General features: G+C 67.8%; 48 protein-coding genes and 1 tRNA gene (2 of these 49 cut by a window edge). 24 read left to right on the top strand and 25 right to left on the bottom strand.

All coding sequences use genetic code 11. The annotated features are described in order from the left end of the window. Positions 1-419 carry the 5' portion of a TetR/AcrR family transcriptional regulator gene (locus ACTMTF_RS00405; protein ID WP_441108694.1) on the bottom strand. It extends 202 nt beyond the left edge of the window, so 419 of the gene's 621 nt are visible here — the first part of the coding sequence; it begins with the start codon at positions 417-419; its stop codon lies off the left edge, out of view. A gap of 48 nt (positions 420-467) precedes the next feature. On the opposite strand from ACTMTF_RS00405, the gene ACTMTF_RS00400 reads away from it, so the two are divergent. Next, positions 468-2,675 carry an ATP-binding cassette domain-containing protein gene (locus ACTMTF_RS00400; RefSeq protein WP_441108693.1) on the top strand — a complete coding sequence of 736 codons (2,208 nt, stop codon included), beginning with the start codon at positions 468-470 and terminating at the stop codon, positions 2,673-2,675. Here the strand turns inward: ACTMTF_RS00400 and ACTMTF_RS00395 are convergent. Then, positions 2,638-3,417 (bottom strand): putative hydro-lyase, encoded by a 780-nt coding sequence (locus ACTMTF_RS00395; RefSeq protein ID WP_441108692.1) that lies wholly within the window; start codon positions 3,415-3,417, stop codon positions 2,638-2,640. The two genes, ACTMTF_RS00400 and ACTMTF_RS00395, sit on opposite strands and share 38 nt — an antisense overlap. 312 nt (positions 3,418-3,729) lie before the next feature. Between ACTMTF_RS00395 and ACTMTF_RS00390 the strand changes: the two genes are divergently transcribed. From ACTMTF_RS00390 to ACTMTF_RS00380, 3 genes are read left to right on the top strand one after another with little or no spacing between them, the layout of a single operon-like run. Continuing rightward, complete coding sequence (locus tag ACTMTF_RS00390) at positions 3,730-4,863, top strand: AAA family ATPase (protein WP_441108691.1); 1,134 nt, start codon at positions 3,730-3,732, stop codon at positions 4,861-4,863. Further along, positions 4,860-6,161, top strand: a complete 1,302-nt coding sequence (locus tag ACTMTF_RS00385; RefSeq protein ID WP_441108690.1) for a vWA domain-containing protein — start codon at positions 4,860-4,862, stop codon at positions 6,159-6,161. Before ACTMTF_RS00390 ends, ACTMTF_RS00385 begins: the two co-directional genes overlap by 4 nt. Beyond that, complete coding sequence (locus ACTMTF_RS00380) at positions 6,158-6,853, top strand: hypothetical protein (protein ID WP_441108689.1); 696 nt, start codon at positions 6,158-6,160, stop codon at positions 6,851-6,853. The genes ACTMTF_RS00385 and ACTMTF_RS00380 overlap by 4 nt, the downstream gene beginning before the upstream one ends. A 60-nt stretch (positions 6,854-6,913) precedes the next feature. On the opposite strand, the gene ACTMTF_RS00375 is transcribed toward ACTMTF_RS00380, so the two are convergent. Both ACTMTF_RS00375 and ACTMTF_RS00370 read right to left on the bottom strand, forming a co-directional pair. After that, the gene (locus ACTMTF_RS00375) at positions 6,914-7,150 is read right to left on the bottom strand and encodes a hypothetical protein (RefSeq protein ID WP_441108688.1); all 237 of its coding nucleotides are present in this window, start codon (positions 7,148-7,150) and stop codon (positions 6,914-6,916) included. Then, entirely contained in the window at positions 7,150-7,374 is a 225-nt protein-coding gene (locus tag ACTMTF_RS00370) for a DUF6158 family protein (RefSeq protein ID WP_441108687.1), read from the bottom strand. Before ACTMTF_RS00370 ends, ACTMTF_RS00375 begins: the two co-directional genes overlap by 1 nt. Before the next feature lie 95 nt (positions 7,375-7,469). Between ACTMTF_RS00370 and ACTMTF_RS00365 the strand changes: the two genes are divergently transcribed. Continuing rightward, complete coding sequence (locus ACTMTF_RS00365) at positions 7,470-8,402, top strand: LysR family transcriptional regulator (protein ID WP_441108686.1); 933 nt, start codon at positions 7,470-7,472, stop codon at positions 8,400-8,402. Between the two features lie 83 nt (positions 8,403-8,485). Then, positions 8,486-9,934, top strand: a complete 1,449-nt coding sequence (locus ACTMTF_RS00360) for a S1 family peptidase (protein WP_441108685.1) — start codon at positions 8,486-8,488, stop codon at positions 9,932-9,934. 41 nt (positions 9,935-9,975) lie between these two features. Here the strand turns inward: ACTMTF_RS00360 and ACTMTF_RS00355 are convergent, their stop codons facing one another. Next, a complete protein-coding gene (locus tag ACTMTF_RS00355; RefSeq protein WP_397001484.1) occupies positions 9,976-10,503 on the bottom strand; it encodes a histidine phosphatase family protein in 528 nt (175 codons plus the stop codon). 293 nt (positions 10,504-10,796) lie between these two features. Between ACTMTF_RS00355 and ACTMTF_RS00350 the strand changes: the two genes are divergently transcribed. Continuing rightward, positions 10,797-10,870: transfer RNA gene (locus ACTMTF_RS00350), tRNA-Ile, on the top strand. 461 nt (positions 10,871-11,331) lie between these two features. Here the strand turns inward: ACTMTF_RS00350 and ACTMTF_RS00345 are convergent. After that, on the bottom strand, positions 11,332-12,909 hold the full coding sequence (locus ACTMTF_RS00345) for a site-specific integrase (protein WP_441108684.1): 1,578 nt from the start codon (positions 12,907-12,909) through the stop codon (positions 11,332-11,334). A 1,498-nt stretch (positions 12,910-14,407) separates the two neighbouring features. Further along, positions 14,408-15,205, bottom strand: coding sequence for a hypothetical protein (locus ACTMTF_RS00340; protein ID WP_441108683.1), 798 nt, complete (start codon positions 15,203-15,205; stop codon positions 14,408-14,410). 182 nt (positions 15,206-15,387) lie between these two features. Here ACTMTF_RS00340 and ACTMTF_RS00335 point away from each other — a divergent pair, with 182 nt between their 5' ends. After that, positions 15,388-16,794, top strand: a complete 1,407-nt coding sequence (locus ACTMTF_RS00335; RefSeq protein ID WP_441108682.1) for an IS1380 family transposase — start codon at positions 15,388-15,390, stop codon at positions 16,792-16,794. 709 nt (positions 16,795-17,503) lie between these two features. Here ACTMTF_RS00335 and ACTMTF_RS00330 read toward each other — a convergent pair. The 3 genes from ACTMTF_RS00330 to ACTMTF_RS00320 all read right to left on the bottom strand — a co-directional run bounded on the left by ACTMTF_RS00330 (position 17,504) and on the right by ACTMTF_RS00320 (position 27,216). After that, positions 17,504-24,484 (bottom strand): RHS repeat-associated core domain-containing protein, encoded by a 6,981-nt coding sequence (locus ACTMTF_RS00330; protein ID WP_441108681.1) that lies wholly within the window; start codon positions 24,482-24,484, stop codon positions 17,504-17,506. 540 nt (positions 24,485-25,024) lie between these two features. Then, positions 25,025-25,909: a phosphotransferase gene (locus tag ACTMTF_RS00325; RefSeq protein ID WP_441108680.1), complete on the bottom strand. Its 885-nt coding sequence runs from the start codon at positions 25,907-25,909 to the stop codon at positions 25,025-25,027. Continuing rightward, the gene (locus ACTMTF_RS00320; protein ID WP_441108679.1) at positions 25,906-27,216 is read right to left on the bottom strand and encodes a hypothetical protein; all 1,311 of its coding nucleotides are present in this window, start codon (positions 27,214-27,216) and stop codon (positions 25,906-25,908) included. The genes ACTMTF_RS00325 and ACTMTF_RS00320 overlap by 4 nt, the downstream gene beginning before the upstream one ends. Positions 27,217-27,431: 215 nt before the next feature. Here ACTMTF_RS00320 and ACTMTF_RS00315 point away from each other — a divergent pair, with 215 nt between their 5' ends. The 3 genes from ACTMTF_RS00315 to ACTMTF_RS00305 all read left to right on the top strand — a co-directional run bounded on the left by ACTMTF_RS00315 (position 27,432) and on the right by ACTMTF_RS00305 (position 28,508). Next, positions 27,432-27,788, top strand: a complete 357-nt coding sequence (locus ACTMTF_RS00315) for a hypothetical protein (protein ID WP_441108678.1) — start codon at positions 27,432-27,434, stop codon at positions 27,786-27,788. After that, the gene (locus tag ACTMTF_RS00310; RefSeq protein WP_441108677.1) at positions 27,781-28,053 is read left to right on the top strand and encodes a hypothetical protein; all 273 of its coding nucleotides are present in this window, start codon (positions 27,781-27,783) and stop codon (positions 28,051-28,053) included. The genes ACTMTF_RS00315 and ACTMTF_RS00310 overlap by 8 nt, the downstream gene beginning before the upstream one ends. An 80-nt stretch (positions 28,054-28,133) precedes the next feature. Next, a complete protein-coding gene (locus ACTMTF_RS00305) occupies positions 28,134-28,508 on the top strand; it encodes a hypothetical protein (RefSeq protein ID WP_441108676.1) in 375 nt (124 codons plus the stop codon). A gap of 209 nt (positions 28,509-28,717) precedes the next feature. Here ACTMTF_RS00305 and ACTMTF_RS00300 read toward each other — a convergent pair whose 3' ends face one another. The 4 genes from ACTMTF_RS00300 to ACTMTF_RS00285 form a co-directional block, all read right to left on the bottom strand. Continuing rightward, the gene (locus ACTMTF_RS00300; protein ID WP_441108675.1) at positions 28,718-30,346 is read right to left on the bottom strand and encodes a tyrosine-type recombinase/integrase; all 1,629 of its coding nucleotides are present in this window, start codon (positions 30,344-30,346) and stop codon (positions 28,718-28,720) included. 5 nt (positions 30,347-30,351) lie between these two features. Beyond that, a complete protein-coding gene (locus ACTMTF_RS00295; protein WP_441108674.1) occupies positions 30,352-30,576 on the bottom strand; it encodes a helix-turn-helix transcriptional regulator in 225 nt (74 codons plus the stop codon). A 399-nt stretch (positions 30,577-30,975) separates the two neighbouring features. Further along, the gene (locus ACTMTF_RS00290) at positions 30,976-31,869 is read right to left on the bottom strand and encodes a TRM11 family SAM-dependent methyltransferase (RefSeq protein ID WP_441108673.1); all 894 of its coding nucleotides are present in this window, start codon (positions 31,867-31,869) and stop codon (positions 30,976-30,978) included. After that, the gene (locus ACTMTF_RS00285) at positions 31,869-32,666 is read right to left on the bottom strand and encodes a hypothetical protein (protein WP_441108672.1); all 798 of its coding nucleotides are present in this window, start codon (positions 32,664-32,666) and stop codon (positions 31,869-31,871) included. Before ACTMTF_RS00285 ends, ACTMTF_RS00290 begins: the two co-directional genes overlap by 1 nt. A 310-nt stretch (positions 32,667-32,976) precedes the next feature. Here ACTMTF_RS00285 and ACTMTF_RS00280 point away from each other — a divergent pair, with 310 nt between their 5' ends. From ACTMTF_RS00280 to ACTMTF_RS00225, 12 genes are all read left to right on the top strand, one after another. After that, a complete protein-coding gene (locus ACTMTF_RS00280) occupies positions 32,977-33,414 on the top strand; it encodes a class I SAM-dependent methyltransferase (RefSeq protein ID WP_441108671.1) in 438 nt (145 codons plus the stop codon). After that, positions 33,399-33,773, top strand: a complete 375-nt coding sequence (locus ACTMTF_RS00275) for a hypothetical protein (RefSeq protein WP_441108670.1) — start codon at positions 33,399-33,401, stop codon at positions 33,771-33,773. Before ACTMTF_RS00280 ends, ACTMTF_RS00275 begins: the two co-directional genes overlap by 16 nt. Positions 33,774-34,051: 278 nt before the next feature. Next, positions 34,052-34,600, top strand: a complete 549-nt coding sequence (locus tag ACTMTF_RS00270) for a hypothetical protein (protein ID WP_441108669.1) — start codon at positions 34,052-34,054, stop codon at positions 34,598-34,600. A gap of 141 nt (positions 34,601-34,741) precedes the next feature. Beyond that, the gene (locus tag ACTMTF_RS00265; protein ID WP_441108668.1) at positions 34,742-35,614 is read left to right on the top strand and encodes a hypothetical protein; all 873 of its coding nucleotides are present in this window, start codon (positions 34,742-34,744) and stop codon (positions 35,612-35,614) included. Between the two features lie 286 nt (positions 35,615-35,900). Then, positions 35,901-36,296: a pilin gene (locus tag ACTMTF_RS00260; protein WP_441108667.1), complete on the top strand. Its 396-nt coding sequence runs from the start codon at positions 35,901-35,903 to the stop codon at positions 36,294-36,296. A gap of 227 nt (positions 36,297-36,523) precedes the next feature. Further along, a complete protein-coding gene (locus ACTMTF_RS00255) occupies positions 36,524-37,915 on the top strand; it encodes a hypothetical protein (RefSeq protein ID WP_441108666.1) in 1,392 nt (463 codons plus the stop codon). After that, a complete protein-coding gene (locus ACTMTF_RS00250; RefSeq protein WP_441108665.1) occupies positions 37,912-38,862 on the top strand; it encodes a PrgI family protein in 951 nt (316 codons plus the stop codon). The genes ACTMTF_RS00255 and ACTMTF_RS00250 overlap by 4 nt, the downstream gene beginning before the upstream one ends. Beyond that, a complete protein-coding gene (locus ACTMTF_RS00245; protein ID WP_441108664.1) occupies positions 38,859-40,670 on the top strand; it encodes a VirB4 family type IV secretion system protein in 1,812 nt (603 codons plus the stop codon). The genes ACTMTF_RS00250 and ACTMTF_RS00245 overlap by 4 nt, the downstream gene beginning before the upstream one ends. A gap of 98 nt (positions 40,671-40,768) precedes the next feature. Next, positions 40,769-43,129 carry a type IV secretion system DNA-binding domain-containing protein gene (locus tag ACTMTF_RS00240; protein WP_441108663.1) on the top strand — a complete coding sequence of 787 codons (2,361 nt, stop codon included), beginning with the start codon at positions 40,769-40,771 and terminating at the stop codon, positions 43,127-43,129. A gap of 15 nt (positions 43,130-43,144) precedes the next feature. Beyond that, positions 43,145-44,023, top strand: coding sequence for a replication-relaxation family protein (locus ACTMTF_RS00235; protein WP_441108662.1), 879 nt, complete (start codon positions 43,145-43,147; stop codon positions 44,021-44,023). Continuing rightward, positions 44,020-44,958, top strand: a complete 939-nt coding sequence (locus ACTMTF_RS00230; protein WP_441108661.1) for a C40 family peptidase — start codon at positions 44,020-44,022, stop codon at positions 44,956-44,958. Before ACTMTF_RS00235 ends, ACTMTF_RS00230 begins: the two co-directional genes overlap by 4 nt. 80 nt (positions 44,959-45,038) lie before the next feature. Continuing rightward, positions 45,039-45,914, top strand: coding sequence for a hypothetical protein (locus ACTMTF_RS00225; protein ID WP_441108660.1), 876 nt, complete (start codon positions 45,039-45,041; stop codon positions 45,912-45,914). Positions 45,915-46,032: 118 nt separating this feature from the next. Here ACTMTF_RS00225 and ACTMTF_RS00220 read toward each other — a convergent pair whose 3' ends face one another. The 7 genes from ACTMTF_RS00220 to ACTMTF_RS00190 all read right to left on the bottom strand — a co-directional run bounded on the left by ACTMTF_RS00220 (position 46,033) and on the right by ACTMTF_RS00190 (position 52,549). Continuing rightward, positions 46,033-46,395, bottom strand: a complete 363-nt coding sequence (locus ACTMTF_RS00220; protein ID WP_441108659.1) for a ParB N-terminal domain-containing protein — start codon at positions 46,393-46,395, stop codon at positions 46,033-46,035. Continuing rightward, positions 46,392-46,820, bottom strand: a complete 429-nt coding sequence (locus ACTMTF_RS00215) for a hypothetical protein (RefSeq protein ID WP_441108658.1) — start codon at positions 46,818-46,820, stop codon at positions 46,392-46,394. The genes ACTMTF_RS00220 and ACTMTF_RS00215 overlap by 4 nt, the downstream gene beginning before the upstream one ends. A gap of 38 nt (positions 46,821-46,858) precedes the next feature. Next, positions 46,859-47,359, bottom strand: coding sequence for a hypothetical protein (locus ACTMTF_RS00210; protein ID WP_441108657.1), 501 nt, complete (start codon positions 47,357-47,359; stop codon positions 46,859-46,861). Positions 47,360-47,384: 25 nt separating this feature from the next. Continuing rightward, positions 47,385-47,756 carry a hypothetical protein gene (locus ACTMTF_RS00205; protein WP_441108656.1) on the bottom strand — a complete coding sequence of 124 codons (372 nt, stop codon included), beginning with the start codon at positions 47,754-47,756 and terminating at the stop codon, positions 47,385-47,387. A 62-nt stretch (positions 47,757-47,818) separates the two neighbouring features. Then, positions 47,819-48,823: a DUF932 domain-containing protein gene (locus ACTMTF_RS00200; protein ID WP_441108655.1), complete on the bottom strand. Its 1,005-nt coding sequence runs from the start codon at positions 48,821-48,823 to the stop codon at positions 47,819-47,821. A gap of 87 nt (positions 48,824-48,910) precedes the next feature. Next, positions 48,911-50,233 carry a hypothetical protein gene (locus tag ACTMTF_RS00195; protein WP_441108654.1) on the bottom strand — a complete coding sequence of 441 codons (1,323 nt, stop codon included), beginning with the start codon at positions 50,231-50,233 and terminating at the stop codon, positions 48,911-48,913. A gap of 1,533 nt (positions 50,234-51,766) precedes the next feature. Next, positions 51,767-52,549: an ATP-binding protein gene (locus ACTMTF_RS00190; protein WP_441108653.1), complete on the bottom strand. Its 783-nt coding sequence runs from the start codon at positions 52,547-52,549 to the stop codon at positions 51,767-51,769. Positions 52,550-52,824: 275 nt separating this feature from the next. Between ACTMTF_RS00190 and ACTMTF_RS00185 the strand changes: the two genes are divergently transcribed. Further along, positions 52,825-53,211 carry a hypothetical protein gene (locus ACTMTF_RS00185; protein ID WP_441108652.1) on the top strand — a complete coding sequence of 129 codons (387 nt, stop codon included), beginning with the start codon at positions 52,825-52,827 and terminating at the stop codon, positions 53,209-53,211. A gap of 30 nt (positions 53,212-53,241) precedes the next feature. On the opposite strand, the gene ACTMTF_RS00180 is transcribed toward ACTMTF_RS00185, so the two are convergent. The 4 genes from ACTMTF_RS00180 to fxlM form a co-directional block, all read right to left on the bottom strand. Continuing rightward, entirely contained in the window at positions 53,242-54,342 is a 1,101-nt protein-coding gene (locus ACTMTF_RS00180; RefSeq protein ID WP_441108651.1) for an AfsR/SARP family transcriptional regulator, read from the bottom strand. A gap of 899 nt (positions 54,343-55,241) precedes the next feature. Further along, positions 55,242-55,709, bottom strand: coding sequence for an NUDIX hydrolase (locus ACTMTF_RS00175; protein WP_441108650.1), 468 nt, complete (start codon positions 55,707-55,709; stop codon positions 55,242-55,244). A 209-nt stretch (positions 55,710-55,918) separates the two neighbouring features. Then, complete coding sequence (locus ACTMTF_RS00170; protein WP_441108649.1) at positions 55,919-57,034, bottom strand: hypothetical protein; 1,116 nt, start codon at positions 57,032-57,034, stop codon at positions 55,919-55,921. Between the two features lies 1 nt (position 57,035). Then, positions 57,036-57,671: the 3' end of a methyltransferase, FxLD system gene (gene fxlM, locus ACTMTF_RS00165; RefSeq protein ID WP_441108648.1), read on the bottom strand. 1,614 nt of this gene lie beyond the right edge of the window; the window shows 636 of its 2,250 coding nt (coding positions 1,615-2,250); the start codon falls outside the window, past its right edge — the gene reads right to left on this strand; it ends in the stop codon at positions 57,036-57,038.

Raw genomic sequence — 57,671 nt, 5'->3', positions numbered from 1 at the left:
AGGGCGGTGAAGTGGGCGTGGATGTCCCGGGCGGGCGCGTAGGACTCCGGTGACGGCACGAAACCGGGCACCGGCCGCCAGAACAGGAGCTGGGCCAGCACCTGGTTGGCCATCACCCAGCGGGCGCCGGCCTCCAGGGAGGCGCCCATGGCGGCCAACCCCGGCTCGTGCGGCGCGGCGGCCTGCCGCACGGCGACGAGATAGCCCTCCTGGCCGAGCTTGAACAGCACGTCGTAGAGGGCGTGCCGGGACGGGACGTACTTGTACAGCGACGGCGGCTGGACGCCGAGCCGTCTGGCCACGGCCGACAGGGTCAGCCCGGCCACCCCTTCCTCGGCCATCACCTCCAGGGCGATGTCGCGGATCTCGGTCAGGGTCTCGGCTCGGCGGCGGGACCTGCGGTCGGAAATGTCAGCCACGTTCTGTAGCTTAAGCTATAGGTAGTAGCCATAGCTATGGAGGAGAACATGTCCCAGGACATCGTGCTCACCGGCATGCGGCAGAACAATCTCCGCGACGTCTCCCTGCGCCTGCCCAAGGAGCGGCTCACGGTCTTCACCGGCGTGTCCGGCTCCGGCAAGTCGTCGATCGTGTTCGGCACGATCGCGGCGGAGTCACAGCGTCAGCTCAACGAGACGTTCAGCGCCTTCATCCGCAACCGGCTGCCCAAGCATGAGCGGCCACGCGCCACACGCCTGGCCAACCTGACGACCGCCGTGGTGGTCGACCAGAAGCCTGTGGGCGGCAACGCCCGCTCGACGGTCGGCACCATGACCGAGATCCATCCGATCCTGCGCGTCCTGTTCTCGCGCCGGGGCGAGCCGTCGGCCGGCCCGGCGACGGCCTACTCCTTCAACGACCCGCAGGGCATGTGCCCGGACTGCGACGGCCTGGGCAGGAAGGTGGAGGTCGACGTCGGCAAGCTGATCGACTTCGACCTGTCGCTCGACGAGGGGGCCGTCCGGCTGTTCGCCGTGGGCGGCTACGCCTGGCAGCTGTACGCCGGATCAGGCCTGTTCGACCCGGCCAAGCCGCTGCGCGACTACAGCGAGGCGGAGCTGGAGCTGCTGCTGCACGGCGGCGGGTTCAAGGTCGACAGGGGCGATTACGAGGGCGTGATCACCCGCTTCAACCGGATCCACCTGCACCGCGACCTCGACACGCTGGACGAGGCCGCGCGGCGGGTGGTGACCGAGCGCACCTGCGGCGCCTGCGGCGGCAGGCGGCTCAACGCGGCGGCGCTCGCCTCGCGCATCGGCGGGCGCAACCTGGCCGACCTGTGCGCGATGGAGGTCACCGACCTGATCGGGGTGCTCGAAGCACTGGCCGACCCGGTGGCGGAGGCGGCGATCGAGTCGCTGCGCAGGATCGACGCGATCGGCCTCGGCTACCTCAGCCTGGACCGCGAGACGCCCACGCTGTCGGGCGGCGAGGCCCAGCGCCTCAAGACCGTGCGCCACCTGGGCAGCAGCCTCACCGGGTTGACGTACATCTTCGACGAGCCCAGCGTCGGTCTGCACCCGCGGGACGTGCACCGGCTCGGCGACCTGCTGCTGGAGCTGCGTGACAAGGGCAACACGGTGCTCGTCGTCGAGCACGACCGCGACGTGATCGCGCTCGCCGACCACGTGGTCGACCTGGGGCCGGGCGCGGGGGCCGAGGGCGGACGCGTGGTGTTCGAGGGCACCTTCGCCGAGCTGACCGAGAGCGCCACGCCGACGGGCCGGATGCTCAGACGGACAACCGGGTTCAAGCGAAGCCCGCGCGAGCCGTCGGGCAGGCTGACGATCTCCGAAGCCGACCGGCACAACCTCAAGAACGTGACGGTCGAGGTGCCTCTCGGCGTGCTCACGGCGGTCACCGGGGTGGCGGGCTCGGGCAAGAGCACGCTGATGACCCGCGAGCTGGTCGCCCGGCATCCCGGCACGATCCTCATCGACCAGTCGGCCATCGCCGCCTCCACCCGCTCGACCCCGGCGACCTACCTGGGCGCGCTGGACCCGCTGCGCAGGCTGTTCGCCCGCTCGTGCGGGGTGCCGGCCAAGGTGTTCAGCTTCAACTCGGCGGGAGCCTGCCCGGAGTGCAAGGGGCGTGGGGAGATCAAGACGGATCTGGCGTTCATGGATCCGGTGACCCGCACCTGTGACGCCTGCGGCGGCAGCCGCTACAGCACGGAGGCGCTCTCCCACACGGTCGCGGGGCGGACGATCGCGGACGTGCTCGCCATGACGGCCGACGAGGCCGTGCGCGTGTACGACCTGCCGGGGCTGGCCAGGCTCGGCGAGCTCGGGCTCGGCCACCTGACCCTGGGCCGCTCGCTCAGCACGCTGTCGGGCGGGGAGAGGCAGCGGCTCAAGCTGGCGCACCGGCTGCACGAGACCGGCCATGTGTACGTGTTCGACGAGCCGACCACCGGACTGCACATGGCCGACGTCGACCGGCTGCTGGCGCTCCTCGACCGGCTGGTGGACGAGGGCAACACGGTCGTCGTCGTGGAGCACGACCTGGACGTGGTCAAGCACGCCGACTGGGTGATCGACCTGGGCCCGGAGGCGGGGCAGCACGGCGGGCGGGTGATCTTCGAAGGCACCCCGGCCGAGCTGGCGAACGCCTCCACGCATACGGGGAAATATCTCGCTATGTCACTCGATAGTCGTCGTCACGGGCGTCGATGATCGCCATGTGGCCGGGCAGGTGGCCGATCGCGAAGTCGACCCCGCTGGCCATGATCGCCGCCTGCGGCGTCACCCCGCACGCCCAGAACACCGGCACCTCGCCCGCCCGTACCTCCACCGCGTCACCGAAGTCCGGCCGCGCCAGATCGCCGATCCCCAGCTCGGCCGGGTCGCCCACGTGCACCGGCGCCCCGTGCACCATCGGATAGCGGCCGCTCACCTCGACCGCGGTGGCCACCAGCGGCTCCGGCACCGGCCGCATCGACACGACCAGCGGCCCTGACAGCGGCCCCGACGGCTCGCACGGCACGCCGGTGACGTACATCGGCACGTTCGAGCCCTGCTCCAGATGCCGCACCGGCACCCCCTCGGCCAGCAGCGCCTGCTCGAAGGTGAAGCTGCAGCCGATGAGGAACGGCACCAGGTCCTCGCGCCACTCCTCCACCACCTCGCTCCGGTCCGCCACCGGCCGCCCGTCACGGTAGACGCGGTAGCCGGGCAGGTCCGTACGCAGGTCGCCGGGGAACAGCCGGGTCCGGTACGCGCCCGCCTCGCCGACGTCGAGCAGCGGGCACGCCTGGGCGTTGCGGTGCGCGAACAGCAGCAGTTCGTACGCCAGCGCCTTCGGCACCGCGATCAGGTTGGCCTGCGTCCATCCCCTGCACCAGCCCGCGGTGGGGCGCCGCTCGCCGCCTCGGAAGCGCTCCCGCGCCTGGGCGGGGGTCAGATCTGCGACATCCACCCCTTGACAGTACTTTTCGAAATTTGCCGACACCACATCATGAAGGGCCCGGCACCACATCATCGTGGTGCCGGGCCCTGTCCGCCGGATCCGTGAGGTCACCCGGCGGCATCAGTGAGCGGCCTGGTCAGTCGCAGGCCTTGGGCGTGGTGCCGCCGCCCTTGTCGGCGCGGCCGATCCCGGCCGACCAGGCAGCCGGGATCGCGCGTCTGCGTCCACGTCCACACTGGCGGATCTCGCCGGTTTGACAACACCACCAGCGTCAACTTACGTTGACCTAAGTCAATCAAAGTTGACGCAAGGAGGTTCTTCATGGACGCGTTATCGACAGCTGTGGCGGCCAACCTGCCGGTGATCCTCTGGGGGGCGCCGGGCACCGGCAAGACCTCCGCCGTGCTGGCCATGGGCAGACGGCTCGGGCTGCCCGTCGAGGTGGTCGTCGGCTCGATCAGGGAGCCCAGCGACTTCGCCGGCCTGCCGATGCTGCGCGACGGCCGCACCTGGTTCGCCCCACCCCGCTGGGCGGAACGCCTCGCCACCTCCGGCCACGGCATCCTCTTCCTGGACGAACTGACCACGGCCCCACCCGCCGTCCAGGCCGCGATGCTCCGGGTCGTGCTCGAACGAACCGTCGGCGACCTCACCCTGCCCGACCAGGTGCGCATCGTCGCCGCCGCCAACCCACCGGAACAGGCGGCCGACGGCTGGGACCTGTCGGCGCCGCTCGCCAACCGCCTGATCCACCTGGACTGGCAGATCACCGCCACCTCCGTGGCCGAGGGCTTCACCACCGGCTTCGACCCACCCGACACGACCGATCTTCCCGAACCCCACGGAACCGGACCTTCTGGCAGGTGGGCCTCCGGACGGCCGTACCCGGTCGGCGCGGCCGGGTGGGAGGCCGACGCGGGGGCGGTGGGGCGGGCCAAGGCGTTGGTGGGGGCGTTCCTGCGGGTACGGCCCGAACTGGTCCTCGCCGTACCCGATGGGCCGGCGCGCGCGTGGCCCAGCCCCCGCACCTGGGAGCTCGCGGCGACGGCGCTGGCCTGCACGAGTGATACGGGAACCGCGGCGCGGCGGGTGCGGGCCGAGCTGGTGGTGGGGGCGGTGGGTGAGGCCGCCGGGTACGAGTTGCTCTCCTGGGTCCGCGACCTGGACCTGCCCGATCCGGAGACGCTCCTGACCGACCCGGCCGCGCCGCTCCCGGAGCGGATCGACCGGATGCACGCGGTGCTGGGTTCGGTGGTCGCGTACGTCGCGGCGGACGGCGGGGCGGAGCCGTGGCAGCGGGCCTGGACCCTGATCGGACGGGTTTCCCAGCGAGCCCCGGACGTGGCCGCCGGCGCCGCCCGATCGCTCGCCGCCTGCCGCCCGCCCGGCGCCGTGCTGCCCGTGACGGTGCTGGAGCTGGCCGCGATCCTGCGCATGGCGGGACTGATGGCATGACCGCCCCCGACGAACTCACCGAAAGATTCGCCGCCGCCAGACTCTGGGCGGCGAGCCGGGCGCCGTACCTCGCCTCGGCCCTGTTCGCCCTCAACCCGCTGGTCCATGACCCGGGACCTCCCGGCGGGCTCCGCGGCCTGCCGGCAGACGCGCACTGGAACGTCCACCTCGACCCCGCCACCGTGCTCGGCACGCCGGTGCCCGAGCTGGGCTGGTGGCTGATCCACCAGGTGGGCCACCTCCTGAGAGCCCACCACACCCGCGCCCCCACCCACCCCCCAGCCGGCGAACCCGCGACCAGCGAGACGACGAAGAACAGGACAGCGACCGGCGGGACGACCGACCACGAACCGGTGGACGGCGGGCAGGGACAGGGGTCGGCTTGGGCGCGGGCCGCTGATGCGGAGATCAACGACGATCTCGGCGACCTCGGGCCCGAGCCCGCCGACGCCGTGACCCCGGACACGCTCGGGCTGCCTCCAGGTCTCCTGGCCGAGCGCTACCTGGAGTTGCTGGACCTCATCGATGTCCCCGACCACCTCGCACCCTGCGGCCGGGCGCCCTTCACCGGGCCGGGCGCGATGACCGCGCTGGAACGAGAGCTGCTGGCCCGCGCCGTGGCGGCCGAGATCGAGGCCAGGGGCAACGTGCCGGGCGGCTGGCGGCGCTGGGCCGAGCACACCTTGCGTCCAGAGGTCGACTGGCGAGCCCGGCTCGGGGCCCTGGTCAGGAGGGCGCTTGCCCAGGCGGCGGGCCGGGTGGACCACAGCTATCGCCGCCCGTCGAGACGGGCCACCGCGGTGCCGGAGATCGTCCTGCCCGCCCTGGTGAGGCCGGTGCCCCGGATCGCGGTCGTGGTCGACACCTCCGGCAGTGTCTCCCACGCCGCCCTCGGCCGGGCCCTGGCCGAGCTCGGCGGCGTCCTGCGAGCGGCCGGGCACCGCCGGCTGGACGTGATCTGCTGCGACACGCAGGCGTACCCGGTGCAGCGGGTGACAGCGGCCTCCCAGGTGCGGCTGATCGGCGCAGGCGGCACCGACCTACGCCCTGGCCTCGCCGCCGCCACCGGCGAAGCACCGTCCCTCCGCTCCAGGACCGCCACCCCACCTACCAGCACCGGACCGTCCACCCGCGACAGGACCACCGGCCCAGGGGCTGACCTGGTGATCGTGCTGACCGACGGCCACACGCCCTGGCCTGAACGGCGGCCGCGGTGTCCGGTCGTGGTCTGTCTGTTCGGCGAAGGGGCGAGCGTCCCGTCCTGGGCGAGTGTCGTACGCGTCCGGAGGGCGGCATGACGGATGCGGCGTGGGGCGGCTTCACCCAGGGGGAGGCGCGGCGGTGGCGGCGGGCCGGGTTCGCGGCGGGTGAGGCGGGCGCCTGGCGGGAAGCGGGGGTGACGGAGCCCGCCGACGCCCGGTTGTGGGGAACCGCCGGGGCCACCCCCGGCTCCGTCGTCGCCTGGCAGCGGGCCGGGATGACGCCCCGGGACGCCGTACGCTGGCATGAGCTCGGGGTCGCGCCGCACGACGCGGCGCGCAGGCATCTGGCGGGCGAGCGGCCGCACCGGGTTCCGTGGCTGGCGCGGCTGTCCGTACCGGAGCCTGAGCTGGATCCGGGACGGAGTGAGGCGCTGCGGCGGCTGCTGCGTGCGGGGGTGCCCGCCGACGTGGCGCGCGCGTACGCCGACGCCGGGTGGGACGGCGGCGAGGCGGAGCCGTGGGCGCGGCGGCGGGTGGACCAGGGGGACGCGCGGGTGTTCAGGGCGCTCGGGTTCGCGGCGGCGGAGGCGGCGCGAACCGGAGCGCCGGCGGTGGAGGTGATGGCCGCGTGGTGGGGCGCCGTCCCCTTGGAGGAGGTGGCGGACTGGTGCGCGGCGGGGTTCGCGCCGGAAGAGGCCGCCGCGCAGCGGGCCGGTGGCGTGTCCGGCTCGCAGGCGGCCGTCCTCCGCGCGTTGTCGGCGCTCGACCCCGGAACCGGGCCGCCCTGAGGGCCGGCGCCATGAAGGGGTCTCGTCAGCGCTCGACGCCGAACCGCAGACCCTGCGGAGTCAGCGCTCGACCCCGAAGGTGTGCGGGCCCAGGCCGTAGCCCTGTTCCGCCGCCATCACATACCCCTGGCCGACCAGGGTCTGGAGGCTCTGCCGCACCTCGTCCTCGGTCAGGCCCGTAGCCCGGACGAGGGCGCTGAAACCGGCCCATCCGTACTCGCCCGACTCCCCCGCGACCGCCTCGTACACGTGGATGTCGACGTCGGACAGGGCCTGGACGTCGTGGAGTGGGTCCATCAGCGCGCCCTCGCCCCCTCCCGCAGCCGGTTCGGGTCGACCTCCCGGTCGGGGTTGCGGCGCAGGTATTCACTCTCCAGTTCGTTCGTCCGGGACGTGTGGGTGGCCAGTGCGTCGTCGGAACCGTGCAGGAAAGTATCGGTACGGGTCACGTGGAGGTGCCGCAGCTCGCGGATCAGATCTTCGTCGCTGAGCTGGGCCGGATCAATTCCCATCGTGGTCATGGGTGCCCCCTACCCCGAAGGCAGTCAACAATATCTGTCACATTTCCTGACATATAGGCATTGTCGGGGAGATTAACCCGCTTTACCTTCCCGTTATGGACCTCGAGCTACGGCACCTCAGAATCGTCCGCGCGGTCGCGGACGCCGGAAGCGTCAGCAAGGCCGCTTCCCTGTGCGGGTTAGCGCAGCCAGCTCTGACCTCCCAGCTCAAGCGCATCGAGAGAATGCTCGGCGGCGCCCTGTTCGAGCGGGACCGCCACGGCGCCCGGCCCACCCGCCTCGGCGAGCTGGTGCTCGCCAGGGCCCGCGTGCTGCTGCCCGCGGCCAAAGAGCTTCAGGAGGAGGCGGTACGGTTCGCGAACGCCCCCTCACCCGGCTACCGGATCGGCGCGACGAACGGGCCGATCCTCGGCGGCCTGGTGGACCGGCTCGCCGCCGAGCGCAGCGTGAGCACGTACACGAGCTGGTCGTCGCACGAGCTCACGACCATGGTGGAGCTCGGCCGCCTCGACTACGTGCTGACCGGCGCGTGCGGCGACAGCGGCACCCCCCTGGGAACGCTTCTGTGGGAGACGATCAGTCTCGATCCCGTCTTCGTCCTGCTGGCCGCCCATCATCCGCTGGCCGTGGAGAAGGAGGTCGAGCTGGCGGACCTCGCCGGTGAGCACTGGGCGCTGACGCCGGGGGACGGCTGCTTCAACGACTGCTTCGCCATGGCGTGCGCGCGGGCCGGGTTCACGCCCGGCACGATCTACGAGATCGACGTGGCGACCTGCATCCACCTCGCCCAGGTGGGCCGGGCGGTGGTGCTCTGCCAGGCCACCCACCAGCCCGGCCCCGGCCTGGTCGTGGTGCCGCTGAAGAACTCGCCGCTACGCTGGCGGCAGCTCCTCGGCCGGCATCCGGCCGCGCTGGACGCCGCGTGGGTGCTCGTGCAGGCCAAACAGACTCACATGGAGGCCGTACGGCGCAATCCCGTCTACCACGACTGGCTGGCCCGGAACGCGGGTTTCGGCACCACGCCATAACACGGCGATAGGGGCAAGTTGGTACTCCTCGCCCGCTGGTCCTGCCGTTACCTTGACGGCACCCCCAGCACGAAGGAGACATCATGCTCCGAACCCCTGCCATGATCGCGATCGCGATCGGCGCGTTAGTCGTGACGGCCACCCCAGCCGTCGCCGCCAAGCCTCCGACCGGCGTGGTCGACGCCATCCAGCGCGACCTCGGCATCAGTGAGAAGCAGGCGCTCACCCGCCTGGCCAACGAGGCCCGCGGCAACCAGGCCGCACCGGGCCTGCGCAAGAAGCTCGGCGACAGCTACGCCGGCACCTGGTACGAAGGCCCGGAGAGCGCGCTCGTCGTGGCCACCACGAACGCCGCCGACAGCGCCGCGATCACCCGCGAGGGCGCCCGGGCCCGCGTGGTGCCGAGGACGCTGGCGCAGCTCACCGCCGTCAAGGAGAGCCTGGACAAGGCGGCGCCCCCCGCCACGGTGCACAGCTGGTCCGTCTCGGTCGCCGACAACACCGTGACCGTGACCGCCTCCGACCTCGACGCGGCCAGGACGTGGCTCGCCGAAGCGGGCGTGGACGCCGGCTCGGTCAAGCTCGAACAGTCCGCCGAACGCCCGAAGCTCTTCTACGACATCCGCGGCGGCGACGCCTACTACATCCCGGCGGCCGGTTCCCGCTGCTCGATCGGCTTCGCGGCCAGGCGGGGCAGCCAGGTCGGCTACACCACGGCAGGCCACTGCGGCCGCAACGGCCAGGCCACCGAGGGCTACAACCGCGTCGCCCAGGGCACCTTCGAGATCTCCTCGTTCCCGGGCAACGACTACGCCTGGGTGGCGACGAACTCCGACTGGACCGCACCCGGCGTGGTGAACGGCTACTCCGCCGGTATCCTGCCCGTGCGCGGGGCGACCGTCACCCAGCCCGGCGGCTCGGTCTGCCGATCCGGCTCGACCACCCAGTGGCACTGCGGCACGGTGTCGGCGCTGAACACGACCGTCAACTACGCCGAAGGCACGGTCTCCGGCCTCACCCGCACCAACGTGTGCGCCGAGGGCGGCGACTCCGGCGGCTCGTTCATCTCCGGCGACCAGGCCCAGGGCATGACCTCCGGCGGCAGCGGCAACTGCAGCATCGGCGGGACCACGTACTTCCAGCCCATCGGAGAGATCATCTCGGCGGGCGGCCTGACGCTGGTCACCAGCGGTGGCGGCGGCGACCCCGACCCGCCCACCGGCTGCGCGGCCTACGAGGACACCCGTACCGGCTCGCTCTCCTCCGGCCAGAGCACCTACCAGCCGGACGGCTCCTACTACCAGTCGACGACCTCCGGCACCCACGCCGGCTGCCTGGACGCGCCGGACAGCACGGACTTCGACCTCTACCTGCAGAAGTGGAACGGCTCCTCCTGGACCATCGTGGCCAGGGGCGACAGCCCGAACGCGGATGAAACGGTCAGCTACAGCGGCACGGCCGGCTACTACCGCTACCGGGTGCACGCCTACAGCGGCTCCGGGCCGTACACGATGGGCCTGAACCGCCCGTGACCACCTGAACCGAGAGCCGGGGAGCATGGCCTCCCCGGCTCTCACGCCAGGTGGTACTCCCAGCCCGGCTGCCAGTCGAACGGGGCGTCGACCAGCTCCTCCAGCGGAATCCCGCCGAACAGGTTCCGCAACGCGAACAGGTTCGCCGAGTGCGCGATGACCAGCACGGTACGGCCCTGCCACAGCTTGGCGACGTCCTCCAGGAAGGCGGCGGTCTCGCCCACCACATGCCGGTAGCTCTGCCCGCCCGGCCACGGTGTGTCGATGTGCCTGCGCCGCAGCGCGTGAACCTCGCTCACCGGCCGGCCGTTGTAGATGCCGTAGTCACACTCCCGCAGCCGCGCGTCGAGCCTGATCTCACCCGCCGCACCGAACGCGATCCGCGCGGTCTGTACGGCGCGTCGCAGGTCAGAGGAGTAGACCACGTCCACACCGCGCCGCCGCTCCCCCAGCTCGGCGGCCTGCTCCCGCCCGGCCGCGGACAGCTCGCCGGGCAGCCATCCGGTGGCGATGCCCGTCTCGTTGTCCACGGTGGTGGCATGCGTCTCGTAGATCAGCTTCACCGGCATGCCCCGACGGTACCGATCCGCCGGGGCGGCCGATCTCAAATTCCCATATTTCATGACCCGTACGATTCGCACCCTTCCCCCAGCATCAGGTCCCCCGGAAACACCCGCGAATGCGATCGCCACGGACTCCATTAACCGTGTCCGGCATGGAATGATGTGCGAGGCAGCCACGAACCGGCGGCCGTGGCCCACCAGCCCGGACCCACGACCGGCCCTCATGCTCTAGCCTTGTCCCTGCGCGGGGCGTCGCATGATCCGTTCGTGTCCCGCCACACGCCGTACAACTGAATCCAGGGGCGGTAGCTCAGCCGGTCAGAGCATCGGACTCATAATCCGTGGGTCGTGGGTTCAAGTCCCACCCGCCCTACTCACCAATACCGCGTTCTACCTGGGGTTTCTCGGTTCTTGTGGGCCTTCGATCTCGTTGTTGATCATGGCTGGTTGCTCGGTGGTTGCTCTTGTGTGCGGACCGTGTACAGCGGTAGATCGTTTAGGCGCCCACCGTCAACTCAGACCTCAAAGACGACCATCAGAAGATCAAGCAGAACGCCCGCACGGCCTCGCCCGTAAGCGATGACTCCAGGTGGTCAAGCCTCGCCCAAACCGGCTTGTCTTGCCAGCCAGGTCACTCATCTTGATAACCAGGCCATCGGTGACCAGCAGACAAAAGATCCGCTGCTTCTCGTAGCGCTCCTCGCGGCCCGATTCCAATGCATGCTAGAGATCGATCGGCTGCGCCACCTGTGCGACAGCCCCTGAGGACAAAGAGGCAGGCCCGCCGGAGAATCGGCGGGCCTGCCTGGGTTCGGTGGTTCAGGTAGTGGTCTCTCAGGTTTGGTTCGGCAGAGTGATCAGCCGAGCCGTCTGAGCGCTGGTCGCTGCGGTGTTGACGAGGGCGGCGGTGGATTCCGCGGCGGCGCGGGCCACCTCCGGGTAGACGCTGGTGTAGGTGTCGCGGGTGAAGGTGGACGAAACGTGGCCGAGGGTTTCCTGCACCACCTTCAGATCGACCCCGGCGGCGAGCATCAGCGAGGCGGCTCCGTGGCGCAGGTCATGCAACCGCACCGGCGGCAGCCCCACCTGGAAGGCCAGCTGGTAGAACTGGTCGCTGACCTGCTGCGGATGCAGCGGCCGGCCGATCTCGTCGATGAAGACGAACCCACTGTCCGTCCAGGCCTCGCCCGCGGCCAGCCGCTCGGCGGCCTGGCGCTTGCGGTGCGCACGTAGCGCGCTGACGGTGTCGGCATCCAGCGCGATGGTGCGGTCGCTGGCCTCGGTCTTCGGTCTGCCCTGCACCGGCTCCCAGCCCAGCTGAGTGATCTGCCAGTGCACCCCGGCCGTCCCGGCGGTCAAGTCGACGTCCTTCCAGCGCAGCCCGACCGCCTCCCCCCGGCGCAGCCCGCGCAGGGCGATCAGCCGATAGAGCGCGAATAGCCGGTGGGTGGCCGCCTGGGCGAGGAAGGTGAAGGTATGGGAAGGCGTCCAGACCATCACCGGCGACGGACGCGGCACGGACGCGTACACGTTGATCATGCTGGCGCGGCTGAGCCGGGCCCCGCGCCGCCGCTCCTCGACGTCGAGCCGGTGCTGCAGTTCGCAGTTCCAGTCGGCGACTCGTTCGTCGGTCCACACCAGCGCCTTGGGACGTTCGGCGTCGGGGAGTTCGACGACCGCGGCAGGGTTGAAGTCGATCAGGCGGTCCTGCTTGATCGCGATGTTCAGCGCGTGGCGAAGGGTGGCGCGGATGCGATGCATGGTGGCCGGGCCGACCGGCCGCCGGTAGCGCACCTTGGCTCGCTCTTCGGGATCGCCGCTGGCGCGGGCGGTGGTGATGACGTCGTTGAACTCCTCGATCGCATCGAACATGCCTCCGACATCCGACACCCGCAGTCGGTCCAGCCGGACGTCGCCCAGATACGGGACGAAGTACAGGCGGATATGGGCCTCGTAGGAGCGGCGGGTGGTGGCGTCGATCTTCCGCTTACGTCGCAGGAACTCTTGCATCCATTCGGCGACCGTGACGGTGGGATTGAGGTCCTGGCGAGTGCGGACCTTGCGCCGCACCTCCTCCACCGGCGGCAGCGCCTTGCTGTCCTTGAGCGTGGACAGCATCAGCTCGGTGATCTTCCGCTGGACGTGCGGGTCCTCATCCAGCGCCAGCAGCGCGCGGGCGTGCTCCAGCTCCGCCTCGACCTCCTCCAAGGCGGCGAAGCCCCGGCGGCGCAGCGGGTTACGCCGCCGCCCGTCCGCGTGCGCGGGCAACTCCAGCTGGTAGGCCCACCGGCCATGGGTGCTGCTCCACCGCTCCCCGCCGCCCGGACGGCGCAGCTTCGGACAGGCCTTGCCCAGTTTCTTCCCGGTCGCCTCGTCCCGGCAGGAACACGTCTTGAAGGTGGTTCCGTTCATCGTCGCTGTCGCGCCTTTCCCTTGTTCGCTGGCCTCGCGTCGCCGCTTGCTCGGCGTCGCGTTTCCTGCGGCGCTCCCCCATCGCCGTGCCCCCGCCGGGCCCCGTCGTCGCGGTATGGCAGGGGCAGGACGCCACCGGAGGCATCGGCGTACCCGGCCCATTACCGCGCGGGTCGCTGTCCGGCGGCCCGGAGTGGGGATGCCGTGCCCCGGGCCGGAGGGCGGCCCCGGTCGGCCCGTACAGGCCCGTCAGGGGGCCGCAGCGAGGACGTTCGGGGCCACCGGATGGCCCGGGGCGGTCGGTATCGACGCCCACCTTCACCGCCCATGTCAAGCGATATCCGCTGGTCACATTGCCCCGGCCGAGCCTGGGCGTGCTGGGCTTGTCTGGTTCGGCGGACGCCTCACTCAGAGGGCCACGCCCTGATCACGTGACGGCGAGCTCCGCCAGCATGGACGGCACAGCATCGAGATTCGGCGAAGTGGCTGAGCCGTACAGTCACCATCGGATCCCCCAATCCGGTGGGCGAACTCATCCCCGTCACTTATCTAAATACCGGCAAGAAAGGCCGAGTTCGGACAGCGCGATAGGTCAGCCTTTGGTCAAACCAGTATCGGCACCTGCACCAAGTAGCCCGAGCAACCAAAAGCGGCACGCGGCTTCGAATCCATGACATTCACAGACAAATCGCCGACAGCATTTCATGAACGAACGTCCGGATTCGATGCATTTGCGTCGGCACTTCTGAACCCCGTGCGACAGAACACGGCACGCTTTGGCATGCGACAACAAAGCTACGGACTTTTAATCCGTAGGTTCCGGGTTCGAGCCCCGGGCGCCCTACCACCCCATACCCTGTCTGACCTGCACTTTCTTGATTCTCGACCCTCTTCTGCGAGGCGAAGACGGCCGAGTTCATGCTCGTCACATGCTCTTCGGCACGCGTCCGGCACATCAGCGGGCCGGTAGCGTGGGCGAATTGTGCCGGTTTGCGCTGTCGGGTATCGGCCGCCTCAGACTGGACCGTAAAATCAGACCCCAATGACACCCAGCAGAAGGGCCTGATGGAAGGGTTAGTGAGCGGGACACGCCCCGCGTGACCGTAGACCCGTCCAAGCACCGGCCAAGCCGCTCTCGGCCGAGTTCACATGCCTTCACAGAGGCTGCGGGTCAAAGGAGGCAGGGCTCATCTGCAGGCCGGGAGTCGGTAAGGTAAGCAAAAGCCCGTTCCAACCAGTCATCGCCGAGCAGGTCCTACTGATCCCTCGCTCAGGTAGCCGCTGGCGGCCTGTTCCGGCAGCAATCGGGGCAACGCCACACCACGGCCGAGCCGGCGGGCGTAAATGGCCGCATGTAGCACGGCCCGGGCCTCGGCGTTTGCCTTCTAATAGCGCTCGATCAGGGCCGGGCCGCCGAGCGGCCCCGCGATCGCTCGGGATCGCTCGGCCTGGGGTTGATGATTCACTCGCGCAGCGCATCGACACGCTGCTGAAGCGGCTACACCGGCTCGCGATAGGTAAAGAGACCGGTGACGGAGGTTCGTAAGTTGCTGGAGAAGTTTATGACTGCACCACTGTCCAACGGGGCAGCGCGAATCATGCTGCCTGCATAGCCGTCTTCGGAGATGTATACGCCCCATGTGGCCAGGACTTCTTCGAGGTCTCCGGTGTCAGGGTCAACGATGGGCTCGGGGGTAGGGATGACACGGCGTTGGACGATGAACGGACCGCCAACGCTGCGGCGCAGACGCGTAATCCACTCTTGCCTGTCGGTTTCCCATCCAGCGATAACGCCGATTCCCGAGTAGCCGGCGCCCGGTTTGAGGATGAGGTCGTTCTGATGTTCTTGGCAGAAGTCCAGGAGGTTGACGGTTTCACCATTGAATTCGGTCCTGGAATCATGCAGGGTGCGTGTCCACGGGAGTAGCCCATCGATCAAATGTTTCTCCGCTCGGGAAAAGCCAGCGCGGTACTTCGGCTCGGTCAGTAGAGCCAAGGCCGCCTTGTCGGTAAACAAGTAGCTCTCGAGCGGCGTGTAGAGGACAACGCCGCCTTGTTCCTGGGTTCGGCAGATCAGCTCGTAAGCTGCTTGTCCGGCCGAGTCTTCGATAATTTGCTCATCGCTGAAATAGCGAAGAATGAGGTCTACTGGTGTCCCATTGAGGAGCAGCCGATCGCCCTTTGGTACCAGCTGGCCAAGTTCGCCGAGCACGAGGTGAACTCCGCATCGCGTCATGGATTCCTGAAGCGAATTGAACAACTCCTGATTGACAGCAAGCCATCCGTCAGCCTCCATCACCGCGATGACGGGCTCCCGTTCTCCCGCTACCGTTGCAGCTGCCCGGCGGAGCGCCTTAGCCTGGATCCACGGAGCCGAATCTGACGTGATCGTCGAGAAATGAAATGAGGTGCCCTCCGAGCTGGGAGGATGGGAGTTCTCTACGCTTCCAGCCACCGCAGTCAAAGGACACCTCGTAAGTGCGATTCTCCCACGCCGCGAGCAAGACTCATGCGATCTTCGACGACGAGCACGTGATCGCCTACAGCGGGCTGGCGCACGCGATGCAGCTGGTCGAGCGCTGCGACCTGGCCGGGCTGGTCGGCGAGCACGTCACCATCGCGGCCGCGGACGGGGCCAATCCGGCGGCAAAGGTCTGCTCGATCGTGGCCGGGATGATGTGCGGCGCCGACAGCATCGACGACCTTGGCCTGCTACGGCACGGCGAGATGCACAAGCTCTTCGACGGCATCCGGGCGCCGTCCACGCTGGGCTCGTTCCTGCGCGCGTTCACCTGGGGTAACGTCCGCCAACTCGACAAGAGCGCCCGGCTGCTGCTGGCGGCGCTGGCCGCGCACACGCCGCTGCTGCCAGGCAAGGACGTGCTGGCCTTCCTCGACATCGACTCCATGCAGCGCCGTACCTACGGCTACGCCAAGCAGGGCAGCGGCTTCGGCCACACCAAGATCCAGGGCAAGAGTGTGCTGGTCCGGGGGCTGAATGTGCTGATGGCGACGCTGTCCACACCGTTGGCCGCCCCCCTCGTGTGCGGCAGCCGCCTTCGCGGCGGCACCGCGAGCTCAGCGCGTGGGGCAGCCTCGTTCCTGCGCGAGCAGATCCCCGCCGCCCGCGCGGCAGGCGTGAGCGGCACCCTGATGATGCGCGGCGACTCGGCGTTCTATGGCGCCGACGTGGTGGCTGCCTGCCGCGACCACGACGCCCGCTTCTCGGTCACCGCCAAGCTGGATCCCAAGGTCAAGGCCGCCATCGCCACCATCGCCCCCCGCGCGTGGACACCGATCAAGTACCCGAAAGCGATCTTCGATGAGCAGGCCGGCGGCTGGGTCTCCGACGCCGAGATCGCCGAGGTGCCCTACACCGCCTTCACCAGCAAGAAAGGCAAAGCCGTCACCGCCCGCCTGATCGTGCGCCGAGTCCGGCGACTCAACGACAACGCCGGGCGCGGCCAGGACGAGCTGTTCCCTGCCTGGCGCTACTATCCGATCTTCACCGACAACCCCTACACGCTGGTCCAGGCCGAGGAACAGCATCGTGATCACGCGGTGCAGGAACAGGTCAACGCGGACTTGATCGACGGCCCGCTCGCGCGACTGCCCTCAGGCGTCTTCGCCGCGAACGCCGCGTGGCTGACCTTGGCGGCGATGACGCACAATCTGCTGCGCGCCACCGGCTGCCTGGCCGGCGCCTTCCATGCCAAGGCGCGCGGTGCAACGGTGCGCCGTCACCTCATCGCCGTCCCTGCCCGCGTCTCCCGGCACGGCCGCGACCACCTCACCCTGCACCTGCCCAAGCGCTGGCGCTGGCAGAGCGCCTGGACGAATGCCTTCATCGCCACCCACGACCCACCGCCCGCCCGAACGGCCTGACCCGCCACGAAATCCCTGGTCACCACACCAACCGACGACCCGACAGTCACCCCGGCGCCTCCCGAGCGCCCACCCAGCCACCGACCCGCACCACCGGACAGCCCGTGACCCGAGCACGGCGGGCCTCCCACGTCCGAAAACAGGCCCTCTACCTGCAGCCTCACTCCTCGTCGAGGAATTGAACCGAGAAATGATCACAGGAATCACGCCGTGGATCCAGGCCTTAGAAAGCGTTCACCCCTACGACCCCAAAGGGGTTACGTCTACGAGGACATAGGCGGCCGTCTCTGCCGAATTTCTTTTTTCAATCTCCATCCCAGCGCCAAAATTTTTGAGGTCTTCAATGGGCGCGATTGTCACTCTCGTAAACCCCCATTTGGCCGACTCCATCTCAATGTGATTCAAGTATCTATTCGATACGACCCAGCCTCGCGCCTGCAGGAGACTGCTCACCTTGGCTGCCGCCCCCTCGAACGAAGAAGCACCGACATCCATTATCAGGATATTTATAATTTGGATGGTATTATCATATATCGGGTCGACCGTATCCCGTTCTACGACAGTACCAATACTGGCTACCTCCCGAAGGGCAGCCGGGTCGACTTCGATTGTTTCGGGCGACAGTAGCCCGCGACAGCCCGTTAGTATAGTCAGAGCTGCAAATAAAGCTAGCGCAAAATGTAGCAATTTAGACATAGGATCTCTAAACCTAGTTGTTGTAATACTCGTAACCGGCATCGCGCGCCCATCCGTGCATTGCCCTGTATCGTCGAACTGCTTCATCGCCATCTTTGGTACCGGGACCCTGGGGGCCGGCACCGGCGGAAATCCATCGAACGAACTTGGTGGTATTCCAAGCTCTGTCACTTGCATTTTCCGCAACTCCCGCGCACCCGCAGTATGCGACACCAACCTCTGCCCAGGTAAGTGACCGGCTTGAATGGGGATGGGTTGGTATACTTATTGTATCCTTGAGGTATCTCATGTACATTGCTGCCACCTCAATGGATGTCTCGGGATTCAGCAGTAGGCCGGTAGCGTATATTGTGCCAATAGTTGCTGCCATCTTCGGGTTTTTTGTCTTCTTTTTCCAGTGCTCCCACGCCCTTATCACTTTGTAGGGCTCGAGCTGCGCGAGGCCATACGACCCGTCTCCCTTCGCTATAGCAAAACGGATCGCAGTGTCTGTATACTTCATCACCCCGTAACGACGGGCCTCCGGATCCTGATATTCATAAATGAGAACAGCAGTCAGCATATATTTATTCACGCCGAACTTCTTGGCCGCCTTTTCGATGACCTCACGATGTTCGAGAAGGCCTTTATATGCCTCATAATGAGACGGGCCAGAGGCCCCTGCGGATCCTCCAGAGGGGGGTACGATGCCAAGCAGCTCCTCCTCAGTGATCGACGGATTGATGAAGTTCTGAAATGTGGCATACATCGTAAAACCCTTGCGCTCTTCGGCAGTCATGTCCCAGAATCCGGGCGGTGCCGTCATGCCGTTGGGCATCGTGCCGGTACGCTCCGACTCCTCGTCATCGCCCCATGCCCACTGCACGCTCGGCAGGTAGACGTTGTCGTAGTAATAGTCAAAGTCGTCGTGGATAAGGTTTGGCAGGCCGTCGCCGACGTTCGAGTTGCCCCAGCTGTAGAGGGGGTTAGAAACCCTGAAGCAGCCGCCCCAGCTGCCGCAAATCCATCCGTCAGCCGGGTCCGTGTTTTCGGGCGTGTACTTCGATTCGCCCCAGTGGCCGGTGGGGTCGGTGTGGGTAAGGGGGGATGCGTTGGCGTAGGTGTAGCGGTTGGCCTGGACGGACGGGTTCGGGTCCAGGGTCATGGTGTCGCGGCTGGTGAAGGTGCTGGTGCCGGGTTGGTACCAGCGGGCGTGCATGTTGACTTTGCCGGTGTCGGGGTCGGTGTATTCGCCTTGGTAGCCGAGTGTGGTGGCGGTGCCGGTTTGTGCGGTGACCTTGCCGAACGGGTCGTAGGCAGTCGAGGTGGCGAGGGTGGTGGTGAAGGTGGCGATCAGGTCGCCGTGCAGGTCTGACATGGTGGCGACGGCGGCGCCTACGCCTTCTTGCTGGCCGAGCAGGCCGCCGAAGGCGTCGCGGCTGTAGCGGGCTTGGGTGGTGCCGCCGGCGCTGATGGTCGCGAGGTCATTGCCGAGCCCTGAGTAGGTGAAGGTCTGGTTGACGGCACCGCGGATGCGACTGGTGACGCGGTCGAGGGCGTCGTAGCTGTAGGTGCTGTCGCCGTCGGCGAGGAGCCGGTCGAAGGCGTCGAAGGTGTAGGAGGTGGTGGCGCCGTTCTTGGTCTGGGTGGCCAGGGTGCCGCGGGGGGTGTAGGTGTGGTCGGTGCCGTCGCCGGATGTCAGGCGGTTGCGTTCGTCGTAGGTGAAGGTCGCGTTTCCGGCTTTGGTGCGGTTGCCGGCGGCGTCCCATTCGTAGGCGGTGGTGGTGCCGCCGGGGGCGGTCCAGGAGGTGAGGCGTCCGGCGTGGTCGTAGCCGTAGGTGTTGGTGCCCGCACCTGCGGTGCCGGTGGTGGTCTTGGTGGTGAGGTTGTCGTCGTCGTCCCAGCCGTAGGTGACCTTGGCCAGTTGAGTGCCCGAGCCGTTTCTCAGAGTGTGGCTGGTGAGGCGGTTCATCGGGTCGTAGTCGAAGCTTTGGGTGCTGGCTTGGCCGCTGGTGGCGGTGATGGTCTTGAGGCGGCTGGCGGCGTCGTAGCCGTAGGTGAGGGTGCGGCCGGTGACCGGGTCGGTGGCAGTCTTCAGCCGGTTGGCGTTGTCCCAGGTGAACGCTGCGGTGCCGGCGGCGTCGACGCGCTGGGTGGGGTTGCCGAGCGCGTCGTAGCCGTAGGCGGTCTGCTGGGTGCCGCCCTTGGAGATCTGGGTGGGCTGGCCGCGGTCGTTGTAGGCGACGCTCAGATCCCCGGCGGCGGTGGTGCGTCCGGCCAGGTCGTAGCCGAAGGTGCGCTGCGCGGTGGTCGCGCCTCCTCCTGCGCCTTCCTCGCTGGTGAGGCGGCCCAGGTGGTCGAAGGTGCGGTCGATGCGCACCCCGCCCGGCAGTTCGGTGGCGACCTGGTTGCCGGCCACATCGTAGATCTGGGTCCAGGTGCGGTCGGCCAGGTTGGGGTGCGCGGTGGTGGCCGGTTCGGTCACCTTCTCGGGCAGGCCTAGGCTGTTGTAGGTGGTCCAGGTGGCGTGCCCGCGCCCGTCGGTGAGCCGGGTACGGGCACCGGTGGCGTCATAGCCGAAGCTCGTGGTGATCGACTCGCCGGCCGAGACCGGCTCGATCCGCGAGGTGAGCCGGCTGAGCGGGTCGAACGTCTGCTGGGTGGTGTGACCTTCGGGCGAGGTGGAGCTGGTCTGGTTCCCGGCCGCGTCGTAGCCGAACGCGTGGGTGCGCAGCACCGTGCCACCGCTGTTGAGGTCTTTGGCGGCGGTTTGCCGGCCGGCCAGGTCGTAGGTGGCGGTGGTCGCGTTGCCCAGCGGGTCGGTGGTCTTGACCAGGCGCCCGGCCAGGTCGTACTCCATCGTGGTCTCATTGATCAGCGGGTCGGTGCTTGCGGTGACCTCACCGGCCGCGTTCACCGCGAAGGTGGTGGTCTTGTTGCCGGGCGCGATCTGCTTGACCAGCCGACCGCCGTCGTCGTACTCCAGCTTGGTGGTGTGGGCGGCCGTCGTCGGCTGGCGCTCGATCTCGGTCGCGGTGATCTGCCGGCCCAGGTCGTCATAGGTCGCCTCGACGCGGGCTCCAGTCGGGTCGACACTGGCCCGGACCTCACCGGCCATGTCGTATTCGGTCACCCGGGTGCCGGCCGTCTGACCTGCTGGGGCCGGGTCGGTGACGCGGACCGGACGACCGAGCTGGTCATACTCCGACGTGCTGGTGTGGCCGCGCGGATCAGTGGTGGACAGCCGCAGCCCAGCCGCGTCGTAGGCGTGCTGGATGGCCGGGGTGACCGCGCTACCGCCGGGCGGCATGTACGCGGGTGCCGTGGCGCTGGTCAGCCGCCCCGCCTTATCGAAGACCGAGACATGCGTGCGCCCCTCGGCGTCACGCTGATGTGTCTTGTTGCCCGCGGCGTCGTAGCCGGTCAGCGAGGCCGGGCGGGCTTGACTGGCGGTGCCGTCCTTGTCGATCTGCACCTCAGGAGCCGTGGTCTCCACGAGCCGGTCCAGCGCGTCGTAGCGCAGCGTAGTGGTGAAATCAGCCGCGGTGGCGCCGTCGGTGTTGCCGCGCGGGTCGGTGATGGACGTGACCAAGCCCCGGTCGTCGTAGCCGATGCTGGAGATCACGTCCTGCGCACCATTCTCGATGGCCTCCCGGGTGACCTTGTTCAGCTTACTGTAGGCGTAGCTGATGGTCTCGGTGCGGCTGGTGCCGGCGGCCGTCCGGGTGGAGCGGGTGAGGTTGTCGTTCGCGTCATAGACGAACGCGGTCTTGCGGGCCAGCTCGCCGGGGTCCAGCGTCGTGGAGACCAGCCGGCTGGCCTCGTCGTAGTCGAACAGGGTGACGGTGCTGCCGCCGCCGGTCATCTGCTCCTCCAGATTGCCCGCCGGGTCGTACGTATCCGCCCGCATCACCACATCGCGCGGGGTAACGATGCCGTTGAGCTTGGCGTCGTCGGCAATCTGCTCCTTGAGCCGATTGTCCATCCAGTACACGACGCGGCTTTTGCGGCCCATCGCGTCCACGGTCGCGGTCAGCCGCCCGCCCGGGTCGTAAGCGCGTGATTCCAGCACCACGTCCTGCGCCGATTGCGGGTTGACCGGACTGCCGATCCAGCCCTTCAACGTCTTGGAGACGAGCTCGCCGCGTTCGCTGTAACCGAACTCGACGACCGTGCCGCGCGCGTCGGTGACCCGAGTCGGCCAGCCTCGCTCGTTCCACACCTGCTGGACCACACCGCCCTCGGGATCGGTGACCGTCTCCTGCCGGCCGCGGGCGTCGTAGGTGTAGGCGGTGACGCGGTCCGGCTCGCCGCCGGTCAGGTCCGCCAGCGTCTGGGTGAGGAGGTTGCCGTCGGCGTCGTAGGCCTGCCGCAGCTGAGCGGTATGCGTGACCTGGTTGAGCTCGTTCTCCACCCCGGGAGAGGTAGTGGAGGTCAACCGGCCGCGCCCGTCGTAGGCGAAGGTGGTCTGCGCGCCGTCGGGGACCGCGTCGGAGACGCGGGTGCTGGCGGTCAGCCGGCCGAGCACGTCGTAGTCCAGCCGGGTGACCAGCCCTTCGGGGTCGCTCTGCTCGGCCAGGTCACCGGCGGCGGTGTAGCGGTAGCTCCACGCGTTGCCGCGTGCGTCGGTTCTGGTCTCCACCAGCCCGGCCGGTGTGCTGCCGCCGCCGACCGCCGGCTCGCTGCCGTCGGTGTAGCCGGTGGTGACCGTACGCCCGGACGGGAAGTCCTGCGTGGCCGCACTCGTCTGCTCGGTCGGCTCGCCGAAGCTGTTGTAGTCGGTGGTGGAGGCGTAGGTGTTGTCGGTGTCGCCCGCCGAACGACCGTCCCGGTAGGCGATCACCCGGTCGTTGCGCGGATCGAACGGATCATCCTCATCCACGTGGTACGACCAGAACTCGATCGCGCACTCCCCCGGCGCCCGGCAGTACTGCCGGCCCAGCGTGTTACCGCGCTTGTCCTGATAGATCTCATTGGAGATGTTGTTGCGGTCGATGATCTTCTTCAAAAAGCCGGCCTGGTCGTACTCATGCCAGGTGGTGTGGCCGAGTTGGTCGCTCTCGCCCCGGATCCGGTAACCCCGCCAGGCGTCATACAGATAGACCAGCTCGTTGTCATCGGGGTCGATCACCGTCACCTCGGCCTCGCCCGACTGCTGCTCGGTGGCGATGTCACCGATCTGCCAGGTGCCGCCGTGCTGGTCGACGTGCGTGGCGATCCGGTCGGTCTTACTGTCGTAGGTGTTGGCCGCCCGCACCCGCCCGGACGGCAACGTGATCTGCGACAGCTGGTGCGTCGAGCCGGTCCGTGCGGCGTAGTGGCCCTGCACCTCGGCGGCGGTGAGTGGCTTGCCGTACAGCGCCACCTCATCCAACTGCCCCTGGAACGGGAACGCCTGAACGGTGGCGGGTACCGCCGGGGACTTGGCCGGGTCGGTGATGCCGTTACCGAGGGTGGCATACGTCCGCCACGCCGCGACCGTCCCGGTGATGGTGCCGACCTGCCCGCCGTCCAGGAACAGCGTCTGATCCTCACCCGCGACGGTCAGCGCCACATGATGCCACTGCCCGTCGTTCACCGTGTTGGCGGAGGTGATCGGCGTCATCACCGCATCCAGCGAGCCGCGCAGCTTGCCGTCGGTGCCCACATACAGCATCCCGCCCCGGGCCAGGCCGGCGCCGTTCTGCTCGGTACCGGCCGCCATGATCACACCGGACTGGGTGGTCTTGAACCACGCCTCCACCGACAGCTGATCGTCCAGATGCGGCACCGTGTTCGACGGCAGCTTGACGATCGACCCGGCCGCGAACGTGGCCGCGGTGTCCGTGGTCCCCGCCAGCGCGCCCTGCTGCGCCAACGTCACACCCTGATAGGTCAGCTCGCCCGCGCCGGTGCCCAGATCCGCCCCCGTCGTGCCCGAGGCCTCGCCGAGCCGCCAGTACCCGAACGGGTCGGAGTTGAGCACGCTGCTGCGATACAACGACCCACTGCCATAGGAGTAGGCGGTGCAGTTCGGCGCGGCCACCGGCGCACACACCTGCGCCAGCCGGCCCGCGTCATAGGTGTAGGTCCAGGTCAACGGCTGACCGTCGACCGCGTCGCTGGACACCGACGCCACCTGATCACCCTGCCAGGTGAACGTCACCGACCGGCCGCCCACCCCGCTCACCGTGGAAAGCTTGCCGCCGCTGCCATACGTCAGCTCCTGGCCCCGCCCCCGCTGATCGACGATCTCCGTCAGCCTGCCCTGCGCGTCGAAGCGGTAGTTGGTGGCCGCCTTGTCCATCAACCGCCACACCCCGCCGCTCTCCTCCGCCAGCGTCGCGTACATGCCCGGCGGCGGCTGAAAACTGCCGTCCCCGTTCGCCCGGAACCGCACCTGCCGCCCATCGGGGTAGGTCACCAGCGCCGACGTCGACGCCCCGCGCACCTCCTTGACCACCCGCATGTCCCAGCGCGTCGACCAGCCCGCACCGAACATCCCGTCGGTGCGCGGATCCAAACTGTTGTAGGTACGCGTCACCGACAGCGGCGGCCCCACCGTCGCCACCGTCAAGTCGGTGAACGTGGTGGTGAAGTTACCGGACTGCTGATCGAACTCATGCCCGTCGGCGCCCCGGCCTGCCAGCCAGGAGGTCACCGCCGGCTGCCGCACCCCGGTCGTGAACGTCAACAGCGGCGAGACCGTCGTCGAAAAGTCGGACGAGTCACGGATCGTGACCTGCCACCAGTACTGCTTGCCCCACGTCAGCTTCCCGGGCGGCACCGTCCACTTGTTGCGATTATTCGACAGGTACCCGGAGTTCGTACATCCGGTGCCGGACATCGCCTCGACGTCACACACCTTGAACGAGTACGACAACGGGGAGCTGCCGTTGTTGCTCTTCCCCCAGCCCCGCAACACCGGCGTCAGCGAATCGACCAGGTACCCCTGCTTGGGAAAGAAATCCACCAAACTCGGCACGGCCAGCACCGCCCGCTCACCGGCCTCCGCCCTGCGCACCCCCGCCGGCAAACCGCTGTCCTTGGCCGACGCCGTCGCCGAACCCTGACTCCGGTCCTCAGCCGGCACCGCCCCCGAAGGCGGCTGCACCTCCGACCGCCACCCACCAGCAGGCTCATCCGCCGCAGGCACCTTCGTAGCGGGCAGCAACGACGGCAAACCCGTCGCCGAACCAGCCATCTGACGGGGAATCACCGGCGAGGCCCACGCGTCGTTCTCCACGGCGACCACCGAGGCCGCAGAAGCCGGCAACGCCGGTAAGACCAGTAGGCCCGGAGCCATACCAGCAAGCGCGACAATCATTCCGGCCGAACGACGCCATGACGAAACCCGGCGCATGCGCCACCACACTCCGAACCACAACGGACGCCACACGACGCCAACGGTCTCTCCGCCACGGCGAAACACGTTCTCCCGCGCAGCTCGGAGCTGATCATCACTCGATGATCAACGTAAGAAATTTTTAGCTATCCGACAAGGGTGGCAATTATCACAAAACAGAGACCGGCTCTATTCGGTAAGTCACATTCCGTAATTTCTCTATCCAAAGCGTTAGGGCACGGCCGTCCAGTGCCATGGGCGGGGGCCGTACTCGCCCTGAAGGCAGGCCAGGCGCAGTGCTGCCTCTTCAGCACGTGCGGGGTTCTCGCCCGCGACCTGGCCTGCCATGCAGACCAGGCGGAACTCACGGATGTCCCGCAGCGTCTTGAAGCCGACCCACTGGGTGACGTCGTGGCCGTAGGAGTTGACGAACTGGTCGTAGTCGTTGACGGAGATGCCTCCGAGCGTGAACGCTTTGACCGCTGTCGAGACCAGGTCCCACTCGGGCGGCCCGATCGAGCAGCGTTCGAGGTCCAAGAACACCACTTGGCCGTCGTCGGTGGCCACCACGTTGCCGATCCAGGCGTCGCCGTGGACGACGCTGTAGGGCAGTCCGGGCGGCAGCTTCTGGTACGAAGCTTGGAGCTCAGCCAGGTGCTCGCGCATCCACCTCCGGTCGGCGTCGGTCAGTGTGGTGGCCGCGTCGATCCGTTCGGCCAGGCGGACGAACGGGTCGAGGCGGCCGATGTCGAAGTCGGGCAGCGGCAGGTTGTGCAGGCGGCGTAACTGGTCGGCGACCTGCAGGGCGGTGCCGTGCCGGTGCGGCGGCAGCTCGTGCCACCATGTGACAGCCCTGCCGTCCACCTCGATCGGTTGAGCCACATCGGGGAGTGCTCGAACGGCCGCGACGTCGTGGTCTTCGAGCCAGCGCGCCATCCGTACCTCTCGATCCGCGGCGGCCGTCTGCCCTCGGCGGGCGATGCGGGCGATGATGCGGCCGCGTAGCCGGTAGATGATGTTCTCCCCGCGCCGGACCAGCTGGGCGCCCTCGGGGTCGAGGCCGGCGCGCAAGCAGGCCGCCTGCAGTATCGCCGGAATGTCATCCTCATCGCTCATGCCTGGATCGCCTTGTGGATGCGGTGTCGTAGCTCGGCCACCGGCGTGCGCTGCTGGTGCTGGCGGGCCAGACGGTGCAGTTCCCGCATGTCGTCCTGGGCGCGGCAGGAGCGGACGGTGCCGGCGTCGGTGACGGCACGCATGCCGATCGCGGCTGCTTCGTCGGGGTCACCGGTGGCCATGGTGAGCGCGGCGAGCTTGATACCGCTGATCGCTCGGGACCGGACGTAGGTGGCGGTATGCCCGGCCACCGCGTTCGCCAGCCGGGTTGACGCCTCACTGATGAACTGGCCGCGCATCGCGAGGTCGAACAGGGCGTGCCCGGTGTCTCCGGAATGCTGGGCGGCGTCGTAGTAGCGCATCCACGGCATCTCCTGCGCAGGATGGACGCGGGCGAACTGGGCGTCGGCGCGGCCGATCGTCTCCAGCGTTTCCTGCGCCCTGCCCAGCTTGGCCAGTGCTCGTGCTCTGGCGGACAGCAGCATGGCGCGCTCGGCGGCGGTGAGCCGGTCGGCTCGTACCATGGCGAGTTCGACGAGGGTGAGGCCGTTGTCGGCGTCGCCGCACCAGATCGCCTGCCGTGCCATCGTGGACAGCACCTTGGCGCGTAGGTGCCAGTCACCGGCTTCCTCGGCGCAGGTCAGCGCGAGCCGGAACAGCTTGCGGGCGTCGTCGTGTGCGTAGGCGTCGAACGCCATGGCCGCGGCGACCTGGCTCAGCCATCCCACCGCGGCATATAGGTGGTCATGCAGCGCCGAAGGACAGCGGGCGTGCTCAAGGAGGGATACTGAGTAGCGCAGCTGTGCGGCGACCGCGTCACGGACCAGGCCGCCGCCGTAGGTGTGATCCCACGTGGAGAAGATACCGGCCACCTTGCGCAGCTCGGCGATGTCGGCGGCCGACACCGCCGCTGGCAGCTCGGCAGCGTGTGCAGTCCTCGCCAACTCGGCAAGAGGGACAGCCGCTGCCACCCCGAGTGCCGTGCGGATGAATCCCTTGCGATTCACATCAGCCGCGCCGGGCACCCCCTGGGCACGCTGTGATCGCGCGAATCCGAGATCGCTGTCATGGTCGACGCCGCAGATGGCGCGTAGCGCTTCTCGGTAGTCGCGGTTGGGCCAGCGCACCTGTCCACGCTCCAGTTTGCCGATGTAGTTGGCGGTCAGGTCGGCATCACACTTGCGCTCTTTCAGGATCCAGGCGTTGACCAGATCTGCCAGGTCCTGTCGGGAGGCGGTCTCTCCCGGCGCTGAGGGAGAAGACAACCTTTCGCGGGCCCGTCGCAGCAGCAGGTTGGGATCTGACACGGGACCTCCCTTCGCGGGCATCGTCGCATAGCGGAGCTCCGGCAAACCCATGAATCTGCCCCCGATCTGCCCCTTGACTGCCCTACTCGATGGCGTTCCCACCGGCGGCGCGCGACTCCAGAGTGTGAGGGACCGTCACCACATGTGAGGAGTAGCGCACGATGCATGCCATAGACGCGGGCACGGACTCCCGGATGTCCGCGCCCATCCGTCCTGTGTCCGTCTGGCTGGAGAGCCGGCGCCGGAAGATGGCGACCCCGCCCATGGTCTGCAACAGCGATGTCATCGCCGACGACGTGGGCAGAATGCACGTCGAGAATCTCCAGCGGCGGATCCCCGACTGGTGGCTGATGTACGCCCCCTACCGGCGCCGTCTCGTCGCCTTCTACATGGGTAACTGCACGCAACCCACCGTCGTCGAAGCTGTGGATCAGGACGAACTGCTGGCGCTCATGAACGATGCCGTCCTTGAAGCAGCATTGCAGGCGCCTACCTTCCCGGTCGCAGCGATGTCCCGTCACTTCCGAAGGAGCTCCACAGACCTCCTCCGGAAAAGGCTCGACCATGCCTGACATCACATGGGAGCCCTACCAGCGGACCGGAAGTGACCCCATCCGCATCACCTCCACCTCATGCTGTGGCGCGTACGAGCTAGCGTCCCAAGGCGGCCAATATCTGGTCCTGCGCCGCACTGAGCAGTGCGGATACGAGGAAACCGGACGGGGCGTCTACCGCGATGCGCTCACCGTGTGGGACAACCTCGTCACTGAACACAACAAGGGCCACCCGCGCCACCGCGAGCCCAATACAGCCCCTCAAATGATGTCCTCCGGCTGACACCTACTCACAACAGTTTCAACGCTCAACCCATCCCCTGGCATCGAACACCTACCAGAACGTCGAACCCGGAGAAGCACATGCCCGGCCTCACCGAGCCCGCCACCATAAGCCAAGCCACCGGCTACCTCGCCCAACTCCACGACCGCCTCACCGAGCACGGTCTGCACGCGCGACTGCTCATTCAGCTAGAGCAACCGCCACGTCTACGGGTGATCAACCCTGACGCCGCCACGCTCACCGAGCTGATCTCCGCCGCGCCTCTGGATGGACAATGGTGGTTCTGGTGGTCTTGGGGCGAACGGATCACTCCCGTTGACGAACTCGCCGCGACCACAGAGCGCATCCGGCACGTCCTGACCCCGGCCAGCGACTCCTCCCCCGAAATCCAGCACCCCCACACCGGGCCATCAAGGGCGGACTCCGCCAGATCGCAGCTTCCGACGCGACCTTGAGCGTGCCGCCCATCCCATCACACGTCCGGCAGCAGTCCTTTCCTTCCAAGAACTGCTGCCGGATCCAGACCCTGCCGATCGATGTCTTCCCCATCGACGCGCGGGGCCGCTTCTCCTTCGCCGGGAGAAGGAGAAGAGGGAGGCAGGGCCCGCCGTTGGTGTCCGGCAGGCTCTGCCTCCCTTGTCTCCGCTGAGGTGCGGAACGTGATCTAAGCGATGGGCAGAGTGATCACAGTGCCGCCTCCGTCACCTGACAATGCCCGCTGACGGCTTTCTGATCGGCGTGAACGGCTCGACCGGGGCGACTCTGGTTGGGCGGCGAGCAGAGCGGCGGTGGATTCGGCGGCGGCTGCCGCGACCTCGGGATACACGCTGGTGTAGGTATCGCGCGTAAAGGTAGAGGAGACGTGCCCGAGGGTCTCCTGCACGATTTTGAGATCCACTCCGGCAGCCAGCATGATCGTGGCCGCGCCGTGGCGCAGGTCGTGCAATCGCACCGGTGGTAGCCCTGCCTGGTAGGCCAGCCAGTAGAAGGCGTCGGTGGCATGCTGCGGGTGCAGCGGCCTGCCCAAGGTGTCGGTGAAGACGAAACCGCTGTCGACCCAGTCCTCGCCCATGGCCAGCCGCTCCTTGCGCTGGCGCTGCTGGTGCTCTTTGAGGACGGTCATGGTCTCGGCGTCGACGGCGATCGTGCGGTCGCTGGCCTCGGTTTTCGGCTTGCCCTGCACCGGCTGCCAGCCGAGTTGGGTGATCTGCCAGTGCACCCCGATCGTTCCCGCATGGAAGTCGATGTCGCTCCAGCGCAGCCCGACCGCCTCCCCACGGCGCAGGCCGCGCAAGGTGATCAGCCGATACAGGGCGAACAGCCGATCCCGGCGAGCGTAGGCGAGGAACGCCGACGTTTGCGGAGCCGTCCACACCATGACCGGCGACGGCCGGGACGTACCGATGTAGACAGCGATCGGATCCATCCGCTTGCCGCCTCGAGCCCGCCGGACCTCGGCCATGCGCGCCTCGTGGTCGAGACGCCACTGGGCCACCCGCGTCTCGGTCCACACCAGCGGCTTACACCTCACTGCGGGCGGGAGCTCGACAGCGGCGGCAGGGTTGAAGTCCAGCAGCCGATCCTGCTTGATCGCGATGTTGAGGGCATGGCGGAGCGTGGCGCGGATACGGTGCACGGTCGACGGGCCGACCGGACGCCGGTAGCGGACCGTCGCTTGCCGCTCCGGGTCGTCGCTGGCGCGCTCGGTGCGGATGACGTCGTTGAACTCCTCGATCGCATCGAACATGCCCGCGATGTCGGAGACCCGGAGCCGGTCCAGCCTGATCGTGCCGAGATACGGGGCAAGGTAGAGGCGGATGTGTGATTCGTACGTGCGCCGGGTGGTCGGCTCGATCCGGCGCTTACGGCCCAGGAACTCCTCCAGCCATTCACCGACGGTGACGTGCCGGTTCAGGTCTTGATGAGTACGGACCTTACGCCGCACTTCTTCGGCATCCGGCAGCTTCTTGGTGTCCTTGAGGACCGACAGCATCAGCGTGGCGATCTGCCTGCGCACTGCCGGGTCGTCATCGAGGGCGAGCAGGCCGCGGGCGTGGTCGAGTTCGGTCTCGGCATCCTCCAGGCAGGTGAAGCCCCTGCGCCGCAACGGGGTGCGGCGGCGGCCGTCAGCGTGGGCGGGCAGCTCCAGCTGGTACGCCCAGGTGCCGTGCGTGCTGCTCCAGCGCTCGCTGCCGCCCGCGCCACGGCGCAGCTTCGGACACGACTTGCCGAGCTTCTTGCCCGTCGCCGGGTCCTTGCAGGCGCAGGTCTTGTAGGTGGTTCCGTTCGCCACCGTGTTCACCCTTCTTTCGTGTGGGGACGGCTCTCGCCGTCGTGGTCGAGCAGCGCCCGCAGCCCGCGTACCGGTACCGCGTACCGGCCGCCGATCCGCAACACCCGGCACGGGAACTGGCCCGCCTGGGCCAGTCGATATGCCTTGGTACGGCCCATACCGAGCAGACGGCCCGCCTCGATCAGGCCGATCACCTCCGGGGCGTGCCCAATCGGGACGTCGACACTCACGGGAGGAGTGTCGACGGCTCGGGCGCCGTGAGTCTCGGCCTGTGACGGGTCCTGCACCGCTGCCAGGGTGAGTGGTGTCTGACTGGTCATTGATCACCTCCGTGTCGCAGAAGCAGGGTTGGGTCCCGGCGTTGCATCGGGCGTAGGCCGGGGTTGGGGCCGGATCGGGTGTGGGCGGGCGGCGGGCGCTACGCCCCCGTTCGGCTGCCCGGCGTCCCCTGGGTGCCGCTAATAGCCGCCGTTCATGAACGGGCGGTCACAACGGCCCACAGGGGCGTGCCGGGCGTGGGGCCGATCGGGTGGCGGCGGTATCGACGCCCACCTTCACCGCCCGCGTCAAGCAAAATCCGCTGGTCACCGCTCCGCCCGGCGTCCGCGCCGTTGCCTGCCCGGATGGCGTCACTCCGGTCGTCGGCACCTTGTGTCCGGTGAGCGATCTGTGGGTGGTGGGGCCGGCAGCTTGCCGAAGATCAGCAGGTCCTCGTGCGCTACCGCGTGAATCGGCAGCCCGCGCGCCCAGCCCTTACGTGCTTCGTGTAGTTGGAAGAACGACGCCCGGTTGAGCAGTTTGCCCTCGCCGAGCCCGCACAGCAGGCACACGACCCGGTCTGCCAGCACCAGCCCCGCCTCCTGGGCCACGGCCTGGACGTGGCCCGGCAGATCAACGAGCTCACCCCGCACCCGGTACGGACGGACGGTGATCGCCACTGCCCCGCCCGGTCCCAGCAGTTCAGCACATCCGGACAGGATGCGGCCGAACCCCTCCAGCAGCTTGGGAAGGCTCTGATGGGCGAGGTTCGCCCGATCGCGGGAGTAGTGGTGATTCCACTTGTGCACCCCCGGCAGGCCGGTGTCACGGCTGGACCGGATATGGCCGTGCGTGGCAGCCCCGTAGGGCGGTGAAGTCAGCACCAGCGCCACCCGCCCGCACAGGTCCGGAAGCAGCGCGGCGACGTTACGCGCGTCCCCCGCGACCACACGGCCGAACCCCGACGCGCCCTGCCGCTTGGCCAGCGCGAGGTTAGCGACCGCGAGCCGAGCCCAGCCCTCCTCGTACTCCACCCCTGCCGCGTGCCGCCCCAGGTGGACGGCCTCCACCAGCGTGGTACCGATCCCGCACATCGGATCCACCACCAGCTCGCCCGGCTGGGTGTAGGTGGAGATCGTCTTCGCGGCGATCGACGGCAGCATCTTGCCCGGATGCCGCATCGACTCCGACACGTACCGGCCCTGCCGCTGCGCCCGCGACTGCCGCTGCCCGGTGGCCCACACCGACGCCGTCACCTCGACCATCAGCGCTCCTCTTCGCGCCGTACCGTCGTGTCCGGGTCGCCCTGCGCCGCTACAGCTCGGGTCTGCTGATCCCCGGTCTTCGCTGGCGCCGACTGGGCAGGTTTGGTGAACAGCAGCAGATCGGAGTGCACCCTCGCGCTGTCCGATGGCCCGACCCACCCACGCAGTTCCTGCGCCACCGTCACCGCGCAGGGCGAGACGACGGGGTCGATCCGCTCACCACGGGCCGGAACCCGCAAGGCGATGATGTGCTGCAGATACACCAGACCCACCTGCCGCGCCCGCGCGATGATCCCCGGCGCCGGGTCAACGACTCCGTTCTCGGCATGGCACAGGCCGGTGATCACCGCGAGATAGCCGCCCGGCTTCACCAGCGCCCCCGCCGACTCGACGTCGAACGACCCCGCAGCGGCAGACTGACCGGCGGTGCATGCCTGCTCGATGACGACCAGCGCGGCTGTCTCGGCCAAGTCGGTCAGCACCGGGCCGACGTGTTCGGGGCGAGTGACACGCAGGTCGGCGACCTGGAGATCGTGCTCGGGATGGGAACGGGTCAGCCGCGTCCAGACGACCCCGGCCTGGACCGAGTCGAAGAAGGCAACCGTCGCACGGCAACCCATCGACAACGCCGCCGAGATGACCTGGTGATCAGTGGCGCCGATGTGGATGACGGTGTCGCCGAGCCGGGTGCATGCCGACACGAGCTGGCGAGCTAGCGGCCCACTCACCGGAACGCAGCAGCCGGCACCGCAGACGGGGATCGTCTCGGTGTCAGCTGCGGCCAGCCAGACGCTCAACGGCAGATGCCGCTGAGCCTGCTCGCGGACGGCCTGAGGGTCGGAGCCGGTGAAGTGGAAGGAACGGGTGGAACTGATGGGTTGTGGTGTCACGGTGATGTGGCCCGATCACCCAGGCCACCTGATCCCTGTCACCTCTTTCAAATACCTGCCACCAGGCACGAGTTGGGACAGCCCGTCACGCAAAGGAACCGTAATGCCTGATCACACCCCCGAACGAGGGGCATCGAGCCGGCGGTGGCGCGGAGTTCGACCATGGCGCTGAATATCCCGTTGGCCATGATCTGGTGCGTCTCTAAGCTCGACGGGCATGAGCGAGATCGACTACCTGAGCGTCAATCGCGCTAACTGGAACGGGCGCGTGGCCATCCATGTGGCCAGCGATTTCTATGACGTTGCCGGTTTCAAAGCGGGTGGGGACCCGCTGCGGGACTTCGAGATCGACGAGGTCGGTGACGTCACCGGCAAGTCACTGGTTCACCTGCAGTGCCACTTCGGGCTCGACACCCTCGCCTGGGCCAGGCGGGGCGCGCGGGTCAGCGGCCTCGATCTGTCGGACAAGGCCGTCGAGACCGCCACCGCGCTGGCGCGGGAGTGCGATCTGGAGGCGCGCTTCGTCGCCGCGGACGTGTACGACGCGCCCATCGCCCTGGGAGATACCTACGACATCGTCTACACCGGCATCGGCGCACTCGTCTCTGGCTGCCCGACCTGTGGCGCTGGGCCGAGGTGGTGGCCGCCCTGCTGAAGCCGGGCGGGTTCCTGTACCTGGCAGAGTTCCACCCGGTCACCGACATGCTGGACGAAGCCACCGGATCGACCGTCACCTCCGACTACTTCGACGACGAACCACACGTCTACGACGAGCCCTACACCTACACCGGCTCGGAGAAACTGACCAACACCACCTCCGTGCAGTTCCAGCACACCCTGGGCGACGTGATCTCCGCACTGGCCGCAGCCGAGCTGCGCATCGACTTCCTGCACGAGCACGACCACATACTCTTCAAACGCTTCGCAACCCTGCAAGCCCGCGACGGGCGCTACCAGGTGCCGGAAGGACAGCCGCGCATCCCGCTGATGTTCTCCATCAGAGCCAGCCGATAGCCGCCATGCCAGACATGAGGCGCCCTGGCACCTACGGCTCCCGGTCCAGGACGAGGTCCAACTCCGTGCGCCCGCCGACGTAGTGCGTTGCGATCGTTTCGCAGGAGGATCGAGCCAACCGAAAGGAGCGTTTCTCCAGGTCACAGCGTTCTCGTACAAAACTCGGACAGTCAGCCGACGATGACGGCACCAGGGCATGCGTTCGCTCCGCCAGTCGGGCTCAGCGGCCTACGCTGAAGGTGAGCTCACGAAGAGCAGGCCCAATGAGGGGTGATGAGATGGCAGCCGCCAAGGACGAATTGGCCGAACGCCGCTTCCGTAAGCTCGTCGATCACCTCCACGCGACGATGGACGCCTGCCTGAAACCCGAGTACCGCAGCTATTACGGCCAGCTGATCCTCAGCTGCGACGCCGTGGCCGAACTGGGCGAGGTGGCGGAGGTACGGCGAGCAGCCCGCGCGGCCGGCCATATGAGCTGGGCTGGCGTGTGCGTACCCATGTGGCTGACGACGGGCTGCTGCTCATCCTCGATGACCGCGACCCGCCGGAGGAGGTACGGCTCCTGGCAGGACGCAGAGCCGCCGAGGCCGTCTCAGCTGTCATCACCGGCGCGCAGCAGAGTGCCCGCCTGCGCCGTACCAGCCAGCATCACCAGCCATCTGCCCCTCAAGACTCGGACGATCGTCCGACGCCTTGTTGACGCAACCTTGACCGGTGAACTTCGCCAGCTCCATATGCGCAGGTCAAAGCAGTTCTCGCGCGCGGTGCTCCAAGCACCGGAACACGCCAGTTCATGGCCGGATGAAGCCACATCAGCGTTTTCCTAGGTCAGCACCGATTCCGGCGCATGACCTGATCTTTGCGTGATTCTTCCCCTGCCCGACGTCTGTCCGAATCGTGCCCGGTTCGCGTCCGGGCTCTCTGGCGGGATGAGCAGCGTCCGAACCGATCCGACTTCGGGAGCTGCCATGTTCCACGTACCGGCCCGCCTCTTCACCGGCTCCACTTCGCCCGCTGTCACCAAGCACAGCGCCGAGGGCTCAGCCGTCGACCTCCCTGAGCAGGCCGCTAATGATCTTCCCGCCTGCGTGAGACATCGCAGCCGATGCGGCAAGTCATCACTGCCGCTCGACGTGGCCGAACACGCCTTCGACCTGCTGATGCGCGGTCCGCAACCTCTGTCAGTGGACGGCACCGAACTCGGGCACGGCCTACCCGCCCGGCCGATCCCCTTGTATGAGCTGCGAGCGATCCTGCTGCACCCGTCCTGCTCACGAACCACCCGCGACCACGTCTGGCGCCACCTCATCGACCAGGCCCGCACCCACCGAGGATCGTGGATGGTCGCCGCCGTCGCGCTGGCCCTCCCCATGCTGCGTCGGCTCACCAGGGCCCTGGCCGACAAGACCGGTGACCAGCGAGCCGATCGCGAGGATCTGGAGGCCGAGGTGCTGGCCGCCTACATGCACGCACTGTGCCGGGTGAAGCTCACCTGGTCCCACCCCGTGCTGCGCCTGTCCCGGCTCACCCAGCTCGCCGTCATCCGCGCCTACGCATCCGAGCGGCCCCTCCTCCTCACCGATCCCGAGCATCCGGGCGAGCGGGAGCTCAGCCACCCAACCGGCCACCCTGACCTGCTCCTCGCCCAAGCCGTACACCAGGAACTCATCACCGCCGAGGAGGCGGAGCTGATCGGGTTGACGCGGCTGGAGGGCATCTCCCTGAGCTCCTACTGCCGACGCCGTGGGCTGCTCTACTGCACCACCCTCAAGCGCCGCCAACGCGCCGAAATCGCGCTCTACCAGGCCATTCTCAACGGCGACCTGCCAAGCCGCCGATAGCGGCTTCAGCGGTGGCTCGCCAGTCAAAGGTGAGCAAAATCCGCTGGCACCGATGTCCTAACTCGGCTCTTCGACCTGGTCTTTGTCCAGGTGAAGGCAGCGCGGACGGCACCGGCCCAGTCAAGGCCGCACCCGGCCACCGGTCCCTGTCACCACCGGACGCCACCGCCCCGCTCTCGCGAAGGAGGACGCCCACCCGGCCCCACGCCGGGCTCGGCGCCTTCCGCGCCGCTTTCTTCGGCACCAGAGCCAATACCGAACAGCAGTCTTAAGGGAGGCAAGAACCATGACATCCCGCCCACGCCGCACCACCACACCAGGCTGTACGTTCAGCGTTCTGCTCATCGCCGCCGTCATCCTCGGCGGTATCGTCCTGGGCACCCTGCTCGAACTCGCCCTCGCGCACGCCGACACCGCCACGAGCGTCCTGGCTAAACCAGCGCAGGGCCCCACGTCGCTCAACGCGGTGATCGACAACCTGCGCAACGTCATCGTCGGCCTCTTGGTCGCCCTGGCCACCCTCTTCCTAACCGTCGGTGGAGTCCGCTACATCTTGGCCGGCGGCGACCCCGGCGAAGTCGAAGCCGCCAAGAAGACCCTGCGCTACGCCGCCCTCGGCTACGGGATCGCTGTCCTCGCCCCACTGCTGGTGACCATCCTCAAAGGCATCGTCGGTTCCTGACGATGGCCCGCCAGCATCAATCACGCCCACCTGGGCAGCTCGCCCGGTGGTTTCGCAGTGTCCTCGCGGCCATCATCTTGACCAGCGCCGTCATTGCCCTACTCTCCGCTTCAGCTTCCGCGACGCCAAGCCCGGTCCCCAGCTCACAGCCAGCGGCGTCACCCACTCCGTCGCCGCACATCTGGATCTCGCCCACCCAGCCCGCGGGCACGGACGAGTGCAGTTGGGTGGACATCGGCTGCAAGATCAACCAGGCAGTGAACGGCTTGTTCACCAAGTTCGTAACGGAGGCGGTCAGTCCGGCCTTCGTCATGATCGGCCGCACTCTGCTCTGGGCTCCGCCGCCATCCATGTTCGCCCGCGTTCATGACCTGTCCAATCATGTCCGGCTGGTGGCCAACGCCCTACTGCTGCTGTTCGTCCTGGCAGGCGGCGTCATCGTGATGGCGTACGGCAGCGTGCAGACCTCCACGACCACACGCGAGATCGTGCCGCGCCTGGTCGTGGCGACCATCATGCTCAACCTCTCGCTTGTCGTCTGCGAGCACGCTGTCCAGCTCAGCAATGCTCTGGTCGCCGCTCTTCTGGAAGGGGGCGTCGACAGCAAGCGCGTCGGGGACTTCCTCGCCGGCAAGGTCGGCAGCCTCATCAGCGATCCCGAGGGCACAGTGCTCTACCTGGTGCTGATGGTCGCGGTCGCCGTGGTGATGGCCACGATCTTGGTGTTCGTCGCCATCTTGCGCATGACGCTGCTGCTGTTCCTCATCATCGTCGCCCCACTCGCGCTCCTGTGCCACGCGCTACCGCAGACCGAAGGCATGGCCAAGCTGTGGTGGCGCGCCATCACCGGCCTCCTCGCCATGCAGGTGTTGCAAGCCCTCGCGCTGGTCCTCGCCTTCAAGGTGTTCTGGACCGACGCCTTCCTGCCTACCCAGGCGGGGGACGAAGCTCTGGCGGTGGTGCAGCCCACGGTCAGCCGGGCCATCGACACCGTGATGCTGATCGGCCTGCTGTACGTGCTGATCAAAATACCGAGCTGGGTCGCGCGGACCATCTGGCGTCAAGCCCAACCCCAGCTCCTCAAACGCCTGCTCAAGACGGTGATCCTCTACAAGACGCTGGGCGCGGCCAAGGCGCTCGGCACGGCCAGTAGGGGTGCCGCCGCGCGGAAAACCAAGACCGCCGCGAATCGTCGGCGACCTTCCAGGGGCGGTAGCTCCGTGGCCCGAACGACACGACGCCGCCCGCACTCCAACCGGCCACCGACAGGAGCGCAGCCCGTGAACCCGTCGCCTTCTACCCGCTCCGCACCAGGCGGGAATCATGCACCGCAGCAGCTGGCGCTGCCGCTCGGCATTCCACCCCAGGCGAGAGCGTCGGCTCCGGCCTCGCCTCAGCGTGGGCGTCAGTTGGCGTTGCCGTTCCCGGTCACGCGTGTTCCCCGGCCGCCCGCTTCCGCACCGGCTCCTCCCCCGGCCAACGCGCCATGGATCCGTCCCCGGCCTCCCTACGTGCAGGACATGCTCCCCGGCATGCCCAGACGACGACCCCGCCCCGGCCAGCTCCGGCTACGTCTGGACCCGCCACCGCGGCGCGTTCCAAGGAGGCGGAACAGGTGAACGAGTCCGAGCCCCTGAGCGCCAGAATTCCTGTCGACATCGATCGCCCGGACAAGATCGCCTACGGGCTGACCTTCCGGCAGATCCTCATCGTCACGATGACGGGAGCCACGGCAGCAAGCGTCTACTACCTGTTCCACCAGGTCCTGCCCATCGTGATCCTCGCGGCGTTCCTGCTGCCGCTGGTCGCGCTCGGCCTGGCTCTTGCTCTCGGCCATCGCGACGGGCTGAGCTTGGACCGGTTCGCTCTCGCCGCCGTGTTGTTCAGCCGCTCGCCCAAGCGCATGGTGGCCGCGCCGGAAGGGGTCAGCGAGCCGCCGCGCTGGTGCCGCCTGCGCGGCAAACTACCGGCACCGCTACGGCTGCCGGTGCGTGCGATCCGGACCGACGGAGCCCTTGAGCTGGCCGACGGAGGCGTCGCCGTACTGGTGGAGACCTCCACCCTGTCCTTCCACCTGCGCACGGCCGGCGAGCAGGCCGCGCTGGTCGGCGCGTTCGGCCGGTGGCTCAACTCCTTGGAAGCGCCCGTGCAGATCCTCGCACGTGCCTGCCCTGTCGATCTCGCTGCTGTGATCGACGCTCTCGATCAACGAACTCGATCGCTGCCGCACCCGGCACTCTCCAATGCCGCCAGCCAGCACATCGCTTTCCTGGACGAGTTGAACGCCTCCCGTGACCTGCTGACTCGCCAGGTCCTCGTCGTTCTACGCGACCACTCAACAGCGAGCGGTCGTCGGTCGGTACGGCGAGACGCCTGCGCAGCCGTCGTCCTGCGCCGAGCCGCCGACACCGAACGGACACTGGCCGCACTCGGCATCACCACCCGCCTCCTCGACGCGCGCGAGGCGCACCAGGTGCTCACCGAATGCCTGGACCCAGGCGGCTGGCACCCCGCCGGTCTGGCTCTGCCTGACGACCTCATCACCACCAGCCAGGAGAGTCCATGAAACTACGCCGCCGCAATCACGCATCAGCTCCGAGCGCTCTTGCCGCACCATCAGCGCTGGAGGTCGGCCGACGCACCCTCACCTTCCCGAACGGAGTCGCCGCCTCCTTCGCGGTCGTCGGCTACCCCCGCGAGGTCGGCGCAGGCTGGCTGGAACCACTGCTCACCTATCCCGGCCGGCTGGACGTCTCCTTGCACATCGAGCCGATCCCGCAAGCCGTCGCTGCGACGCGGCTACGCCGCCAGCTCGCCCGCCTGGAATCGGCCAGCCGCTCCGACGCCCAGCATGGACGCCTGCAAGACTTCGCCGCCGAGGCCGCCGCCGACGATGCCACCGACCTGGCCGACAGCCTGGCCCGAGGCCACGGCCGCCTGTTCAAGGTCGGCCTCTACCTCACGGTTCACGCCCACGAGGAGCCAGAGCTCGCTGCGGAGGTCGAACGCGTCCAGGCGCTGGCCGCTTCTCTGCTCCTGGATGCCCAGCCGACCACGTTCCGAGCGCTGCAAGGCTGGATGACCAGCCTGCCGCTGGCTCACGACGCTCTGCGGACGAGGCGGAGTTTCGACACCACCGCGCTGGCGGCTGCCTTCCCCTTCGCCTCTCCTGACCTGACCGCATCGGTCGGTGACACGGCAGTGCTGTACGGCTTGAGCGCCACCAGCTCCGGCGTTGTCCTATGGGACCGGTATGCCCAGGACAACCACAACTCCGTCGTCCTGGCCCGCTCCGGCGCCGGCAAGAGCTTCTTCACCAAGTTGGAGACCCTGCGACTGCTGTATCAGGGCGTCGAGGTCGCCATCGTCGACCCTGAAGACGAGTACGCGCCTCTCGCCCGCGCCGTCGGTGGCACCCACCTGCGGCTCGGTGCGGCCGGAGTCCGGTGGAACCCGCTCGATCTGCCCGCCAGCCACGGGCCTCAGGACGACGTCCTGGCCCGACGGGCGCTCTTCCTGCAGACCCTCGCAGCGACCATGCTCGGCGGCCCGCTCACATCTCAGGATCGAGCAGCGCTGGACGCGGCGATCATCGCCACGTACGCCGCAGCCGGGATCACCCGAGACCCTGCCACCTGGGGCCGTCCCGCGCCGCTGCTGGGCGACCTCGTCGCCACCTTGAAGGGCACCAAGCGTGCCGAATCGCTAGCGGCGCAGTTCACGCCGTACGTGACCGGCTCGTACCGGGAGATGTTCGACGGGCCGACCACGACCACGCCAACGGGCCATCTGATCGTCTTCTCCCTCCGGGACCTGCCCGACGAGATGAAAGCGGTCGGCACGCTACTCGCCCTGGACGCCATCTGGCGGCGGGTGGCCAATCCCCGAGACCGTAGAAAGCGCCTGGTCGTGGTCGACGAAGCCTGGCTGCTCATGCGCGAGCCTGAGGGCGCCCGCTTTCTCTTCCGGATGGCAAAGGCCGCCCGGAAACACTGGGCGGGGCTCGCCGTCATCACCCAGGACGCCGCCGACCTACTGGGGACGGAGCTCGGCCAAGCCATCGTGGCCAACGCCGCCAGCCAGATCCTGCTCCGCCAAGCACCCCAGGCGATCGGCGCGGTCGGCGACGCCTTCGACCTCACCGACGGTGAACGGCAATTCCTGCTCACCGCCGAACGTGGTGAAGCCCTCTTGGTGGCTGGGCCCGCCAGCCGAGTCGCCTTGACCGTCGTGGCCTCACTCGCCGAGGCCGAGCTGATCACCAGCGATCCCGCCGAGCTGGCGCGGTTGGAGCTGCGTGACGCGCAAGCGCCACCACTTGAGCCACTCGACTCCGAGACCGCCTACGACGATGCCGACGGTGACCCGCTGTGACAGCTCCTTCTCCGTGCCTGATCTGTGACGTCGATGAGCGCGACATAGAGGTATTTCTCGCGTTCTTCCGAGACTTGCCCACCCGGTTGCCTGACCTGTTGATCGGCTATGGGCCACGTATCGCCATCTCCCTGCTCGTGCTCTTCTCGGCGGTGGCGCTGGTACGCCGCCTGTTCGGCTGGATTCGCCATGCGGAACTGGAGCCGGGTGCCCGCTTGATCGAGATCTCCTCTCCACCGGTGAGCGAGCCAGCGGGAGCGGTCGTGCTCTGGAGCCAGCTCATTGGGCTACTCCGGCCCGTCTGGAAACGCTTCTTCGCCGGCCAACCGCACCTCGTGTGGGAGTACCTCGGCGACGACTCCGGCGTGCGGATCCGGCTCTGGGTTCCCGGCACCATCCCGCCCGGCATGGTGGAGAAGGCCATCCGAGCGGCCTGGCCTGGCGCGACGACCACCAGCGAGCTCGCATCCTGCCCGCTGTCTCCTGCTGCGCAGCTGGCAGGCGGACGGCTCATGCTCGGCCAAGCCGAGCACTACCCCCTCAGGACCGACCACTCCAATGATCCGGTCCGATCCCTGCTGACCGCCATGAGCGAGCTTCGCGACGGAGAACAGGCTCTCGTACAGATCCTGGCGCGGCCCACCACCGGCAAGCGCCTGCGCCGGGCACACCGTGCGGCGGCGGCCCTGCGCGGTGCGAAGACCAGCAGCCCGGTCGGTCAGCTCTTCGACGAGCTCGCGCCCACATCGGGGCGCCACCGGTTCGGTGATCTCGCCCGTGCCTTCCCCGAACGCGCCGAACAAGTCCGCGCCATCCTCGCCAAGGCGAACCAACCGCGCTATCAGGTCGCCATTCGCTACGCCGTCGCCAGCAGCCAGGACAACGACTCCGTACGCGCGCGACTCCGAGGCCAGGCTCATACCCTGGCCGGCGTCTTCGCCTTGTTCACCTCTGGCCACCAGTACCTGCGCCGAGCACGCCTGATCCGCGTGGCGAAAGTAACCGGCTCGCGCCGTCTGGACACCGGGTATCTCCTGTCGGTCGCCGAGGTGGCCGCGCTCGCCCACCTGCCCTGGGACATCGATGCCCCCGGCATCACCCGCGCCGGGGCACGCCCTGTAGCCCCGTCACCGGCCATCCCACGCGATCAGGCGCATGGACCGGCCCGGACATTGGGGGACAGCGACAGCGGCCACACGCGGCCCGTCGCGCTACCCGTCGCCGACGCCCGCCATCACACCCACATCCTCGGCGGCACCGGCGTCGGCAAATCCACTCTCCTGGCCAACCTGGTGCTCGCCGACGCTCACGCCGGCCGAGGCGCCCTGGTCATCGACCCCAAAGGTGATCTCATCACCGACATCCTCGCTCGTCTGCCCGAACGGGTGATCGGCAAGACCGTGGTGTTCGATCCGCAGGACCGAGGTCGTCCCCCTGCGATCAATGTGCTCGCCGGTCATGATCCGGCGTTCGCGGTCGACTCGATCGTCACCATCTTCCACCGCTGCTTCTCCTCCGCCTGGGGACCGCGGGTGGACGACCTTCTCCGCTCCACCTGCCTGACCCTGACCAGGGTGCTCGGCGCGCGGGCCACCCTCGCCGAAGTGCCACGGCTTCTGACCGACTCGGCCTTCCGCGCCCGCATCACCGCCCGGCTCGACGATGAGCTGCTAGCCGGCTTCTGGGAGTCGTACCAAGCCCTCACTCCCGCAGGCCAGGCCACGGTCATCGGCCCCGTCATGAACAAACTGCGCGCCGTCCTGCTCCGCCCGTTCATCCGGCACGCCCTCGCCAACCCCGTCAGCACGGTCCCGATGGAACAGCTTCTCGGCGAGGGCGGCCTGGTCCTCGCCCGCCTTCCTAAGGGGATCCTGGGGGACGACGCGGCCAGGCTGTTCGGCTCGATCCTGCTCGCCCACACCTGGCAGGCCGCCACCCGGCGAGCCAACGTCGCCGAGGCCAAGCGGCCGGACGCCTCCCTGGTGATCGACGAATGCCACAACTTCCTCAACCTGCCCGGTCACATCAACGACGTGCTGGCCGAGGCACGCGGCTACCGCCTCTCGCTGGTCCTCGCTCATCAGCACCTCGATCAACTCCCCGCCGACCTCCGCGAAGCCCTCTCGGCCGACGCCCGCAACAAGATCTACTTCGCGGCCTCCCCCAAGGACGCGAATGACCTCAAGCACCACACCGCACCGCTGATCACGCCTTACGACCTCACTCACCTCGGTGCCTACCAAGCCGCCGCGCGGCTCATCGTCGACGGTCAGCAAACCCACGCCTTCACCTTGCGCACCCGCCCTCTGCCACCGATTGTCCAAGGTCGCGAACAGGCCATCCGCGACGCCTCGCGTGAGCGTTTCAGCCCTGCTCCGACCCTGCCGAGAACCGGGATCACTCGAAGGCAGCGCACGAGCGCCGCCCCTGATCCGCGAGCCACGCCACCCGTGAACTAACGGAGGAGATCGCTCATGTCCGCGAACCGCATCACCTTGGGCCAGCCTCGTCTCAACGCCGACCAGGTAGCCGAGATCGTCGCCCGCTTCACCCCGCGTGATTACGACATCCTCAGCCATCTGCACGAGCACCGCGTCCTGACCACACACCAGATCGAGAAGATCTTCTTCACCCTGCCGCAGCCCACCCGCCGCCGTATGAGCGTCCTGTTGGGCCTCAACGCCGTCGCCCGGTTCCGGCCCTGGACCCCGCACGGCGGTTCCACCCCCAGTCATTGGGTGCTGGGCCGTGCCGGAGCCGCCGTCCTGGCCCTTCGGCAGGACATCACCGTCAAGGAGCTCGGCTACCACCCCGACACCACCCTGGCCATCTCCATGTCCAGCAAGCTCGGCCACCAACTCGGCGTCAACGACTTCTTCGCGCAGCTCCACCACCACGCCCGCCGAGCCACCAGCGGCGCTCAGGTGAAGGAGTGGTGGTCCGAGCGGCGCTGCGCCAAGCTCTGGGGAGACCTGGCCAGGCCCGACGCCTACGGCCGATGGGCCGAGAACGGCCGGGAGATCGACTTCTTCCTCGAACACGACACCGGCAGCGAGACCCGCTCCAAGGTCGCCGCCAAGCTCACCGACTACGCCAACCTCGCCGACGCCACCGGCATCACCACACCACTGCTGCTCTGGCTGCCCAGCCACGCTCGCGAATCCAACTTGCGCCAACTGATCTCCAGCAGTGACCTACCGGTCGCCACCGCCGTCCACACCAGCCTGGGCGACGGCCCTGCCGGAGCTGTCTGGCTGCCGCTCGGTGCGGAGCAGCCCAGGCTTCGTCTGGCCGAACTCGTCAACGCCTGGCCTCACCTCATCGCCCCACGGAACGAAGCAGAGATGAGGTGAAGTACGCCGCGGCCGGCGCCGCTCTCCTTCTGCTCTTCCTCGTCGTCGTCATCGCAGCAGCTGTCACCGTCTTCACCGGGCCGGGGAGTCCGGCGGGCTATGGCTGCCTGACCACGGCACCGAGCAGGACCACGGACAGCGGCCCGGCCGAGGGCCTGGATCACGAGCAGAGCGGCAACGCCGCACTCATCATCCAGACCGGCATGGATCTCGGCCTCCCCGCTCGCGCCGCCGTGATCGCCATAGCAACCGCTCTACAGGAATCCCAGCTCCGCAACCTTTCTTACGGCCACCTCGACAGCCTCGGACTGTTCCAGCAGCGCCCCTCCCAAGGCTGGGGAACCCCAAGGCAGATTCTCGACCCCGCCTACGCCTCCCGTCAGTTCTACAACCGGCTTGCCGCGATCCCCCGCTGGGAACGACTCCCACTCACTCAAGCCGCACAGGCCGTGCAACGATCAGCCAGGCCGAACGCCTACGCCGTGTGGGAACCGCTGGCCCAGCGCACCGTGGACGCGTTCACGGGGGCCTGCGTGATGCCGATCCCGGGTGAACAGACAGCAGCCGCCATCACCTACGCGCACGCCCAGCTCGGCAAACCGTATGTCTGGGGAGCCGAAGGGCCCGGCTCTTTCGACTGCTCCGGACTGACCATGCGCGCGTACCAGGCGGCAGGCATCAACATCCCACGCGTAGCCGCCGACCAATGGCGGCACGGGCCACCGATCCCCGCCGGAGGCGAACAGCCTGGCGACCTCGCCTTCTTCCGGATGACGGCGAACGGCCCAGGGCATGTGGGGCTCGTCATCGCGGAGGGTCAGATGATCCACGCACCTAACCAGCACGACGTCGTCAAGATCGACACCTACCGGAGAGCCGACTTGGTCGGTTTCACCCGCCCGGCTGGCCGCCCTTCTCAAGCGGCTTTTCGGTGAACCGATAGTCAGGCTGAGGTATGTAGCCGATACTCTCCGGGAAGATCCTCGATACGGCGCGAAGACGAAGGAGGACCCACGTGGAGGTGCAGACGCCCTACCGGGTGACGATCCCGCACTCCTTGAACGGTCCTCTGGAGATCTGCGCGGACAACTCCGTGGTGCGTATGGCAGTGGTCGAACGCGCCTGTGCTGCTCGGCTGCCCGACATCTGGGACACAACCGGCGTCTACCTGCTCCTGGACCATCTCGACGCTGCCGGGAAGTGGGGCGCGTACGTGGGGAAGGCCGCCCCCGGGACCTTGCGCAAGCGGCTCGGCAATCACCTGCGCGCCCGCGATCACTGGTATCGGGCTCTGCTGATCCGACGCGACACCGAAAGCCCTTTTCACACGAGCCAAGTGGGATGGCTCGAAGGCCGCCTGTACGACATCCTCGCCGAGGCGGAGCTCGTACGGCTGCGGAACGGCAATCGCCCGCAAGACCACACCATGCACGCCGACGACCAGGCCAGCATGCTGGGCTACCTCCCGCCGATCGTCGGCGCGCTGCACCTCATCGGCCACAACCTCACCCCTCCGGTTGCGACCAGACGCTCGCCCAGAAGCAGGACAGCCGGCTCGCTTCCTCCGTATGCGCTGGGCACGCCAGAGCGGCCTGCTCGACGTACGAAGAAGCACAGCGAGGTGTCCCTGGCGGATCTCATGGAGCAGGGCATGATCCAGCCCGGGGCCGAGCTCGTTTCCGTCTCTCGTCTGCATCCGGCCAAGGCGAAGCTCACCGCTGATGCGCGGATCGAGTATGAGGGGATCGCGTACAGCAAGCCGTCCAGTGCGGGGCATGCGGTGACGGGGTACAGCGTGAACGGCTGGACGTTCTGGGAGGTCGAGACGCCTCGCGGTCCGCGCTTGCTGTCGGCGCTGCGTCAGGAGCTTGAAAGACGCCTGGCCTCGTAGTGATCGTTCAGCCGAGAAGGCGGCGCTCAGCGGAAGGGACCGGTGGTGCAGGAGGTGCGCCCCGGTCGCACGCAGTCTGTGCGTGACCGGGGCACACCACCTACTCCACCGGGCCTGACTACGGCCGGAGTTCGCGCTCCTCGCCGCCGTGGATCCGGCAGGCAAGCTCCTCCTCGGGCGTCAGTACGATCACCGGCAGCTTCTCGACTCCTGCGGTGAGGGCCTTGTGGATGCGGTGCCAGCCGTCGATGATCAGCCATCCGGCGTCTGGGATCGGTACCGCGATCAGCGGCTCGGCGAGGTCCACGGTCGCCGCGTACTCGTGATCGATCCGGATCAGGAACAGCATGCCCGCCCAGTTGGCTGGATCAAGGCTCCCTTCGGGCTCGCGGTCGGCCGTGTGCTGCTTGGCTGCGGTGACGTTCCACTTCCAGGCCAGCATCTGGAACGTCTCGATCTGGGAAGCGTCCGGTGTGCTCACTTGGCCTCCTCCGTCCCGGCCGGCTTCTTGGACTGCTCGGCGGAGAAGGCGAGGAACTCGCGAGCGGCGGCTCTCTTCATGTACGCCTGCGCACGCTCGAGATGCGCCAGAGCGATCTTCTTATCCCAGGTGGCGTCACCGCGAGCCGAGGTGACGGGGAGGTCCTCGGTGAGGTAGCAGCCGATCCAGAAGGTGAACTTGGCCGTGACACGGGTGATGTCGAGGCCATCCTCGGCACCGTGCCGGGCAATCATGCTCCACCAGCTGTGCAGAATGCGCGCGTGCAGTCCGTCGTACAGGTTCTCGACGGTCAGTCGCTCGCCTCGGGTGAGCCGGGCTGCCAGGTCGGTGGCTTGAGCGTGTGCTCGCCGCACCTGTTCGGCCACCGCCTCCGTCATCTGGAGGCGGTCTTCGGGGGTGCTCATGGTGGGGCTGTCCTTTCGTGAATCGTCGGGAGCGGTGGTCATGAGATCGGGGCCTTGGCCGTGTCCAGCCGCGTGGTGTGCTCGGCGAGCATCTCGCCCGTGTCGGAGAGGAACTGGCGGGCTGCGGCTCGGGAGGCGTGGGCGAGGGCATGATCGAACAGGGTGCCGGGCGAGGTAGCGGCGAGTTCGCCGGTCAGGTAGTACCGCGCCCACGAGCGCACCCGGCGCAACGCGTGGTCAGCGTGCAGGTGATGCGTGCCGATCTGCTCAGCCACCTGCTCCCACCAGGTGCGCAGGGTCTGGGTGAAGGCAGCGTCGTACAGAGGCTCGCTCTTCAGGCGCAGGCCGCGCTGGAGCAGGCAGGCCACCTCGGCAGCAGCCGCGACGGCGGCGTGCTGCGCGGCCACGAGCTGCTCCCGCGTCCGCTGATCGATCACGGTGAGCGGATCCGCCTCAATGCTCGGCGAGGAGTCGGGCGATGGGACGACTGGCGCGTGCGGCACCGCGACGTCCTCTCGCGGGTTGTCCGGGATGGTCATCGGGGGCATTCCTTCCGGGTTGGGGTCAGGGCTTGAGGGCGTCGGCGAGTGGCCGGGTTGCGCTGAGGAACTCCTGGGCGGCCTGCCGGTATGCCTGGGCCATGGCCTGGGAGAATAGGTCGCCGTAACAGACGGGCTGTGCGTGGATGAGCCGTTGTTCGGCCCGGTGGCGGATGCGCATGACGGCCTCGCCGCCGTCGAGGTCCTCGCCGTTGATGAGGTCCATGACCTGCTGCCACCAGCCGTAGACGGACTGGGCGACGGCCAGACGAGCGAGGTCCGATGCCGTGATGTCGCGGTCGGCGTCAGCGGCGTTGGCGAGTTGGTCGGCCGCCTCGGCTCGTTGCCGTGAAGCCTCGGTGTGGTGGGTGATGGCGAGGGTTTCGAGTTGTCCCATGGCGATCTCCTTCCAGGTCCCGGTACGGCCCCTCGGCGTGGGCCGTACCGGGACAGGCGGGTTCAGGCGGAGGCGAGGAGCTTGAACGCCCGGGTCTTGATCTTGGAGCTCTCGTGGTCGGTGAGCAGGGCGCGCTCGGCGCGTACGATCGCGGCGTCACGCGCGCCGATCACCGGGCTGCGGTGGTCGAGCCGCTCGGTGACGGCGTTGTAGGCGGCCCAGCGGGTGTTCCGGATCGGCTCCTGGGTGGGGGCGGTGGTGAACAGCCACTCCAGTTCCCGCATCGCGAGCGCGTGGTTCTTGCGGGTGAGCTCCTTGGCGTTGGGGTCCATCGGGTGCAGTACGGCGGTGAACTGGCGGAACTCCTTGACGTCCATCGGGGTGGCGAGGAGCTTCTCGGCCTCTTCGGCGAATGCCTCACCGTGTCGCCAGGTCAGCTTGAGCGCCTCGCGGGCCTCGGCGATCCGCCCGGCGATGTGGCCGGTGTGCCGGACCTTGAACATCGAGGCGTGGTTGCGCAGCGCGGCACGTTCGGTGTTGGCGCACACCACCCGGACCGGGGTGGCGACCGTGGTGAACGCGCCCCAGCCGTCATGCCGGGAGAAGGCCGCCAGGTACAGGTCGAGCCGGTCGTGTCCGCCCACCATGAGCGGTTCGGGCAGGCGCATGGTGATGAAGATGCGCCGTCCGCCGTTCAGCGAGCCGCCGGTGTCGAAGATCGCGCCGGACTCGTCGACCAGGATCTGCAGGAAGTCGGCGACCTCCTCGTTCTCCACGATCTTGTAGTCCTTGCCGACCATGCCGAGACGTTCCGGCTGGCCGGTTACCGGGTTGGTGCGGACGATCAGGAAGTCCTCGTCGGAGGTGACGAGTTGGCCGGTGTCGGGGTCGGTGACCGCCCCGACGGCCACCTTGCGGACGTTCCATCCGGCGAGCTGGGCGTTGGTGAGCAGTTCCTCGGCGGTCATCGGGCCGGGGGCGGTGTAGCCGAGCCGGTGCCAGCCGGGCTTTCCGGCTGCGGCGAATCCGGCCGAACCGTTGGCGAAGATCTCGATCTCGTGAGCCATGACAAGTGCCTCCTTGGCAGGTGGTGAATGGTGATGAGGGGGGTTGGGCTGGGGCGGGCCGCGCCACGTAGCGGCCCGCCCGCGCTGTCACGCGTCGGCGCTCGGGGCCTCGGCGAGGCTGAACCGGCGGGGGCGCTCGCAGGTCAGCTCCGCCTGGCCGAGGCTGACGAGCCGGTCCAGGGCGTTGGCGACCGCGCCGGACGAGGAGTCCAGCACCCGCCCGATCTCGTACGGGGTGAAGTCCTTACCGGGGTGCTCGGTCAGGTGGGTCAGGATCCGGTCGCGCAGGCCGCTCGGCCGGGCCGTGATCCCGGATCCGGCGCTCCGGGCCGGTGCGATCCGGCCCGTGGCCGAGCGGGTCGGGGTGGTGCCGGTGAGGACCGCGCGGGCGTTGCGGTGGGCCTGCGGGGCCTTGGCCATGGCCATTTCCAACCGGCCCAACGCCAAGACCGCGTCCCCGTCGGCCTCCATCGCAGCCGCCGCTCCGAGGATCAGATCGGCCAGCTCCAGCAGTTCCCGGCGCGCCTGTGCGCGCTCGGAGTCCTCTGGCACGGCGTCCGGCTCGCTCGCGCTCTCCTCGCCGGAGTCCATCGCGGGGCTCGCGTCAGGTGTCGTCGGGGTGAGCGCGTCGTCTGTCTCGCCCTGGATTTCCAGCGGCTCGTCGGGGACCTCGCTCTCCGGCGGATTGGTGGGCCTGGCCTCCTCTGCGGGAGCATCCGGGTCCTCGTTCAGGAGGGCCATGACGTGCTCGTCGGAGACGAGGTACCACTCGTCGATGTTCTGGTCCTCGCCCTCGCCCACGGGGCGCGAAACCAGCCCGGCCGCTTCGAGTTGGTGGAGGACCTCGGTCGTCGCCTTCTGCGTGAGTCCCGAGAGGACGCTCAGCGGCGCGGCAGGCCAGCCCGGGTTGGCGTACAACGCGGCCAGAACGCCCTCCTGACGGGCATCCAGTTTGATCGTGGTGTCGTCCGTCGCGTTCACCGGCTCGGGGCTGTCAGCGGGCGTTTCCGGGGTGACCGGGTCCGGGTCTCCGGCGAGGGCGGTCTCGGGAGCGTCAGGAAGATCTGCGCCATCCGTGGCGGTCGTGAGAGCGTCGATCGCGTACCACTGGTCCGGAGTCCGGCCCTTGGTCTGTCCGTCCTGACCGCCCGGTGTGCGCCTGGCACGGCCGTCCGCTTCGAGCTGGTTGAGGATCTTGCCAGCCGCTACTCGGCTCATGTCAGCCGCCGCTCCGATCGTGGTGGCCGAGCTCCCGGGGTTGGCCACCAGCGCCCGCCACACCGCCTCCTGACGGGGGTTCAGCTCGGTGGTGGCGTCGTCGGTGGCGTTCCCCGTGTCGGACGCGAGCGGGTCCGACAGGTCGTTGAGCGTGCTTTCCGTGGCGGGAATCTCCGGCGCGTGGATAGTCATTGGTAAGGCCCCTTTCCTTTTGGATTCCGGCGCGTTCCCGGCCGGTCCGTATTTCGTTTGGAGCTCGACGATGTCTCTCGTCATTGGCTATTGCAAGCCGTGCCGAAAATTTCTCCGTAACCGCAACGGCTGGAAAGGCTTACCTGTGCAGATCTGCCCCCGGCCTGCTAAAACGCTTGACTTGTAGCACGAGATCAAGTCGTACGGCTTCGACCGAATTTCATCTTGAAGGCGCAGGAAAGTTCAATAGCGAAGGCGCGCTTCTATATGACAGGAGCGGCTTTTCGGTCTATGGGAGAAGGCGGCAAATGACATCGCGCAGAGGGCGCGAAGTTCTCATATGGGCGAGCCGAGCGCTTCTCGTAGTCGGAGCGAGCAAGAAGTTTGCGGAACTGGGCGACCGCCTCCCGGACCAATGCGGCATATCCGGCGCCAGTCGGGGTCAACGGACGAGGTTCTGCTCATGACCCCCAGTTCAGGGGCGGGGAGCCGGCGGCCGGCCCAGCCGCGCACTTGGCAAGGCCAGCCAAGCGGAGAGGGAAAGTAACGAGCGAAGGGCGACCACAACGAGAAACGAATAGAGCCGCATGAGAACGGGCCTGCACATATTCGCGCGTCGCCCTTAGGCGAGTCGGGGCGCGCAACGCATCGTACGAAAACCGTCTGACGTGCAAAGACGCCCGTCGCCGGACAGCTCTTCTCAGCCGAAACACCGGCCGCAACACGAGCGACGCCACCGACCTCAACGACGAGTGGCTGCAAGTTCTACCCCAGCGCTCACCGAACGCCACTTTCCCTCGGCGGGGGGATCATCAATTCCGCACGGCCTTCACGCCGCAGACCTTTTAACTAGAGGAGTGCCATAGGTTTCGCCTCGCGCATGCCTATGCACCACCACTTGCGCACCGTCACCGGGAATCGACCCCCACCTGCATGCCAGGTGTCAAGGCCGTCACATCCATCCGCGTCAGTTTCCCGGCAAGGCCTTGGACCGCCTACGCCTTCGGCGCCGTGACGGCTCGCGCCCCTCAAGTCCGTCTCGGCCAGTTGGAGAATCGGCCGGATCAGCATGACGCTCCGGCTGAGACCGAGCACTTCGGCGACCTGACCACGGCCGACGCAGCGGCCACCAGGACGCCCTCTCCACCGGATCAGCGACAACGGCCCACGTTCCCGTCCTGGTACGCCGAGCGGGCAAGGCCCCCGGCACGGATCGAGCGGCCATCACCGTGGCCCTCAGCCCCACCACCGCCGCACCGTCCATCCCTGAACCGGTCGCCCGCGCCATCACCGGCACCCGGTTCGTCGCCTCGCCGCACGTGGGAACGGCACTTGGAGCTGACATCAGCAGGAGTGCTGTGCGCAACTTCCCCGGCCCGGACTCACTGATCATGGCCTTCTTGCCACGTACGGCGATCCACCGGTGATGCACCACAAGAAAGGCCCAGTCCGGCCACTGCCGCCGCAACTCCTGTAGCTCCCGCTGTGCCCAGAGCTCCTGCCCGAACGCGGACCCCTGGTCCGCCACCTGCCTCACCAGACCTCCCGCCAGCCCCTCGGAGGGTCCAGGACAATTGCCTCCTCCCACGCACGGGCAGATATGGAACTCGCCGGCACATCCACAGCAGGAGAATTCGTCGGCGGCTCATCAGAGATCGGCCTGGTGGAGGCGCCGCCCGCGTCATCGTTACGAGACGGCTCGGACAGCACGACCTCTCCCGGCCCAGGCATTGACGGCTCATCGGACAAGGCAAACTCCGCCCAGACGGCGTGCCCGGTGATCACATCGCCCGCGACCCCCACCCCGACCGCCAACTCGGCCACCCCGGCCAGCCCACGCCCGTCCTCGGCTTGAGCTGGAACCGCCCGCCGTGCCGCCTCCTGCGCACGGGTGAAATCCGGCACCGAACGCCCACCCAGGTCGTAGACCACCACCCGTACGCTGTGCAGACCGCGCAGCACCTCCACCACGAAGAAGCCCCGCACCACCCCCGAGCGCGTGTGCCGCAGCGCGTTGCTGATCAGCTCGGTCACCACCCATGCAGCGTCATCCGCACAAGCGGTGTCGGACAGAAGCTGATGAACCAGATGACGAGCTGGAGCGACTTGGTCACCACGACCAGCGAAGGCCCGCCGCCACGCCATCCCACCCCACTCCCGGTGTGACCGCACGCATCCCGTCACCAGGCCCGGCGCAAGCTCCGGAAACCGGTCCACCTGCCCTCGCGTGAACACGATCTCGTCCTCATGCCCAGGCGCGGTCTCGCCCCTGCGCGGTTGACGCTGCTTTCCGTACTGGCTCTCGTGCTGGTTCACCGCTAGCCACCGTTCGTGACGCATCCCGGCTTACCCGGAAGCGGCCAGCACCGTCCCCCACCTCTTCGCCCGAATCACATCCCCAACCTGTACGTCGCCATCCCCGCCAAACCCCCACCGCGACCTGCGAAATCGTCATCCGCCCGAACATGGACCACCCCCGACAGGGGCCAACGATCACCCCAGGCAGCAGCTTGAGCCCTTCTCCGCAGCCGCCCTACCGTCCATCCGCCCCCTACAGGGTGGCCACCCATCACCGGGAAGGACGTGACAGCGTGTCTGGCAAGGGCTATCAGGACCTCCTCGACTGCCGACGCCGCGGCAGACTTCTACGTGAGCATGGCTTCACGATCGACCAGATCGCGGTCGTCATCAGTCTCGACTACCCCGTCGCCCCGCTACGGCTCTACCGCTATGCCGCCGGACTCACCGCAGCCGAAGTCGTCGCGGCCTACGCCAGGCTTGAAGCCACAGCGGGTGCCACCCTTCGCGAGGCACGCCTGTACGACTACGAGCTAGCGGGAGGCCGACGCCCATCCGCCTTCACCTTGATCATGCTGGCCCGCATCTACGGCACCCGACCCAGCCGACTCCTCACTGCCAAAGCCCTGGCCACTTATTCCATCCACGACCAGTACGCCATCCGACACCCAGACGAGTAAGACCACCGGCAGGATCTCGACTTCTCCTACTTACGCGATGAACCGCTCGTACGTCCGCCGTGCCTCGGTGCTCGGTCGCGCATCGATCTCCGCCAATCGCTCGGTCAACTGCTCGTACGACCAACGCACCGCCGGTACGCGTCCCAACTCCCCCTGAATCGTCATGATCAGGCACCACAGCAACTCGCTGTAGGCATCGATGCGGTCCACCGCCAGACGCAGAACATCCAGCGCCCTGTCCGGATCGCTCTTCCGCTCCACCTCGGCCAGCCGCTCCGCGGCGTTGACTGCCTGCCTCTGAGCCGCCTGACGAAGCGGCAGGCACCATAGATCATCACGCTGCGCGAGCAGCGGCCCCTGGTACAAGCCCACCATCTCCCGTAGAGCAGAGAGCCGGACCGACTCCTCCGTCGCAGTACTGGCCTGGACATAAGCATCCTCGAACCGCCAGAAGTCCACATCGAAGTACGCCGCCGACAAGCGCCGCCGCTGCTCGGCCTTCACCACGAACCTCACGTCCGCCGACAGACCCGTCGCGGCCCGCATCACCCTGTTGATATCCCGGATCGCCGACTCCAGCCGGCGAGCGCTCCGCTCCCCGTCCTCCGGCCACAGCGTCTCAACCAGACTCTTGGACAGCACCCCGTCCTTCGATGTCGACAGCAACGCGAAAAGGTCCCACGCCTCTGCCCGCCCGAACGACACGGCCTTACCTGCCAACGACAGCCGCACCGGCCCCAGCACCTCACCCTTCACTCGCCCCGGTCCGGCCACGAACGTGGACGCCAGCAGGGTTGAGGCGGCCGTACCTGCGGCCACCTGCTCAACCACCTTTTCGACACCGTTCTCGCCGAGTGGAGCAAGCGCCTTCTCATCAGCATCGGGCAAGACCGTATCGCCGGATGGCGCCGAGCCGGTCGGCTGCGGTGTCCCCGCCTCGATAGTCCCTTCCTCACTCCCGCTGGTACGGCCTTGGCCGGCGTCGCCTCCGGCCAGCAGGCCGTCAACCGCCACCACATGCCCCACCCGCACACGACGCTGACGCATCACCACAGCGCTCATCGCCATGACCAGGAGCCCGAACAGCGAAGCACCGACCAAAGGACCCGGCACCGAGTGCGTGTTGGCCACGTCCCCTTCCCTTTCCCGCTCGACAAGCGCCACCTGAGCAGGCGCAGGGCTCGGGCTGCTGGCCGCAGACGGGACAGGTGACACCGACGGCGAGGGATGCACGGTTCCGGTGGGCCTAACAGTCGGCTTCTTGTGCCGAGGCTTCCGCTCGCGGCCTCGTTTCGGCCTCGGGCTCTCTGCCGGTTCCTCGGTAACAACCGGGCGCGCCGGCCGCCTCGGCTCCTCAGCAGAGGGCCGCCTCCTCGGCTCCTCAGCAACTCGCCACCGCCGCGACTCCTCACGGACCTGAACCCAGCTCGGAGGCTTCGATGGCCTGGCCGTGGGGTTCGGGACCTTCGACTTTGTACGTGGCGTGACCGACGGCGTCGCCGAGCGGTGCCGATGCGACTGCTCCAGGTGTCCGACCAAATCGGGGAGCCGTCCCTGCCGGATATCCTGATTTACCAACGCACACCACTTGTCGATGTCGTACAGCTCATGCGCTTGCTTCGACACCGGCGGACAATACGGCTCCGTATCAGCTATCGCCCCGAACTGGCCGCTCAGAAACGCGGAAACGGCGAAAGTCCCGATGCATGTGGATCGAACCAATAGCCCGAAATACCCACCTCTCCGTGCTGCTGGAAGCCCCTCCCGAACCATCAGGCACCTCCGGAGGCGTTGTACATGCCACTTCCGACCTACCACCCCAGTCTTGCGATCTTGACTATGTGAATCAAATACAAAACACTAAAAACTTGATTCTGGGAGAAAATGCGATACCCAAGCCAAACAAACGAACATCGCATATGCCTATAAGCAGGCAAGAAAACGGCACTCAACGTGCCCATTTGACGCATACACCCACGCCCTTCCAGCTCCTGATGCCGTCGAGGCATCCACCTCAGGAAGGCTGGGCCTCAATGCTGGATCAGGCCGCCGACCGGGACGGGAGTGACATGACCGGTCGCCGGAACGGTCTGCGCCAGGGCGAGGCCGACGTCGACGAGCGACGATCGGCGCAGGCGGGTAACGTCGGCGATCGGAGTCCATCTCGACTCGGCGATCTCGCCGTCCGGCTCGGGCCGAAGCCGGCCGCCGGTGATGCGGACCCGGTAGAAGATGCCGACGTTCTGGTGCTCGACACCGGCACGGGCGACGGCGGCGGGGATCAGCCTTGAGTCCACGCCCAGCAGGCGTTCGACCACCGCCTCACAGCCGGTCTCCTCGGCGACCTCCCGGATCACCGTGTCGAACGGATCCTCCCCATGTTCGACCTTGCCACCCGGAAGGGTCCAGCTGGATTCGCCTGTGGGTGGTACATGACGGGCCAGGAGCACCCGCCCGTCCTCGATGCACACGGCGTACGCCGCCAGCCGGAAACTCATCCGCACCTCCGGTGACGCACCGGCCCTTCGTGCCTCTGATGCTTCGCTGACACGACCCTACTGATCACCAACGTCAGAGGGAAACGATCAAAGTTCCCTGGCACAGGACACCTGACCAGCAAACGCTGCTGCTCTTCATCGGCCCGATCTAACGAGACCGGCTCGCCCTGGACGAGCGCTCTGGCTCGCTGATCGGCATCCAGCAGGCGTCAGCAAGGGCTGCCGTTGCATGCCTGCTGTAGCCGTCTCTCAGCCGCTGTGACCGAGGACATGAGATCCCCCAGGAGGTCGGGCGGCATCGAGCCGCATCTGAGGGCGGACTCCTGGACCAGCGCTTCCAGCCCTTGCCGCTGCTTAGCTGTCATCACCGAGCAAAGCTCTGCATGCGCGAGAACCTCTCGACCGGCGTAGGCGTCAAACGCCGACTCGCTTACGACCGCCTGCCGTAGGCGTGGCAAGAGCACGATGTCGTAGTCACCGGCGAGGTCGAGCGCCGTGATGCCGATGCGGGTGCGGAAGACTGTTGTCGAGGGGTCAGTCTGCTCGATGAGTTCGAGAGCGCGACCGATCATGGCCGTCAGGTCCTCCTTTGTGTCGGCGCCGGCCGCGCACCGGCAGTAGACGCGCAGAAGGCTAGCTACCATCTTCTCCCATGGTTCTGCGGTCACGCTGTCCTGGACCAGGTCAGTGGCTTGATCGAGCTCGCCTCGGTCCACGAGCGCCAGGATGGTGACCTGGCGACCATCGAGCAGGCGAGTGCCGACGCCGCGGTTCTTGGCCGCGTGCTCGGCTGCTTCCTGCCAGCGTCCGGCCAAGGCCAGCGCGCGGGCGCCATCGGCCAGCAGCGCCGCCCACAGCAGCTTGGTCACCGTTTCGTGATCGCCTGGATTTCCGGTCACCTCCCGTAGGCCGACTCGCCGACCGGCGATCTCAGCCTCCGTGCGGTTCAAAGCGGCGTGGAAGAGTTGGTGGAGGATCCGGTACGCGCCATCGCCGTCGCCTTCACGGATCAGCTGGCGGGCGATGTTCAACACCGGCTGCAGCGCCAACTTCGCCGCCCACACGGGGAGGGAACCGGCCCGGGTGAACGCGTCGTACTGCCGCCAGCACAGCTCGCGGGCGAGCTCAGGTAGTGCACAGTCCGAAGCGATCAGCGCCGCCTTGTTGCACACCTCGCTGGCCCTGGTCACGCGCTCGTGGTCGTCGAGCCCGGCCGATTCCTGAGCGATCTTCCGCAGTTCGGTGACCCGGGCCTGGAGGGTGAGGCCCGGAGGTCGCGAGCGAGAGACCAGCGGGAATCGACGGGCTATCGCCTGCAGATCCATTTCAAGCCCAGTCGATCGCCAGTCGGATATTGGACTTGTCGATGATGAACTGGCCGGTCAGAGAGGTTCGGTGCTCGGTTCGGGCCATGCGGATCGTCGGCTTGGCGTCGCGGTGGTCGCGGTCCCATACGCGTAGGTGCTCGGCGACCTGATCGGCCAGCTCGCCGCCTCGGGGGCCATGGCCGATGAGGCCCCCTTCCCAGTAGGGGCCCTCCTCGTCATGTCCGGCGCGCAGGGTGAAGTAGGCGAGTGAGTCACCGTCTACGGCCGCCATCGCACCCCACGGGAACTGGGGCCGCAACAGCTCCGTCTCCAGTGCCGGGCCTCCCATGGGCATGCGAACGATGCCGCCCGGCAGTACGCAGGCCAGGTAAAGGTAGGTGAACTCCCACGGGTCACCCTTGCGGAAGATCGCCCCTGAGTAGACCTCGGTGGGTGGCTGCTTCAGGACGGTGGCCAGTGCGTCCGGGTCGGCGTTCTGGTCGCGGTGGGTGTGAAGGCTGACCTGGCCGTCATCGGTGAGGGAGATGATGCGGCGGGTGTCGTCGGCGATGCCTCGTAGCGGCATGAAGGTGCACATCTCGTGGGAGACAGCGCGCCAGTGCTCGGGTCCCTCGCCATGCTCGCGGACGAAGGC

Origin of the sequence: Nonomuraea sp. ZG12, from assembly GCF_052068115.1 — a bacterium.
In the GTDB taxonomy this organism is placed as follows: Bacteria; Actinomycetota; Actinomycetes; order Streptosporangiales; family Streptosporangiaceae; genus Nonomuraea.
Note: the sequence above shows the minus strand (reverse complement) of the source record. Positions and strands in the feature narration are given on the sequence as shown.

What these genes read in the sequence shown, in the direction of transcription:
- ACTMTF_RS00370 (WP_441108687.1), bottom strand. Translation starts at nt 7,374, where the DNA reads ATGACCACGATGGGAATTGATCCGGCCCAGCTCAGCGACGAAGATCTG.
- ACTMTF_RS00340 (WP_441108683.1), bottom strand. Translation starts at nt 15,205, where the DNA reads ATGGAGGCTGACGGATGGCTTGCTGTCAATCAGGAGTTGTTCAATTCG.
- ACTMTF_RS00210 (WP_441108657.1), bottom strand. Translation starts at nt 47,359, where the DNA reads ATGACCATCCCGGACAACCCGCGAGAGGACGTCGCGGTGCCGCACGCG.
- ACTMTF_RS00385 (WP_441108690.1), top strand. Translation starts at nt 4,860, where the DNA reads ATGACCGCCCCCGACGAACTCACCGAAAGATTCGCCGCCGCCAGACTC.
- ACTMTF_RS00215 (WP_441108658.1), bottom strand. Translation starts at nt 46,820, where the DNA reads ATGAGCACCCCCGAAGACCGCCTCCAGATGACGGAGGCGGTGGCCGAA.
- ACTMTF_RS00170 (WP_441108649.1), bottom strand. Translation starts at nt 57,034, where the DNA reads ATGGATCTGCAGGCGATAGCCCGTCGATTCCCGCTGGTCTCTCGCTCG.
- ACTMTF_RS00375 (WP_441108688.1), bottom strand. Translation starts at nt 7,150, where the DNA reads ATGGACCCACTCCACGACGTCCAGGCCCTGTCCGACGTCGACATCCAC.
- ACTMTF_RS00290 (WP_441108673.1), bottom strand. Translation starts at nt 31,869, where the DNA reads ATGGTCGAGGTGACGGCGTCGGTGTGGGCCACCGGGCAGCGGCAGTCG.
- ACTMTF_RS00235 (WP_441108662.1), top strand. Translation starts at nt 43,145, where the DNA reads ATGTCCGCGAACCGCATCACCTTGGGCCAGCCTCGTCTCAACGCCGAC.
- ACTMTF_RS00310 (WP_441108677.1), top strand. Translation starts at nt 27,781, where the DNA reads ATGCCTGACATCACATGGGAGCCCTACCAGCGGACCGGAAGTGACCCC.
- ACTMTF_RS00175 (WP_441108650.1), bottom strand. Translation starts at nt 55,709, where the DNA reads ATGAGTTTCCGGCTGGCGGCGTACGCCGTGTGCATCGAGGACGGGCGG.
- ACTMTF_RS00390 (WP_441108691.1), top strand. Translation starts at nt 3,730, where the DNA reads ATGGACGCGTTATCGACAGCTGTGGCGGCCAACCTGCCGGTGATCCTC.
- ACTMTF_RS00365 (WP_441108686.1), top strand. Translation starts at nt 7,470, where the DNA reads ATGGACCTCGAGCTACGGCACCTCAGAATCGTCCGCGCGGTCGCGGAC.
- ACTMTF_RS00200 (WP_441108655.1), bottom strand. Translation starts at nt 48,823, where the DNA reads ATGGCTCACGAGATCGAGATCTTCGCCAACGGTTCGGCCGGATTCGCC.
- ACTMTF_RS00245 (WP_441108664.1), top strand. Translation starts at nt 38,859, where the DNA reads ATGAAACTACGCCGCCGCAATCACGCATCAGCTCCGAGCGCTCTTGCC.
- ACTMTF_RS00380 (WP_441108689.1), top strand. Translation starts at nt 6,158, where the DNA reads ATGACGGATGCGGCGTGGGGCGGCTTCACCCAGGGGGAGGCGCGGCGG.
- ACTMTF_RS00205 (WP_441108656.1), bottom strand. Translation starts at nt 47,756, where the DNA reads ATGGGACAACTCGAAACCCTCGCCATCACCCACCACACCGAGGCTTCA.
- ACTMTF_RS00195 (WP_441108654.1), bottom strand. Translation starts at nt 50,233, where the DNA reads ATGACTATCCACGCGCCGGAGATTCCCGCCACGGAAAGCACGCTCAAC.
- ACTMTF_RS00360 (WP_441108685.1), top strand. Translation starts at nt 8,486, where the DNA reads ATGCTCCGAACCCCTGCCATGATCGCGATCGCGATCGGCGCGTTAGTC.
- ACTMTF_RS00345 (WP_441108684.1), bottom strand. Translation starts at nt 12,909, where the DNA reads ATGAACGGAACCACCTTCAAGACGTGTTCCTGCCGGGACGAGGCGACC.
- ACTMTF_RS00305 (WP_441108676.1), top strand. Translation starts at nt 28,134, where the DNA reads ATGCCCGGCCTCACCGAGCCCGCCACCATAAGCCAAGCCACCGGCTAC.
- ACTMTF_RS00400 (WP_441108693.1), top strand. Translation starts at nt 468, where the DNA reads ATGTCCCAGGACATCGTGCTCACCGGCATGCGGCAGAACAATCTCCGC.
- ACTMTF_RS00265 (WP_441108668.1), top strand. Translation starts at nt 34,742, where the DNA reads ATGTTCCACGTACCGGCCCGCCTCTTCACCGGCTCCACTTCGCCCGCT.
- ACTMTF_RS00325 (WP_441108680.1), bottom strand. Translation starts at nt 25,909, where the DNA reads ATGAGCGATGAGGATGACATTCCGGCGATACTGCAGGCGGCCTGCTTG.
- ACTMTF_RS00280 (WP_441108671.1), top strand. Translation starts at nt 32,977, where the DNA reads ATGAGCGAGATCGACTACCTGAGCGTCAATCGCGCTAACTGGAACGGG.
- ACTMTF_RS00355 (WP_397001484.1), bottom strand. Translation starts at nt 10,503, where the DNA reads ATGCCGGTGAAGCTGATCTACGAGACGCATGCCACCACCGTGGACAAC.
- ACTMTF_RS00260 (WP_441108667.1), top strand. Translation starts at nt 35,901, where the DNA reads ATGACATCCCGCCCACGCCGCACCACCACACCAGGCTGTACGTTCAGC.
- ACTMTF_RS00270 (WP_441108669.1), top strand. Translation starts at nt 34,052, where the DNA reads ATGGCAGCCGCCAAGGACGAATTGGCCGAACGCCGCTTCCGTAAGCTC.